General features: G+C 69.3%; 31 protein-coding genes. 18 read left to right on the forward strand and 13 right to left on the reverse strand.

The annotated features are described in order from the left end of the window. From AB1634_04975 to AB1634_04990, 4 genes are all read left to right on the forward strand, one after another. The coding region (locus AB1634_04975) for an anthranilate phosphoribosyltransferase (protein MEW6218874.1) at window positions 1-204 on the forward strand (204 nt) is incomplete at its 5' end. Between the two features lie 2 nt (window positions 205-206). Beyond that, complete coding sequence (gene trpC / locus AB1634_04980; GenBank protein MEW6218875.1) at window positions 207-980, forward strand: indole-3-glycerol phosphate synthase TrpC; 774 nt, start codon at window positions 207-209, stop codon at window positions 978-980. A 5-nt stretch (window positions 981-985) separates the two neighbouring features. After that, complete coding sequence (locus AB1634_04985) at window positions 986-1,630, forward strand: phosphoribosylanthranilate isomerase (protein ID MEW6218876.1); 645 nt, start codon at window positions 986-988, stop codon at window positions 1,628-1,630. Between the two features lie 10 nt (window positions 1,631-1,640). After that, complete coding sequence (locus tag AB1634_04990) at window positions 1,641-3,464, forward strand: ATP-binding cassette domain-containing protein (protein ID MEW6218877.1); 1,824 nt, start codon at window positions 1,641-1,643, stop codon at window positions 3,462-3,464. Window positions 3,465-3,482: 18 nt separating this feature from the next. On the opposite strand, the gene AB1634_04995 is transcribed toward AB1634_04990, so the two are convergent. Continuing rightward, entirely contained in the window at window positions 3,483-6,716 is a 3,234-nt protein-coding gene (locus tag AB1634_04995; GenBank protein ID MEW6218878.1) for a response regulator, read from the reverse strand. Between the two features lie 343 nt (window positions 6,717-7,059). Between AB1634_04995 and kdpA the strand changes: the two genes are divergently transcribed. The 6 genes from kdpA to AB1634_05025 all read left to right on the forward strand — a co-directional run bounded on the left by kdpA (window position 7,060) and on the right by AB1634_05025 (window position 16,569). Further along, entirely contained in the window at window positions 7,060-8,811 is a 1,752-nt protein-coding gene (kdpA, locus tag AB1634_05000; GenBank protein MEW6218879.1) for a potassium-transporting ATPase subunit KdpA, read from the forward strand. A gap of 156 nt (window positions 8,812-8,967) precedes the next feature. After that, complete coding sequence (kdpB, locus tag AB1634_05005) at window positions 8,968-11,037, forward strand: potassium-transporting ATPase subunit KdpB (GenBank protein ID MEW6218880.1); 2,070 nt, start codon at window positions 8,968-8,970, stop codon at window positions 11,035-11,037. 42 nt (window positions 11,038-11,079) lie between these two features. Continuing rightward, window positions 11,080-11,646 carry a potassium-transporting ATPase subunit KdpC gene (gene kdpC, locus AB1634_05010; GenBank protein MEW6218881.1) on the forward strand — a complete coding sequence of 189 codons (567 nt, stop codon included), beginning with the start codon at window positions 11,080-11,082 and terminating at the stop codon, window positions 11,644-11,646. Further along, a complete protein-coding gene (locus AB1634_05015) occupies window positions 11,643-14,336 on the forward strand; it encodes a sensor histidine kinase KdpD (GenBank protein MEW6218882.1) in 2,694 nt (897 codons plus the stop codon). The genes kdpC and AB1634_05015 overlap by 4 nt, the downstream gene beginning before the upstream one ends. Continuing rightward, complete coding sequence (locus tag AB1634_05020) at window positions 14,333-15,037, forward strand: response regulator (protein ID MEW6218883.1); 705 nt, start codon at window positions 14,333-14,335, stop codon at window positions 15,035-15,037. Before AB1634_05015 ends, AB1634_05020 begins: the two co-directional genes overlap by 4 nt. Before the next feature lie 134 nt (window positions 15,038-15,171). After that, the gene (locus AB1634_05025) at window positions 15,172-16,569 is read left to right on the forward strand and encodes a hypothetical protein (protein ID MEW6218884.1); all 1,398 of its coding nucleotides are present in this window, start codon (window positions 15,172-15,174) and stop codon (window positions 16,567-16,569) included. Window positions 16,570-16,685: 116 nt separating this feature from the next. Here the strand turns inward: AB1634_05025 and moaA are convergent, their stop codons facing one another. The 8 genes from moaA to AB1634_05065 all read right to left on the reverse strand — a co-directional run bounded on the left by moaA (window position 16,686) and on the right by AB1634_05065 (window position 28,052). Continuing rightward, window positions 16,686-17,660 (reverse strand): GTP 3',8-cyclase MoaA, encoded by a 975-nt coding sequence (moaA, locus tag AB1634_05030; protein MEW6218885.1) that lies wholly within the window; start codon window positions 17,658-17,660, stop codon window positions 16,686-16,688. Then, window positions 17,651-19,069: a formate dehydrogenase accessory sulfurtransferase FdhD gene (gene fdhD / locus AB1634_05035; GenBank protein ID MEW6218886.1), complete on the reverse strand. Its 1,419-nt coding sequence runs from the start codon at window positions 19,067-19,069 to the stop codon at window positions 17,651-17,653. The genes moaA and fdhD overlap by 10 nt, the downstream gene beginning before the upstream one ends. Before the next feature lie 119 nt (window positions 19,070-19,188). Continuing rightward, window positions 19,189-22,080, reverse strand: a complete 2,892-nt coding sequence (locus tag AB1634_05040) for a PAS domain S-box protein (protein MEW6218887.1) — start codon at window positions 22,078-22,080, stop codon at window positions 19,189-19,191. A 255-nt stretch (window positions 22,081-22,335) separates the two neighbouring features. Next, window positions 22,336-23,499 carry a tetratricopeptide repeat protein gene (locus AB1634_05045; protein MEW6218888.1) on the reverse strand — a complete coding sequence of 388 codons (1,164 nt, stop codon included), beginning with the start codon at window positions 23,497-23,499 and terminating at the stop codon, window positions 22,336-22,338. Continuing rightward, window positions 23,496-24,839 carry an ATP-binding protein gene (locus tag AB1634_05050; GenBank protein ID MEW6218889.1) on the reverse strand — a complete coding sequence of 448 codons (1,344 nt, stop codon included), beginning with the start codon at window positions 24,837-24,839 and terminating at the stop codon, window positions 23,496-23,498. The genes AB1634_05045 and AB1634_05050 overlap by 4 nt, the downstream gene beginning before the upstream one ends. Before the next feature lie 257 nt (window positions 24,840-25,096). Continuing rightward, a complete protein-coding gene (locus tag AB1634_05055) occupies window positions 25,097-25,330 on the reverse strand; it encodes a hypothetical protein (GenBank protein ID MEW6218890.1) in 234 nt (77 codons plus the stop codon). Continuing rightward, a complete protein-coding gene (locus AB1634_05060; GenBank protein ID MEW6218891.1) occupies window positions 25,258-27,177 on the reverse strand; it encodes a CHAT domain-containing protein in 1,920 nt (639 codons plus the stop codon). Before AB1634_05060 ends, AB1634_05055 begins: the two co-directional genes overlap by 73 nt. A gap of 74 nt (window positions 27,178-27,251) precedes the next feature. Continuing rightward, complete coding sequence (locus AB1634_05065; GenBank protein ID MEW6218892.1) at window positions 27,252-28,052, reverse strand: hypothetical protein; 801 nt, start codon at window positions 28,050-28,052, stop codon at window positions 27,252-27,254. A gap of 393 nt (window positions 28,053-28,445) precedes the next feature. Here AB1634_05065 and AB1634_05070 point away from each other — a divergent pair, with 393 nt between their 5' ends. The 3 genes from AB1634_05070 (at window position 28,446) to AB1634_05080 (ending at window position 30,277) form a co-directional block, all read left to right on the forward strand. Continuing rightward, entirely contained in the window at window positions 28,446-28,721 is a 276-nt protein-coding gene (locus AB1634_05070; GenBank protein ID MEW6218893.1) for a hypothetical protein, read from the forward strand. Next, entirely contained in the window at window positions 28,685-28,948 is a 264-nt protein-coding gene (locus AB1634_05075; protein MEW6218894.1) for a hypothetical protein, read from the forward strand. Before AB1634_05070 ends, AB1634_05075 begins: the two co-directional genes overlap by 37 nt. 489 nt (window positions 28,949-29,437) lie before the next feature. Further along, window positions 29,438-30,277, forward strand: coding sequence for a hypothetical protein (locus AB1634_05080; protein MEW6218895.1), 840 nt, complete (start codon window positions 29,438-29,440; stop codon window positions 30,275-30,277). 29 nt (window positions 30,278-30,306) lie between these two features. Here AB1634_05080 and AB1634_05085 read toward each other — a convergent pair whose 3' ends face one another. Continuing rightward, window positions 30,307-31,464, reverse strand: a complete 1,158-nt coding sequence (locus AB1634_05085; protein MEW6218896.1) for an ATP-binding protein — start codon at window positions 31,462-31,464, stop codon at window positions 30,307-30,309. A 144-nt stretch (window positions 31,465-31,608) separates the two neighbouring features. On the opposite strand from AB1634_05085, the gene pyk reads away from it, so the two are divergent. From pyk to AB1634_05110, 5 genes are all read left to right on the forward strand, one after another. Then, the gene (gene pyk, locus AB1634_05090; protein ID MEW6218897.1) at window positions 31,609-33,042 is read left to right on the forward strand and encodes a pyruvate kinase; all 1,434 of its coding nucleotides are present in this window, start codon (window positions 31,609-31,611) and stop codon (window positions 33,040-33,042) included. Window position 33,043: 1 nt separating this feature from the next. Next, entirely contained in the window at window positions 33,044-34,261 is a 1,218-nt protein-coding gene (locus tag AB1634_05095; protein MEW6218898.1) for an MFS transporter, read from the forward strand. A gap of 103 nt (window positions 34,262-34,364) precedes the next feature. Further along, on the forward strand, window positions 34,365-35,588 hold the full coding sequence (locus AB1634_05100) for an ATP-binding protein (GenBank protein MEW6218899.1): 1,224 nt from the start codon (window positions 34,365-34,367) through the stop codon (window positions 35,586-35,588). Window positions 35,589-35,619: 31 nt separating this feature from the next. Further along, a complete protein-coding gene (locus tag AB1634_05105) occupies window positions 35,620-37,947 on the forward strand; it encodes a PAS domain-containing protein (GenBank protein ID MEW6218900.1) in 2,328 nt (775 codons plus the stop codon). Continuing rightward, the gene (locus AB1634_05110; protein ID MEW6218901.1) at window positions 37,944-38,612 is read left to right on the forward strand and encodes a response regulator; all 669 of its coding nucleotides are present in this window, start codon (window positions 37,944-37,946) and stop codon (window positions 38,610-38,612) included. The genes AB1634_05105 and AB1634_05110 overlap by 4 nt, the downstream gene beginning before the upstream one ends. Window positions 38,613-38,802: 190 nt before the next feature. Here the strand turns inward: AB1634_05110 and AB1634_05115 are convergent, their stop codons facing one another. The 3 genes from AB1634_05115 to AB1634_05125 form a co-directional block, all read right to left on the reverse strand. Next, window positions 38,803-38,961, reverse strand: coding sequence for a VPLPA-CTERM sorting domain-containing protein (locus tag AB1634_05115; GenBank protein MEW6218902.1), 159 nt, complete (start codon window positions 38,959-38,961; stop codon window positions 38,803-38,805). 1,012 nt (window positions 38,962-39,973) lie between these two features. Further along, a complete protein-coding gene (locus tag AB1634_05120) occupies window positions 39,974-40,948 on the reverse strand; it encodes a hypothetical protein (protein MEW6218903.1) in 975 nt (324 codons plus the stop codon). 242 nt (window positions 40,949-41,190) lie between these two features. Further along, window positions 41,191-42,144 (reverse strand): RNA-directed DNA polymerase (locus AB1634_05125; protein MEW6218904.1); only part of this gene is annotated, 954 nt, incomplete at its 5' end.

The raw sequence follows: 42,144 nt of genomic DNA on the forward strand, positions 1-42,144 counted from the left end.
GAGGCGGCGGTCATCCTCAAGGCGGCCCTGGGCGGCCAGCCTGGTCCCCGGGCGGACATGGCCGTGCTCAACGCCGGCGCCGCCTTTCTGGCGGCCGGCCGGGCCGCCTCCCTGGCCGACGGCGTGGCCCTGGCCCGGAAGACCATCGCCTCCGGCGCCGCCCTGGCCAAGCTGGAGGACCTGGTGGCCTTCGGCCGGGGCTGAGCATGGCGACCATTCTCGATCGCATCGTCGCCACCAAAAAAGAAGAGGTGGCCCGCCTGCGGCGGCAGGGGGTGCGGCCGCCCGCCGAGCCTGTGGCGCCGCCCCGGGGCTTTGTCCGGGCCCTGACCGAGGGCTCGGACCTGGCCATCATCGGCGAGATCAAGCGGGCTTCACCGTCCAAGGGCCTCATCAGCTCCGACTTCGAGCCGGTGGCCATTGCCAGGGCCTACCTGGACGGCGGGGCCCGGGCGATCAGCGTCCTGACCGATGCCGACTATTTCCAGGGCGACCTGGCCTTCATCCCCCAGGTGCGGGGGGAGGTGCCGCTGCCGGTGCTGCGCAAGGATTTCATCATCCACGAGCTGCAGATCACCGAGGCCCGGGCCCATGGGGCGGACGCGGTGCTGCTCATTGCCGCCATCCTCGATGACGCTGCGCTCAGGGACCTCCTGGCCGTGGCCGAGGCCTGCGGTCTCGATGTCCTTCTCGAGGTCCACGACGAGTGGGAGCTGGAGCGGGCCATGGTGGCCGGCGCTCGCCTTCTGGGCATCAACAACCGCAACCTCAAGGACTTCACCGTGGACCTGGCCACCAGCCTGCGGCTGAAAAGGCTCTTGCCCGAGGCGATCCCGGTGGTGAGCGAGTCCGGGATCCGCAGCCGGGACGACCTCCGGCGCCTGGCCGATGCCGGCATCCGCGCCGCCCTCATCGGCGAGACCCTGATGCGGGCGGCGGACCGGGCCCAGGCCCTGCGGTCGCTCCTGGGCGCTGTCTAGAGCCCATGGCTGCCGAGGTACGCACCCGGATCAAGGTCTGCGGCATCACCCGTGCGGCCGACGCCCATTTCCTGGCTGCCGCTGGCGTCGATGCCCTGGGCTTCATCTTCGCCGCCAAGAGCCCCCGGCGGGTGAGCCCGGAGCAGGCCCGGGACATCATCCGGGGGCTGCCGCCCTTCGTGGCCCCGGTGGGGGTGTTCGTGGATGCCACCGCCGCCGAGGTGGCCCAGATCGCTGCCTTCTGCCGCCTGGCCGCGGTGCAGCTGCACGGCAGCGAGCCGCCGGAGCTGTGCCGGGCGCTTGCCCGGCCGGTGGTGAAGGCGATCCGGGTCGGCCCCCACACCCGGCGCCAGGATCTGGTGCCCTACCTGGGCGCCGTGGCAGGCCTCCTGTTCGACACCTACCAGCCTGGCCAGGCCGGTGGCACCGGCTTGGCCTTCGATTGGAGCCGGCTCGCCGACCTCGCCCCGCCCCTGCCCTGGATCCTGGCCGGTGGGCTTGCCCCCGCCAACGTTGGCCCGGCGGTGGCCCGCCTCCATCCGTACGGGGTGGATCTCAACTCCGGGGTCGAGCAGGCCCCGGGGATCAAGGATCCCGCCCTGGCCCTGGCCGCCCTGGCCGCCATCCGGCAGGCCGACCTCGCCCGCTGAGGGCCCCTCGATGGCCCTGGTCGTCCTGCAAGACGTCTTTGTCAGCTACACCTCCCATCCCTTGCTGGAGCGGGTCTGCCTGCAGATCGAGGCCGGAGAGCGGATCTGCCTGGTGGGCCGCAACGGGGCCGGCAAATCGACCCTCCTTTCCATCCTCACCGGCCAGCTGGCGCCGGACCAGGGCCAGATCTTCCGGCAGCCCGGCCTGCGGGTCGCCTACCTGCCCCAGAAGGTCCCCGCCGGGCTGACCGGCAGCGTGCGGCAGGTGGTGGCCGGCGGGCTGGCACCGGCCGCCGGGGGGCCTGATCCGGCTTGCGCTCGCGACTGGCGGCACGAGCAGCCGGTGGCGGCCATCCTCTCCCGCATGGCGCTCCCGGCCGAGGCATCCTTCGGCGAGCTTTCCGGTGGCCTCAAGCGGCGGGTCCTGCTGGCCCGGGCCCTGGTGGGCGACCCGGACCTGGTGCTCCTGGACGAGCCCACCAACCATCTGGACCTGAGCGCCATCACCTGGCTCGAAGAGCATCTCCTGGCCGGCCGGGCCACCGTGGTCTTCGTCACCCACGACCGCCAGCTCCTGCGCCGGTTGGCCACCCGCATCCTTGATCTGGAGCACGGTGCCCTCACCAGCTGGCCCGGCGACTACGCCGTCTACCTGCGGCGCAAGGAGGAGGCCCTGGCCGCCGCCTGCGGCCAGGACGCCAGATTCGACAAGAAGCTTGCCCAGGAGGAGGCCTGGATCCGCCAGGGGGTCAAGGCGCGGCGCACCCGCAACGAGGGCCGGGTGCGGGCCCTTTTGGCCATGCGCCGGGAGCGGGCCAACCGCCGCCAGGAGCTGGGCCAGGTGCGCATGGCGATCACCAGCGCCGTTCTGTCCGGCCGGCTGGTGGCGGTGCTGGAGGACGTCTCCTTCAGCTACGGCGACCGGCCGGTCATTGCCCATCTCACCACCACCGTGCTGCGGGGCGACCGCATCGGCATCATCGGCCCCAATGGCGCCGGCAAGACCACCCTGTTGCGCCTCCTCCTGGGAGAGCTGGCCCCGACCAGCGGCCACCTCCGCCTGGGCACCAACCTTGAGCCCCTCTTTTTCGATCAGGAGCGGGCCCAGCTGGACGACGAGGCCAGCGTCATCGCCAACCTCACCGAGGGCGGCGATTCCGTGGAGATCAGCGGCGTACGCCGCCACGCCATCGGCTACCTGCAGGACTTCCTCTTCCCGCCGGCCCGAGTCCGCCAGCCGGTGCGGATCCTGTCGGGCGGCGAGCGCAACCGCCTGCTCCTGGCCAAGCTCTTTGCCCGGCCGGCCAACGTCCTGGTGCTCGATGAGCCCACCAACGATCTCGATGTGGAGACCCTGGAGCTGTTGGAGGAGCTGCTCCAGGAGTATCCGGGCACCGTGCTGGTGGTCAGCCACGACCGGGCCTTCCTGGACAACGTGGTCACCAGCACCCTGGTCTTCGAGGGGAAGGGGCAGGTGGTGGAGTATGCCGGCGGCTACTCGGACTGGCAGAACCTGCGCCCCGCCGCCGCGCCGGTGCGGCCGTCCGCCAAGCCGTCCCGCCAGGAGCGGCCCCGGCCGGTGACGGCCGGCCGGCGCAAGCTCTCGTTCCGGGAGGAACAGGAGCTTACCGGGCTACCGGCCGCCATCGAGGCCCTGGAAGCGGAACAGAGCGCGCTGGCAGCTGCAATGGCCGATCCCGGCTTCTTTCAGGGCAACGGCTCCCGGGTGAGTGCCGCCGCCGCCCGCCTGGCGGCGCTGGAGGACGAGATCGGCCGGGCCTACCAGCGCTGGCAGGAGCTGGAAGCGCTCCGGGAGCAGGCCTTGGAGCGGTAGCGGGCGGGGTCGGGGTCTCTAGACAACCTGGTCCGGGGGGGGCGGACACTGGGGGCCCAGAACCTCCCCGATCCGGCGGCTGGAGGCGGCCAGGGAGACCCGGAGCTCTTCGACCAGGGCGGACAGGGTGTCGCGGTCGGCCTTTTCGGCCGCCTCTTCCAGTTGGCCGGCCACCGTGGCCACGGCCTCGGCCCCGATGTAGGCAGCCGCCCCTTTGAGGCCGTGGGCCTCCCGGCCGATCCCTTCCCGGTTGCCCTGGCCCAAGTCGGCCTGCAAGCGGGCCACTGTTTCTTGCCCGCTCGTCAGGTATGCCTCGCAGAGGGCCTTCGTCTTGTCCTTGCCCAAGAGGGCCAACAGGCTGACCAGCCGCTCCCGGTCCAGGCCGCCCGCGCCCCCGGGGTGGGGCGGCTCGTCCCAGGCGGGCAGGCAGGCGGCGACCGGGTCCAGCAGCCGGCCGTGGAGGGAGGCGAAGAGCTCGTGCAGCCGCTGGATTTGCAGGGGCTTGGCCAGGGCGCCCTCCATGCCGGCGTCCAGGCAGGCCTGGATCTCCGCTGGGCCGGCGTTGGCGGTCAGGGCGATGATGGGCAGAAAGGCATCCTGGTCGCGGATGATCCGGGTCGCCTCCAGACCGTCCATCTCCGGCATGCGGACATCCATCAGCACCAGGTCGTAATCGCCGTTTGCCACCGCAGCCACCGCCTCCCGGCCGTTGGCCACCGCCACCACATCGTGGCCGAGCCGGCGCACCATCTCGCAGGCCACCATGCGGCTGACCTCGTGGTCATCGGCCACCAGAACCCGGAAACGCCGGCCCTGGACGGCTGGCGCCGCCGGGCCGGACGGACCGGCGGCGGCGGTCGCCTCGGCCGAGCGCACCAGGCCCAGGCTGACGGCCATGCCCCGGAACAGGCTCTTGTGGAGCACCGGCTTGGTGAGGATGGTCTCCCCCGCGAGGTCCGGATAGATGCTGAGCAGCTCGGCCACCGCCACCGGGGAAAGAAGGAGGGCGGGCAGGCGGCGGAGGTTGGGGTGGCCCCGCACCTCCCGCAGCAGAGCCGGTCCAGGCACATCGGCCATCAGAACGTCGGCGAGCAGGAGATCGTAGGGCCGGCCGCTGGCCGCCGCCTCGGTCAAGGCCGCCATGGCCTCGCCGACCGCCGCCGCCGGCCGCACCGTCATGCCCCAGCCGGCCAGCACCTGCTCCAGGATCTCCCGGCTCATCGGATGGCCGGCCGCCACCAGGATCCGGCGGCCCTGGAGGAGGATGGCGGGGACCTCCCGATCCGCCGTCTGCTCGCCGGCCACGGTGCCCAAGGGGATCGCGAACCAGAAGGTGCTGCCCCGCCCCGGGGCGCTGGCAAGACCGATCTCGCCCCCCATGGCCTCCACCAGGCCCTTGCAGATGGCGAGGCCCAGCCCGGTGCCGCCGGTGCGGCGCGCCGGCGAGGCGTCCACCTGGTGGAAGCGCTGGAAGAGCCGGGACTGGGCCTCCGGCGGGATGCCGACCCCGGTATCGTGGATCGCAAAGCGGATGCGCTCCTCGCCGCCAGCGCTCCCCTGGCCATCCACCCGGATCCACACCCCGCCTTGTTCCGTGAACCGGATGGCATTGGCCACCAGGTTCATGAGGATCTGCCGGAGGCGCCCGGGATCGCCCACAAAGCTGCGCTGGCAGTCCGGGGAGACCAGGTACAGCAGCTCGAGACCGCCGCTGGCGGCCCGGGGGCCCAGGACCATGACCACCCCTTCCACCAGGTCCAGGAGGCGGAACTCCTCCCGGGCCAGCTCAATCCGGGCCGCCTCCAGCTTCGAGTAGTCCAGAATATCGTTGATGATGGTGAGCAGGGCCTCCCCCGACCGGCGGATGGTCTCGGCCAGGTGGCGCTGATCCGGATCCAGCCGGGAATCGAGAAGGAGATCCGTCAGCCCAATGACCCCGTTCATGGGGGTGCGGATCTCGTGGCTCATGGTGGCCAGGAACTCGGACTTGGCCTGGGCGGCCGCCTCGGCGATATCCTTGGCCGCCAGGCTTTCCCGCACCCCGGCCTCGCGCATCAGGAGCGCGCTGCGGAAGGCCTCCACCCCCTCGCCCAGCCGGACCATCTCCCGGGCATCCCCCAGGGGGGGCAGCCGGGTTTCCAGGTCGCCGTCCTTGAAGGACTGGAGGGCACGGATGATGCCCTCGACGGGTCGCACCAGCCGGGTCAAGACATAGACCATGGTGAAGACGATGACCCCTGCGGCCGCAAGGGTCCCGCCCCAGGACAGGGCCAGGACCGCGGTGGCCTGCCGCCGTAGGCTGGCGATGCGGGCCCGGAGCAGCCGGGCCAGACCGGTATCCAGCTCGGCGATCGCCGCCAGCACCCGCTCCTGCTGCAGGACAAAATCCCGCTCCTCCACCCCGTGCTCCCGGGCGGGCGGCGCCGCCAGAATGGTCTCCAGGATGGGGAGCACCTCGTAGATCACGGTGCCCACCACCCGATCCAGGGATGCCTGCAGCTGACTGCTGCCGACGTCCGGTCCCATGCGCCGCATCCCCGCAAGCAGAACCCGGATCTCGGCCATGGCCTGGAGCAGGCGCACCGATTCCGGCCCGGGCCGGCCCCGGCCGAGCCGGGCGCCGATGTGGGCGTTGCTGGTGGCGGTGAGGATCGCCCGCTCCAGATTGACGGCATCGAGCTGCAGCTGGCGCAGCTGGACGATCCGGGACTCGCCGATGAAGCCCTTGGGGGCATCCAGGTAGACCAGGTCGACCAGAAGGATGTGGAGGGTCTCCACCAGCCGGCCAGCCCGGCCCACCCAGCTCCAGACCTGCTCGTGATCCGCCGGCGCCCCCCCCTCCATGCCCAACAGGGCGAAGATCCCCTGGCGGGCATCCAGAAGCTCCGCCACCTCCCGCCGCAGATGGTCCAGCTCCGGCCGCTCCTGGGCCTGCCAGTCGATGGCCAAGGCGGCCACCAGGTGCTCTCTGGCCAGCTCGGCATTCTGCCGCAGGAACTGCTCGTCCATGGGGGAGGGCAGGCTGCCGCTGCCCAGGATCACGGTAAGCCGGGCCAGGAAGAAGTTGAGGCCCTCGAAGCCCCTGAGGAGCTGGGCAAAGGCGGTGTTGCCCTTTTGCAGCTGGCTGACGGTGCGGTAGGTGCCGGTCGCCTCCCAGATGAGGTGTGCCGAAAAAGCGGCCAGGATCCCGCCCAGAACGACCAGACAGGAGACGAGGACCCAGCGGACAGACAGGCGGCTTGCGAGGGACACCGGAAAGAATCCTTGCTTCCGAGGCAGGTCATGAGACCCCGGCGGATTGGCCAGGGGAAGGCAGACCGATAGACCGACTCACCACCATACGCCACCAGCCCAAAAACCGTCAAGATCGACCCCGGCCAGGCCCCGGAGCGGCATGAGCCGGCGCTCGGCTTCAGCCGCCGGCCATCCCCGGATCGCTCTTCTTGATCCCTTCTTGATGTCCGCCCCCCTCTTCTTGACGCCGTCTTGATGCCCAGGCCGGTATGATGGCCACATTTCCCGTGGACAGGCGAAAGCCGGCCGTGCTGGACTACAAGAGGTCAGGACAGCGCTTCACAACGAGGAGGAAAGCATCATGGATGGGTATGCCTGGCTGCAGACCGGGCTGTTCTTTGCGGTGCTGCTGGCGCTGGTGAAGCCCCTGGGCGGGTTCATGGCCAGGGTCTACCAGGGGGAGCGCACCTGGCTGTCCCCGGCCCTTGCCCCCGTCGAGAGCCTCATCTACCGGATCTCCGGGGTGGCGCCGGAGGAGGAGATGGACTGGAAGCGGTATGCCCGGGCCATGCTGCTGTCGAACCTGCTGCTCTTTGCCGGCCTTTTGGCGCTCCTTCTTCTCCAGCATCGGCTGCCGGGAAACCCCCAGGGACGGCCGGGCTTCTCCTGGCCACTGGCGCTTTGCACCGCGGTGAGCTTCACGACCAACACCAACTGGCAGGCCTACAGCGGCGAGGCGGCAAGCTACCTGACCCAGATGCTGGGGCTCACCGTCCACAACTTCCTCTCCGCCGCCACCGGCATGGCCGTGGCCGTGGCCCTCATCCGCGGCGTTGTTCGGCGCCAGACCGCCACGGTTGGCAACTTCTGGGTGGACCTTGTCCGCGGCACCCTCTACATCCTGTTGCCCCTCGCCTTCCTGGCCGCCATCGTCCTGGTCTCCCAGGGCGTGATTCAAAGCTTCCGCCCCTACCGTCCGGTGCCGCTCCTGGAGCCGACCCGCTCTGAGCAACCGCGACCGGACGCGGCCGGCAGCCCGGTGACCGGAACCGTCGCAGTGCCGGGGGTGCTGCTGCCCATGGGGCCGGTGGCCTCCCAGGAAGCGATCAAGGAGCTGGGCACCAATGGCGGCGGCTTCTTCAACGCCAATTCCGCCCACCCCTTCGAGAACCCGACCCCGCTGTCCAACCTCCTGGAGATCCTGCTCATCCTCCTCATCCCCAGCAGCCTCACCTGCACCTTCGGGGTCCTGGTCGGCAACCCCCGGCAGGGCTGGGCGCTCCTGGCAGTCATGCTCCTGGTGCTGGTGGCCTCGTTCGCTCTGCTGCAGGGGCTGGAAGCGGCCGGCAATCCGCAGCTGGCCCAGCTGGGGGTGGCGGGCGGCAATCTCGAGGGCAAGGAGGCCCGCTTCGGGCTGGCGGCCAGCTCCCTTTTCACGGTGTCGACCACAGGCACCTCCTGCGGCGCCGTGAGCACCATGCATGACTCCCTGACCCCGCTGGCCGGGATGATCCCGTTGGGCCTCATCCTCCTGGGCGAGATCATCTTCGGCGGCGTGGGCTCGGGCCTCTACACCATGCTGGCCTTCGCGGTCATCGCCGTCTTTGTCTCCGGCCTCATGATCGGCCGCACGCCGGAGTATCTGGGCAAGAAGATCGAGGTGCGGGAGATGTGGATGGCGATCCTGGCCATCCTCACGGCAGGGGTCCTGGTTCTGATCGGCTCCGGCGTCGCCATGCTCACCCCGGCAGCGACGGCCGCCATGGCCAACCCCGGCGCCCATGGCCTCACCGAGGTGCTCTACGCCTTTGCCTCCATGGCCAACAACAACGGCTCCGCCTTCGCCGGCCTCAACGCTGCCACCGATTTCTATACCCTGCTGGGCGCCTTGGTCATGCTCCTGGGCCGCTACGTGCCCGCGGTGGCCGTGCTGTGCCTGGCCGGCGGCCTGGCCGAAAAGAGATACGTGCCGCCCAGCATCGGCACCCTGCCCACGGATCGGGCGCCCTTTGCCCTGTGGCTTCTGCTCGTCATCCTCATCGTCGGCGCCCTGACCTTCTTCCCGGCCCTGGCCCTGGGACCGGTGGCCGAGCACCTGCGTCTGATCGGCTAGATCCGGGCCGAGGAGCGCGACGCTCCCCCTGGCTCCCACAGCTCCCACAGCTCCCATGGCTCCCATGATTCCCATAATTCCCATAAGCAGCCTCGCTCTCATGGGAGTTATGGGAATCATGGGAATGATGGGATCAAAAAACCTTGGAGAAGCCCTATGAGCAAGCACCCTCCGCAGCCGATCTCCCTGTTCAGCGCCCAGATCCTGCGGCCGGCGCTGGTGGAGGCGTTCCGGAAGCTCGACCCGCGCACCCTGTGGAAGAGTCCGGTGATGCTCTCGGTGGAGGTCGCAAGCTGCATCACCCTCATCACCTTCGTGCTGTCCCTCCTGGACCGGGTGGCCGAGCCGGCCTGGTTCACCGGCCTGGTGGCGCTCTGGCTCTGGATGACCGTGCTCTTCGCCACCTTTGCCGAGGCCCTGGCCGAGGGCCGCGGCAAGGCGCGGGCTGCCTCGCTCCGCAAGACCCGCACCGAGGTCATGGCCAAGCGCCTTGCCCAGCCGTCCTTCGACGCCGCAGTCACCCAGGTGCCGGCCCACCGGCTGCGGGTGGATGACTGCATCCTGGTGGAGCCCGGAGAGCTGATCGCCGGCGACGGCGAGGTGGTGGCCGGCGCGGCGCTGGTGAACGAGGCGGCGGTGACCGGCGAGTCGGCGCCGGTGGTGCGCGAGTCGGGCGGCGACCGCAGCGCGGTCACCGGCGGCACCAAGGTCATGGCCAACGCCATCATCGTGCGCATCACCGCCAACCCTGGCGAGACCTTCCTCGACCGGATGATCTCCCTCATCGAGGGTGCCAAACGGCGCAAGACCCCCAACGAGGTGGCGCTGGAGGTGCTGCTCATCGCCCTCACCGTGGTCTTCCTCCTGGTCTGCGCCAACCTGAGCCCCCTGGCCATCTCCAGCGTCCGGGCAGCCGGCCAGGGGACGCCGGTCTCCTTGACCATGCTCGTGGCCCTGTTCGTCTGCCTGGCGCCCACCACCATCGCGGCCCTTCTGCCGGCCATCGGCATCGCCGGCATGGACCGGCTCTTCCAGAAGAACGTCATCGCCCTCTCCGGCCGGGCCATCGAGGCCGCCGGCGACGTCAATGTGCTGCTGCTCGACAAGACCGGCACCATCACCCACGGCAACCGGGAAGCGGTGGCCTTCATCCCGGTGGGGGGACATGGGGAGCGGCAAGTGGCCGAGGCGGCCCTCCTGGCCTCCATGACCGACGAGACCCCGGAGGGACGGAGCATCGTCAAGCTCGCCACCCAGAAGTACGGGATCAAGCCGGCGCCCCTGCCGCCGGACGCCCGGTCCGTCCCGTTTGCCGCCGAGACCCGGCTGTCCGGCATCGATGCCGGGGGCAAGCGGTTCCGCAAGGGGGCGGCGGAATCGGTGGTGGCCTTTGCCAGGCAGGCAGGAGGACGCGCCGTCGTGGCCGGGCTGACGGACGCGGTGGACGCCATCGCCCGGGCCGGCGCCACCCCGCTCGCGGTCTGCTGCGACCAGGAGATCCTGGGCGTCATCAACCTCAAGGACATCATCAAGAGCGGGATCCAGGAGCGGTTCCAGCAGCTCCGGAGCATGGGGATCAGAACCGTGATGATCACCGGCGACAATCCCCTGACCGCCGCGGCCATCGCCGCCGAGGCCCAGGTGGACGACTTCCTCGCCCAGGCCCGGCCCGAAGACAAGCTCAAGCTCATCCGGGAGAATCAGGAGGCCGGGCTCATGGTGGCCATGACCGGCGACGGCACCAACGACGCCCCGGCCCTGGCCCAGGCGGACGTGGCGGTGGCCATGAGCACCGGCACCCAGCCGGCCCGGGAGGCCGCGAACATCATCGACCTGGACTCGAATCCCACCAAGCTCCTGGACATCGTCGAGGTGGGCAAGCAGATCCTCATGACCCGGGGCAATCTCACCACCTTCAGCATCGCCAACGACATCGCCAAGTACTTCGCGATCGTCCCGGCCGCCCTGGTCTCCATCTATCCGGAGCTGGGGGCGCTCAATGTCATGGGGCTGGCCAGCCCGGAGAGCGCCATCCTCTCCGCCGTCATCTTCAACGCCATCGTCATCCCGCTCCTGGTGCCGCTGGCCCTCAAGGGCACGAAACTCCGGCCCCTGCCGGCGGAAAGGCTGCTCATCCACAACCTCGTGGTCTTCGGCCTGGGCGGCATCGTCGCCCCGTTCATCGGCATCAAGGCCATCGACCTTCTGGTGGGGCTGTTCGTCTGAAGCATTTTTGTGGATCGCCCTTTGCGGCAAGGAGAAGGCCTCATGCAAGACCTCAAGCCAGCCATCCTGCTTGTGCTTGTCCTGACCGTTCTGTGCGGCGGCATCTACCCGGCCCTGGTCACCGGCGCGGCCCAGGCCCTCTTTCCGGAGCAGGCAGCGGGCAGCCTGATCCGGGACCAGCGCGGCCAGGTCGTGGGCTCCCGCCTCATCGGCCAGCCCTTTGCCGATCCGCGCCACTTCTGGCCCCGGCCCTCGGCCACCGCACCCTTCCCGTACAACCCGGAGGCCTCGGCCGGCTCCAACCTGGGCCCCAACAACCCGGCCTACCTCCGGCTGGTGGCGGCGCGGGTGGAGGCCCTGCGGCAGGCAGGCGTCACCGGGGCCATCCCGGCCGATCTCGTCCAGGCCTCGGCCAGCGGCCTCGACCCGCACCTGTCGGTGGCGGCGGCCCTGGCCCAGGTGCCCCGGGTGGCCAAGGCCCGGGGCCTGAGCGAAGACGCCGTCCGGCAGCTGGTGACCGCCCACACCATCGACCGCCAATGGGGCTTTCTCGGCGAGCCCCGGGTGACGGTGCTCCTCTTGAACCTGGCCCTGGACGGCCGCCAATGAACGACCACGACGACGAGCACCGGCCATCGCCGGAGGCCCTGCTCAAGCTGGCCCAGGCCGAAGAGGCCGAGACCGGCCAGGGGAGGCTCAAGATCTTCCTGGGCTATGCGGCCGGGGTGGGCAAGACCTATGCGATGCTGGCGGTGGCCCGGCAGCGCAAGAGTGAGGGCCGGGACGTGGTGGCCGCCTATGTCGAATCCCATGGCCGGCCGGAGACCGACGCCCTCTTGGCCGGCCTGGAGGTCCTGCCCAAGGCGCAGGTGAGCTACCAGGGGGTCCTGCTGCCGGAGCTGGATCTCGACGCCACCCTGGCCCGCCGGCCCCAGATCGCCCTGGTGGACGAGCTGGCCCACTCCAACGCCCCCGGCTGCCGGCACGAGAAGCGCTGGCAGGACATCGAAGAGCTGCTCCATGCCGGGATCGATGTCTACACCACGGTCAACATCCAGCACTTCGAGAGCCTCAATGACCTCGTGGCCCAGGTCACGGGGGTCACGGTCCGGGAGACGGTGCCGGACAGCATCCTCGACCGGGCGGTGGAGATCAGGCTGGTGGATATCTCCCCGGACGAGCTGTTGGACCGCCTCCGGGAGGGCAAGGTCTATGTGCCGGCCCAGGCCGCCCAGGCCATGGAGAAGTTCTTCCAGCCCGGCAACCTCATGGCGCTGCGGGAGCTGTCCTTGCGCCGCGCCGCCGCCCGGGTGGACGGCCAGATGCGGGCCTACCTGGAAACCCGTGCCATCGCCGGTCCCTGGCCCACGGCCGAGCGCCTGCTGGTCTGCATCAGCGGCAGCCCCTTTTCCGAGCGGCTGATGCGCATCACCCGGCGCCTGGCCGACGAGATGAAGGCCTCGTGGCATGCGGTCTACATCGAGACCCCGGACGGCGGCCGCCAGGCCCGGGAGAACCGGGAGCGCATCTGGCGGGACATGCGGCTGGCGGAGAGCATGGGCGCCCAGGTGGCGACCCTCACCGCCACCTCGGTGCCCGAGGCGGTGGTGGAGTATGCCGAGCGGCACAACGTCACCAAGATCGTGGTCGGCAAACCGGCCAAGGCCCGCTGGCGGGAGCTCCTGCGGCCGCCCATCGTCGATCAGATCATCCGCCGGAGCGGCAGCATCGATGTCTACGTGGTGAGCATCAGCGCCACGGAAAGGACGCGGGCCCTGGCCGCCGGACGCCTGCGCCGCCCCTTTCCCTGGCCGCGCTCCCTGGCAGCCCTGGCCCTGGTGGCCGGGGCCACGCTCTTTGCCTGGCTGGCTCAGTCCGTGGTCACGCCGGTCAACCTGGTCATGGTCTATCTTTTGGCCGTGGTCCTGGCCGCGGTCCGGCTGGGCCGGCGGCCAGCCGCCCTCACCGCCTTCGCCAGTGTCCTGGCCTTCGATCTCTTCTTCGTGCCCCCCCGTTTCGCCCTGACCGTGGCGGACAAGGAATACTTCCTCACCTTTGCCGGCCTTCTCACCGTCGGTCTCGTCATCAGCTCCCTGGTCGCCCAGAGCCGGGAGCGCGCCGAATCCCTGCGCGCCCGCGAGGTGCAGACCGCCAGCCTCTACTACCTCTCCCGGGACCTGGCCGTGGCCGCCGACACGGTGGCCATCCTCAAGGCAGTGGTGCAGCACATCAAGGAGAGCGCCGGTGCCGAGCTGGTGATCTTTCTGGCGGAAGGCGAGCGCCTGGAGGTGATGGCCGTGGACGGGGCGGTCAAGCTGTCCGCCAAAGAGCAGGCGGTAGCGGACTGGGCCTTCCGGAACCGCCAGCCGGCGGGCCAGGGCACCGGCACCCTGGGCTCGGCGGATTTCTTGTATCTGCCGCTCCAGACTGCGGCCAGCACCCTGGGCGTTCTGGGCATCCGCTTTGCCGACGCGGCGGCTTTCAGCTCCCAGCAGCACCGGCTGCTCCTGGACGCCTTCGCCGGCCAGACGGCCATGGCCCTGGAGCGGGTTCGCTTCTCCCGGGACGCCGAGCAGGCCCAGATCCTGCAAGCCCGGGAGAACCTGGAGCGGGCGCTTCTGAACTCCATCTCCCATGATCTCCGGACGCCCCTGGCCACCATCACCGGCATCCTGGGCAGCCTGCACAGCGAGCGGGCCAGGCTGACCGAGCGGCAGCAGGGCGAGCTGATCGCCACCGCCAGCGACGAGGCGGAGCGCCTGAACCGCTTTGTCGGCAACCTCTTGGATATGACCCGGCTGGAGGCCGGGGCCCTCAAGGTGAAAGAGGAGCCCGCCGACGTGCAGGACCTTGTCGGCTGCGCCCTGGCGGCTGTGGATCAGCGGCTGGGCGACCGGAAGGTCGAGGTGGGCCTGCCGCCGGATCTGCCGCTGGTGCCCATGGACATGGGGCTCATGACCCAGGTGCTGGTGAATCTCCTGGAGAACAGCGTCAAATATGCCCCGCCGGACAGCGCCATCGAGATCACCGCCCGGGCCGACGAGGCCGGCTTGCGCCTGGAGCTGGCCGACCGGGGTCCTGGGGTGCCCGAGTACGACCTCAAGCGGATCTTCGACAAGTTCTACCGGATTCCGGTGCCCGAAGGCGCCGGCGGCACCGGCCTGGGGCTGTCCATCTGCAAGGGCGTGGTGGAGGCCCACGGCGGCAGGATCCGGGCCGAAAACCGGGCCGGTGGCGGCCTGCGGGTGATCATCCGGCTGCCCCTCTGGACTAAGGACGGCGAGGCAGAAAAGGCATGAGCGCAACCAGTGCCGCCAGCCCGCCCCGCATCCTGGTGGTGGACGACGACCGGGCCATCCAGCGCTTCCTCCAGACGGTGCTGGCCACGAGCGGCTTTGTCGTGCAGGTGGCGGAGAACGGCCACTTGGCGCTGTCGGCGGCCGCGGCCCTGCGACCGGCCTGCATCCTCCTCGACCTGGGGCTGCCGGACATGGACGGGGTGGAGGTGATCCGGCGGCTGCGGGAGTGGTCGCGGTCGCCGATCATCGTGCTCTCGGTGCGGGAGCGGGAGGACGACAAGGTGGGGGCCCTGGACGCCGGTGCCGACGACTACCTCACCAAGCCCTTCGGCATCGGCGAGCTCTTGGCGCGGATCCGGGTGGTCCTGCGCCGGGCCGTGCAGCAGGCGCCGGCCCCGGTCTTCCGGCTGGGGCAGCTCACCGTCGATCTCGCCCGCCGCCGGGTGCTCGTCCACGGCGAGGCGGTGTCCCTCACCCCCACGGAGTACGAGCTGATGCGGCTCTTCGTCACCCATGCCGGCAAGGTCCTGACCCACCGGCAGCTGCTGAAGGCCATCTGGGGGGCCTCCCACCTGGAGCAGCCCCACGTGCTGCGGGTGAACGTCAGCAACCTCCGCCGCAAGATCGAGGCCGACCCCTCCCGGCCCCGCCTCCTCCTCACCGAGCCCGGGGTGGGCTACCGGCTGCGGGCCGAGGAGTGACCCTGCCCTGTCTTGTCCTCGTCCCGCCGCCTGTGCGATCATGGAAGGTGGCGGTGCCGCACCGGCGGCGCCGGGTCCGGTGGTCTCCGTGCGTCTTCGTGCACGGCCTTTCAGGGTCCCGGGAGGACTTTCGCATGGACGAGCTTGGCAAGCGACAGACGGTGACAATCGGCTTGGGTCTGCTGGTGCTGGGTGCGGTGGCGCCAGCCGGCGCCCTCGCAGCAGACGCGGTGTGCAAGCCCCAGCACTGGATCTGCGCGGTCTCGGGCCCCAGCGGCAGCACGGTGGAGTGCCCCCTCAACGTGGTGGCGGCCGAGGAGGCCGCGCCCCGGGCCGCTGGCCTTGAGCAGGTCCTCAAATGGGACCCTGGCAAGGCCACCCTGGCGGGGTTTACCGAGGAGTACTGTTACGAGGGCAGCTGCTACGACATTCCAGTGCCCGACTGCTCGGGCTCCAGCCCCGACTGCACCTGGCAGCCGCTTCTCTACGCCGGTCACACCATTGCCACCGCCCCCATGAATCTGGCCAACTGGAACGGGGCCGGCGGCATGATCCTCTTCAACATGGGCAACCCGGCCACCCCCCTCACCGATGCCTGGCTGGACGGCTCGGGCGCCGTGCAGGGCGACCATCCGGCCTATCTCACCGCCCGCTTCACCCTGGGCACCGACATCCCGGCGCAGGCCCCCATGCATGTCTGGCTGTCGGACCTGACCGTGGACAACAACGCCAATCCGGTGGCCTTCCAGGTGCGGGACCTGCCCGGCGGCCGCGGGGTGGTGACCATGGCAGGGCCGAGCGCGCCGGCTCCCGATCTCTTCCTCGCCCCGGCGGCCACCACGCTCCCCTTCCCGGATACCTTCACCGAGGGGGCCTCGCCGCCGGTGATCATCACCCTGGCCAACACCGGTGATGCCGACCTGGTGGTGGCGCCCTTCGAGGTGGCCGGCGACTGGCAGCAGTTCACGGTGGACGTCGAGGCGGGGAACAGCCCGTGCGGCAGCCGGAATCCGACCCTGGCGCCCTGCGAGGTCTGCACCTTCGGGGTGGCCTTCGCCCCCGGCCAGGCGGGTGAGGCCAACATGACCCTCACCATCCCCTCCAACGACCCCGACCAGCCGGCCCCGGTCCTGTCCTTCACCGGCAACGGCATCGGTATCCCGCGGCCGGACGTCAAGGCCAATGGCGAGGACACCTACATCGTCGTCGACAAGACCCAGACCGTGACTGTCACCGTGGAGCTCACCTCCTGGGGCAACACCCTGCCCGCCGACTGGTGGATGATCCTGGGCTCCCGCTCCTTCACCGCCTCTTGTGACCTTGCCGGCGAAGCGCCGGCCTGGCAGCTCGGTGTCGCCCCCGCCTTGCAGGGGCCGATCGCCGATCTGGCGCCGCTGGAGATCTTCAAGGGCCGGCTGCGGCCCGGCATCTACGCCTTCCAGTTCGGGGTGGACCTCGACATGAACGGCCTCCCCGGCCCGCCTCTGTTCGGGGATGTGGTCTACGTGGTGGTGACCAAGCAGCCCCTGTAGTGCCAGCCCCCACCCTCCGGGGCTGCCCGCCGGCTCGGCAGGGGCAGCCCCGGGGGGCGGCCCCTTGCGGTGCCGTCCGATCCGCCATCCCACACGAAACCGCCTGCCGGGGCAGATCAGCCGCCGATGGCCTGCATGGATGCGGCGATGCGGCCGGAGTCCTCGGCCAGGGGCGGGCGGCGGTCGGGCTTGGCCAGGACGATCCCGCGAATCGCCTCGGCCAACTCCGCCTCCTGGCCGGGACCCAGGAAGGGCGCGAGATCGAAGGTCTGGTTGGCAAAAAGGCAGCCCCGGGCACGGCCGGCGGCGTCCACCCGGATGCGGTTGCAGGTCTCGCAGAAGCCGCAGCTCATGGCGGTGATGAGGCCCAAAGCGCCCCTGGCCCCCGGGATCCGGAAGGGCCGCGCCGGACCGGAGAGATCGCTGGCCTCCTCGGCCAGCACCGGGAAGCGCTGCCGGAGCCGGGCCAGGATCTCAGCGCCCGGCACCACCAGCCGCTCCCAGTCCCGGCAGCCGGCCACCGGCATCAGCTCGATGAAGCGGACGATGAGCGGCCGCTCGATGGTGAGCGCCGCCAGGTCCGCCACCTCCTCTTCGTTCACGCCCCGCATCACCACGGTGTTGAGCTTCACCGAGGCAAAGCCGGCGGCCTCGGCGGCAGCGACACCGGCCAGGACCCGTTCCAGTTCGCCACCGCCGGTGAGGGTGCGGAAGGTTGCCGGGTCCAGGCTGTCCAGGCTGATGTTGAGGCGCTGCACCCCGGCCTGCCGCAGATCCCGGGCAAAGTCGGCCAACAGGGTGCCGTTGGTGGTCAGCACCAGGGCATCGAGGCCCGGAATGGCCGCCACCTTGGCCAGAAACGGCAGGATGCCCGGCCGCAGGAGCGGCTCGCCGCCGGTGATGCGCACCTTCTGGAACCCCAGGCCCACCGCAGTGCGCACCAGCCGCAAGCCCGCCGCAAGATCCAGCAGCGGCCCCGGCACCCTGGCCCGGCGCTCCGGCCGGCAATAGCGGCATGCCAGGTTGCAGCGGTCGGTCACCGACAGCCGCAGGTAGTTGATCCGCCGGCCATGGCGGTCGGTCAGGGACATGGGAGGTCGTCCGCCAAGGCGCCAGGGTCTGCCCCGGGCAGGGCCAGGTAGTCTGCCGGGGTGTTCAGGTTGCGGAAGGAAGCGAAGCCCGGATCCAGGCGGGCCACCTCCTGCCGGGGCATGACCGCCACCGTCACCCGGGGGAAGAAGGACTGCACCCGGCGCTCGCCTCCGGCCAGAGCAGCGGCGATGGCCGGCAGTGCCCGCCGGCTGTAGACGGCGTGGAGGGGCTCCAGGCCCTCCGTGCCCTCGGGGACCACCACTGCCGCCTCCTGGCTCCAGGCGCACAGTGCCCGGATGAGGGCTGGGTTCAGGGCCGGCATGTCGCAGGCGGCCACGAAGATCCGCTCAGTGGGGCTGGCAGCCAGCGCCGCCTGGATCCCGGCCAGGGCGCCCAGGCCGGGCCGGAAGTCGCCGGCCAACGGGCAGCCCAGGAAGGCGAAGCGCTCCGGGGTGTTGGTGACCAGCACCAGGTGCCGGAAGATGCCGGCCAGGGTCCGGTGGACTTGTGCCACCAGCGGCTCGCCGGCCAGGGGCAGGAAGGCCTTGTCCCGGCCCATGCGGCGGGAGGCGCCGCCGGCGAGGATGACGCCGGTGACCTCGTCCAGCAAGGCGGGGGCCGGCGCCGCCAGGAGCCGCTCGGCATGGCTGTAGACGGTGAAGCGCCGGCCCCGAAGATAGCCAATGAGGGTGATGCCCAGGCGCCGGGCCGCAGCCACCGCCAGGTCGGTGGGCGAGGTGCGGGAGGCCAGGCAGGAGATGCCCAGGGTATAGGCCTTGGCCAGCATCTCCGAGGAGACCCGGCCGGAGGCCACCAGGGTGGCGCCGGCAAGATCCTCCCCGGCCAGGAGGGCGGCGCCGGCCAGGCGGTCCAGGGTGTTGTGGCGGCCGATATCCTCGGCCCAGAGCAGGAGCCGGTCGCCCCGGCCCACCCCGGCGGAGTGGATGCCGCCGTGGGCCCGGTAGCCCTCGGCGTGCCGGCCCAGCGCGGCCATGAGGGCAAAAAGGTCCGCCGGCCGCACCGGCCCGCCGGCCACCGGCACCGCCTCGCCTTCCACCCCGGGCAGGTGAAAGACCAGGCCGCTGCCGCAGCCCGAGGTGAGGACCGGGGAAAGGCCCTCCGGCACCGGCCGCGTCAGGATGATATCGGCGAGGCCAAAGGCCTGGCAGATCTCAAGCTGCCGGATCTCGGCCCGCTCCCGCACCAGGCCCTGGGTGCGCAGAAAGCCCACCACCAGGGCCTCCGGATCGTGGGGCGAGGCCACCAGGGTCGCCAGCTCCTGGCCGTTGACCCGCAAGGTGAGAGGGAATTCCCGCACCGGCTGGTGGTCGTCCGGCACGAGCCTGCCGTCCTGCCACAGCAGCACCGCCCCTTCCTCTTCCTGCCGCCCTGCCCGGTCTGCCGCCATCGCCTTGGCTCTCCCTGGCTCCCGGCCGCGCAGCCCGGCCGGAGCCCGTGCCTGGACATCATACGGCATTCCACGACCAGAGACGACAAGAAGGGGCCAGGGGGGATAAGGCGGCCCGGTCAGCCCAGAACCTCCTGGATCTTGGCCCCGAGATCCTCCATGGAGAACGGCTTCGGCAAAAAGCAGATGCCCTCGTCCAGGACGCCCTGCTGGGCGATGACGTTGGCCGTGTAGCCGGACATGAAGAGCGACTTGAGGCCCGGACAAAGGGCCTGCAGCCGAACCGCCAGCTCGCGGCCGTTCATCTCCGGCATGACCACGTCGGCCAGGAGGAGCCGGATGGCCCCGACCTCTTCCTCGGCCAGACGGATGGCCTCGCCCGGGGTGGCTGCCGCCAGCACCCGGTAGCCCAAGAGGGTGAGCATCCGCCGGACCATGTCCAGGAGGATCGGCTCGTCCTCCACCACCAGGATGGTCTCGGAGCCGCGTGCCTGCTGCCGGTCCGGCCGGACCGCGGCGGGCCGGCTCGGCCCCTCGTCATGGCACGGCAGGAAGATGCGAAAGGTGGTCCCCTGCAGCGGCGCGCTGGACACCGTGATGAAGCCACGGTTCTGCTGGACGATGCCGTAGACCGTGGCCAGCCCCAGACCGGTGCCCTTGCCGACGTCCTTGGTCGTGAAGAACGGCTCGAAGATCTGGGCCACGGTACCCTTGTCCATGCCGCAGCCGTCGTCGCTCACCGCCAGGAGCACATAGGGGCCGGGCGAGCACCCGGCATGCTCGGCGCAGTCGGCTTCGTCGCAGACGAGCGTATCGGTCTCGATGAAGATCCGGCCGCCATCGGTGATGGCATCCCGGGCATTGACGCACAGGTTGGCCAGGATCTGATCGAGCTGGGAGGGATCCATCTTCACCGGCGGCAGGCCCGCCCTGGGCCGCCAGACGAGCTCAATGTCCTCGCCGATCAGCCGCCGGAGCATGGTGAGCATGCGCGCCACCGCCTCATTGAGGCAGAGCACCCGGGGGACGATGGTCTGGCGCCGGGCAAAGGCCAGGAGCTGGCGGGTGATGTCGGCGGAGCGCCGGGCCGCTGCCAGAGCGTGGGTCAGATGGTCGTGGAGCGGGCTGCCCGGCGGCAGGTCGGCCAGGGCCATCTCGGTGGAGCCGATGATCACGGACAGCATATTGTTGTAGTCGTGGGCCACCCCACCGGCCAGCCGCCCCACCGACTCCAGCTTCTGGGCCTGCACCAGCTGCTCCTGCAGCCGGAGCCGCTCCGCTTCCGCCTCCTTCCGGGCACTGATGTCCTCCACCACAGCCAGGGAATACGCGGGCTCGCCAGAGGCCTGCCGGACCAGGGAGAGGGTCAGGTTGACCCAGATGAGCGTGCCGTCCCGGCGCCGGAAACGCCGCTCCTGGTGCGGTCCGACGGGCTCGCCTGCCCCCGGCCCCGGGGCTGTCGTCTGGCCTGCCGCCGGATCGTCGTCAGGGAGCAGGTCCTGGAGGGTCAGCCGCTGCAGATCCTCTTTGCCATAGCCGACAATGTCGCAGAGCTTGCCGTTCACCCGCAGCCAGCGGCCATCCGGTGCCAGGTGCCCCATGCCCACCGCGGCCTGCTCGAAAAAGGCCCGGAACCGCTCCTCGCTCTCCTGCACCTCCTGCAGGAACAGGACGCTGGACAGGCCATCGGCGAGCCGCCGGCCGATCTCCTGGAAGAGACGCTGCTCCTCGGCGGTCCACAGCCGGGGGTGGGAGCACTGGTGCAGGCCGAAGATCCAGGGCCGCCCCAACTTGGGATAGATGGCCGCGTACATCTGGGCCTGCACCCCGAACTGGCTGGCGCTCTCCCGGGACACCGGCCGGTCGGTGCCGTTGGTATTGAGGATCGGCACCGGCGAGGCCAGGGCCTGCCGCATCTCCGCCGCCTGTCCCGGGCCGATGGGCACCTCCAGATTGAGGATCTCGGCGCCGGGATACTCCGGCCGGCAGACCTCCACCGGTACCCGGAAGGATGGCGCCTCCGGGTCGCACGGGTAGAGCAGCCAGGCCCGGTCGCTGGCAAAGATCTCAAACACCGCCCGGATGACGCTCCACAGCATCGCCTCGACATTCGTCTCCCGGCGGATCGCCTGGTCAATCCGCTCCAGGCTTTCGAGAAAACGGATGTGGGCCTGCCGCTCCTCCTCGGCCTGCACCTCGTCGCTGATGTCGCGGTTGCTGGCGCGCAGGCCCAGAAGGGTCCCGTCCGCCCGCCGGATCTGCTGGCAGACATGGCCGATCCAGCGCAGCTCCCCGTCCCGGCGCCGGATGCGGAAGCGCAGCTCGTGCCGGCCCGGGCCATCGTGCTCCCGGACCCGGGCCTGATGGTCCGCCAAGAGCGGCCGGTCCTCGGGCACCACCATGGTGGCCAGCAGGTCCGGGGAGGCTGCCAGCTCTTCCGGATGATAGCCGGTGATCCGGTGACAGGACGGCGACATGTAGAGAACGGCGCCATCCGGGGCCAGCCAGTATTCCCAGGCAAAGGTGAAGTCCGCCACGGTCCGGTAGCGCTCTTCACTCTCCTGCAAGGCCAGCCGGCTCTGCCGCGCCGCGGTCTGGTCCCGGAAGACCAGCACCACACCGCCCACCCGGCCCTCCAGGTCCCGGATCGGGGCGCCGCTGTCGGCAATGGGCCGCTGGCTGCCGTCCCGGGCCACCAGCAGGGTATGGTTGGCCAGGTTCTTCACCTGTCCGTGCTGCAGCACCTCGGCCACCGGCGGCTCCACCGCGGCGCCAGTGGTCTCGTGCACGAGCTGCAGGATCTCCTTAACCGGCCGGCCCAGGGCGTCGGCCTCCGGCCAGCCGGTCAGCTCGCTGGCCACCGGGTTCATGCCGGTGATCCGGCCCAAAGCATCCGTGGCGATGACTCCATCGCCGATGCTGTAGAGCGTCGCCCGCAGCTCTTCCATGGTCTGCCGGGCATCCCGCCCGGCTGCGGCCGGCTGTCGTGTGTCCGTTCCCTCCAAGGCCATCCCCTATCCCCCCAGCACCACGCCTGCCCGGTGCACAAGCCCCTTGTATCCTGGCGTCCCGGCGCCGCCGGCAACCCGCGGCCATCCCGCGGCCGGCAGCAGCCACACCATCTTGAAGGTATACCACAGCGGCCATGGCTGTCGTCAAGACACCGGGCTGGCCTGAGCGGAGGAGGGGGCAGCGAAACGACGGCAGGGGGAGGGAAACGGGGGCCAGCCTGGCGGCCGAACCGCCCGGGGCGGGGGCGGCCGCGGTCAGGCCTTGCTGATGGCCTCCTGGAGCTGGCGCACGTGGGCAAGCCTGGCAGTGTTGCCGAGCTTGGCGAAGGCGGCCGCCGCCTGGTGGAGAACCGCCAGGGCTTCGTCGAGCTGACCGCGGGCCTGGAGGATGTCGGCGATTTTGCCCTGGGTTATGGCCATAGATCGCACGTCTCCCAGACGCTCATAGACGGGCAGCTCTTCTTCCGTACGGATGCGAAGGGCTTCATCGAGCTGGCCGCGAACCTCAAGAATGTCGGCGAGTTGACCTTGCGTGAATGCCCTTCCTCGCACATCGCCAAGGGCATCAAATACCCCGTCAGCAGTCTGGAGTTCGGCAAGCGCCTTCTCCGGCTCCCCACGTTGCCAGTGGATGCGAGCCATCTTGCTGTGAACCCGGGCTGCACCTCGGCGATCATCGAGTCGCTCACAAGCCGCCTGCGCTTGCTCAAAGGCTGTCTGCGCCTCCTTCCACTCCCCGAGCTGTTCAGCGAGGTCGCCGGTCTCGTCCCAGAGAGCTGCGCGATCCCGGTCACTGAGCTGGCCGTCGTGGCTGGCCAGAAACGCCCGCAGCTCGGAAAGTCGCGCCTGTCGCTGCTCCCGGTCGGCGACAACCAGATCCAGGCGTTGGGGCATGGCCAGCGGCGTCACCGGCATCTGCACCTTGAAGTCCAGCACGCCGGCCCGCCATTCCCAGGCATCCGGGGCGTGGCGGGCAAAATCCCGGATCTGGTGCTCCAGCAGCCACAGGACCAGGGGCCGCTGGCAGAGGCTGGCGAGGAAGTCCCGGTGGCGGTTGAAGCCCTGGATACGCTCCAAGCCCTGGGGCCGGCGCTCATCGTGGGCCAGCCACTGGTCCAGGCCGACGAGGTGCAGGGGCGAGGTCTCCTCGCCGTGGTGCTGGAGCCAGCCCTCCAGCCCGGTGAGATTGGTCAGGGTGTTGGCGTCGAGCACCACGGCGGTGCCGCTCGACGGCTGGGCAGGGGAAAGGCTGGCGATAAGGTTGTCCCGGTAGGCGGGCCGGTTGTAGGCGGCAAAGATGAGGGCGAAGCGGCCAGCCGATCCTTCCAGGAGCCGTTTCAGGCGGATGAGGTCGCCGGCATGTCCCGGCTCCGGCGACCAGGCGGGCGCCGCGCCGACGGCCTTGTCCGGCGCGTTCACGGCGTGCCGCTGCCCTGGGCGTGCAGGTAGGCGGGCAGGGTGCGGACCAGGGGATGGGAGCGCCACCAGAAGCTGTTGTACTCCAGCAAGGCGCCGTAGTAGAGCAGCGCCCCCACCCGCTCCCGCTCCTGCGCCGACAGGCGGGAGGGATCATCGAGGCTGTCGACGCGTTGCAGGAGGGCAAAATCCTCGGCCGCCAGCTGGTAGCGGTAGTCGGTGGCATAACGCTGCACCGCCTTCTCGGCGGCCCGCCGGTCAAACCGCTCGCCCTCTGCCTCGGTGTACGAGTAGCTCAGAAGGCGCAGCAGGTGGCGGGGGTTGCCGCCAGAGTAGCGGATCAGGTAGTCGAGGGTGGCGTCGTCGTCGAAGAGCGCCCGCTCCACCCGGGCCAGGATCAGCCGGCGCATGGCCTCGTAGCCCGCCGGGCTCGGCTGGGCGTCGGCAAGATCCGTCTTCTCGCTCAGCTTGATCATGGGCAGGTGGAAGAGGTCGGTATAGATGTTGGGCAGAAAAGAGCGCTGGTCGAACACCAGCGAGATGGGCGCGCAGTACACAAAGACGGAATCGATCAACTGCAGCTGGTGGATATCCTCGATGAAGAAGGCCTTGCCATCCTCCCGGGAGAGACGGTCGGTGCCGTCGACGATGAAGAGCACCCGGCGGCCGGAATCGATCTGGCCGATGGCGCTGTCCGCGGCCACGATCAGCTGGTTGAAGGCCCGGGCGAAGTCGGCGAAGCTGTTCTTCACCACGGTGCGCAGCTCCTGCTTGTACGTGGAATTGACCTTGAAAGAGGTGGTGAGCCGGGCGAAAACGTGACCCAGAAACGGGATGCCGGTGCGGCCCTCGGCTCCGGTCCGGATCTCCGCCGCCAGTTCCCGGGTCTGGTCGTGCTTCTCCACCCGCTCAGCGAACCAGGTCTCCAGGTTGTGGAGGAAGATGGGATCCACCTGCCAGCCGTCCCGCTCCAGGACCGCCAGAAGCTCGGCGGCCAGGGCGAAGAGGACGTCGGGGTAGGACAGGTTGTGGGGGTCCAGCCGCTGCAGGGTGTCCAGCATGATGACCGAAAAGCCATCCGGCCGGTGCAGCTCCCTGGCCAGCCGCCGCAGCTCTGTGCTCTTGCCGCAGCCGACGTGGCCGGTGTAGAGAAAGTAGCTTCCCCCCTGCCCTGCCCCCTCCCCTCGCCACGCCATGAGGGCGCGGATCATCTTCTGCCGGTTGAAGTCGCCGCGAGCGGCGCTGGTATCCACGAAGCGCGGGTCGTCGCTGGCCAGGGCCTGGTCGAAGCGGAGCTGCTGGTAGGCGGCGGTGAGGGTGCGGGCTGGTGTGGGCGATGGCATCGGAGGCAAGAATTCCGGGTGGGGGTTGGGAGGAACGGAGGACGCGGGGACGGCAAGAGTCTGGATCGGCCGGATCCGTCTTGTCCCTTCGTATACCTTTCGGGAGAGTAGGCGTCAAGCTTGGGCCGGAGGGATCAGAAGTGGCACCCCTTCCGGCCAACGGCGCCTGCAGGCGACAGTCGAAAGAAACGACAGCAGGGGGAGGGAAACGGGGGCCAGTCTGGCGGCCGAACCGCTCTGGGCAGGGGCGGCAGCGGTCAGGCCTTGCTGATGGCCTCCTGGAGCTGGCGCACGTTGGCAAGCCCGCCGGCATTGCCAATCTTGGCATAAGCCAACCCTGCCTTCCGCAGAACCGCCAAGGCCTCGTCCTTGTGGCCGGCCGCGGCAAAGACCTCGGCCAGGAGTTGACCGATGGCGCCTATGTAGTCAGGCCGGCCGAGCTTTTGGCTGATCGCGAAGGCCTGGAAGAGATCCTCACAGATCTGCTGCATGCCACCGGCCTCGTGGTCCCCCCGCTGCAGGCGCAGCAGGGCTGTGGCGTACTTGATATGGGCGATTTGGTCGATGTCGCCCAGTTGTTCCGCCACCGGCAAACGCGCCGCGTGCAAGGCCAGGGCTTCATCGAGCTGGTCGCGGGCGTGGAGGATGTCGGCCTCTCTCCCCCGGGCGATGGCCGCGTCCCTCTCGGCGCCCGCAGCCTGGAACAGGGCGGCGGCGGGGTGACGAGCACGGCCTGCAGGCCGGGGTTGCCCTCGGCCGCGGCCAGGGCCCGGCGGATGAGGTCCTCCGCCGGTTTGACAATCTCCTTTTTCTTCTTCTCGGCTTCCTTCTTCTCAGCCCGCACGGCGGCCCGGAGCTGCTTCTCCCGTTCGCCCTCGGGCATGGGCTGCAAGGGGATGGGCACCAGGCCCGCAGCCAAGTCGTTCCCCCGGCCGTCAGTCAGGGTGAAGCGGTAGCGGCTGGTGACCAGGAGGTGAGAGCGGCTCCGGGATCTGGTCTTGGCAAAGGCCCGGAGCACGGCGGCGAGAGTGGGCCGGAATCGCGCCCGCACCAGGCTCGGCTGGTCGGACTGCCGGGGCGTCTCCAGGATCTGCTCCAGGTCGTCGATGATGAGGAGCACCGGGTGCTCCTGCAAGGGGCCGGTGAGAAGATCCTCCAGGGCGTCAGCCAGGACCGCGGCATCGTCCACCAGCGCCTGGCGCCAGGTCTTCCGGATCCCGGCCCGCTCCCGGGCCGGCACGGCCTCCAGCAGCCGGTCGAAGATGGTGAGGCCATCGTAGGCCCGGAACACCACCACGGGGGCATGGCTGGTGAGCCGGCTGGGGATGCGGGCCGCCAGGCTCGATTTGCCCAGATTGCCCATGCCATGGATGAGGGCGCCGGCAGCACCGTCCCGGAAGGCCCGGAGAATGTCCTGGGCCTGGCGCCGGCGGCCGACGAACTCCCAGCGCTTGGCCACCGGCACCTCGTGGCGCATGCTGTCCAGGAACTGCTCCTCATGGCCGGCCGACGGCGGAGTACGGCCGGGCAAGCCCTGGCCGGCCAGGGCGCCGCCCCCTTGGGGACCGAGATAGAGCCGGGCCAGATGCCAGTGCTGGCCCTGGCGGGGATCCTGCTGCCGGGCCTGGCGCAAAGCCAGCCGGGCCTGGGCCGCAGCCCGGGGCACCGGGGCGTAGGCAGCCAGCTCGTGGTAGAAATGCTCGGCAAAGGCGGTGGCATCGCTGCCGTAGACCGAGCCATCCCAGCCCAGCACATTGGCGGCACCGGCCCGCACCATCTCCCGGACCAGGGGCTCGGCGCGGCGCCTGCCGTCGCCAGCGGCCTGCGCCTCCTCGGCGGTGCGGCAGGCGGAGAGGAACACCAGGGGCGTCCTCTTCAGATCGCCCAGGAGATCCACCACCTCGGCGGCAGTGGCCGGCGCCAGGTCGCCGGCCTCATCCTCCAGGGCCAGCACATGGCCGAGCCGGGGATGGACATCCCCGTGACAGGACAGGTGCAAGGCCTCGAAGGGGCCGTCCTGGGCCAGGCGCTCCTTCAGAAGCCTGGCCATCCCGCTCTCCTCCACCGCCAGGTGCAGGGGCAGGCGCTCGGTGGCGGCCAGGATCGCCGCCTCCTCGGCCTCGAAATCAAGGGCACTGGCGCCCCGGGGCGCTGCGGCCATGAACAGGAGCTGCAGATCCCGGTGGCGGGGGGCGATGGCCTCCCGGGGCCGGTCGATCCGGCGGGCCACCTCGAAGATCTGCACGGCGTCGTCGGCCAGAAAGCCGTCCCTGTTGGCAAGAAGCTCCCAGGGCGCATCGAGCATGGCGTGGGCCAGGGGCTCGGCCGGGTCATCCACCTGGATGGCCAGCTGCCGGGGAGCAGACGCCCCAATGGGCGGCGATCGGCGCCCTTCTCTCTGGCAGGCGGCGCTCAGGCCAGGGTCAGGCCGCCGATGTAGTCGGCCACGCCGGCGCCCAGGGCCTTGATCACCAAGTGCCGGTGCTGGGCATAGAAGGTGGTGTTCAGGGTCATCTTCTGAGCCGCGGTCCAGAACTGGATCTTCTGGGCGCCCCAGGAGAAGAACAGAAAGCGGCGCCGGGTATCGAGTCCCTGGACATGGAAGGCGCCCATGGCCATCCCCAGGGCGCCGTTGTCCGCCTTCTGCACGGCGCCGATCTGGAAATTGGCGCTGGCGCTGGCCGCGGTTTGGAAATCGAAGAGCCGGATGGTGCTGTCCTCCTCGGCCAGCTCCTCCAGGGCCTTCACCGCGGCGTTCAGCACCGCCAGCTGGTTCTGGGTGGCAATGGCGGTGATGACCGCCAGGGCTGCCTGGTCCATGCGGATCTCGCCCTGGCTCTGGTCGTGCCGGACAAAGGCCAGCTGCTCGGCTGCCCAGCCCAGCCGGTTGAGGATATCCATATACTTGTTGTACCAGGCCTCGGTGTTGGTGAAGCGGTTGAAGGCGCCACTGGCGCCCCGGTGGGCGAGCTGTACCGAGAAGAGGACATCGTCCCGCTCCTGGGGAGAAAGGCCGTCCACAAAGGAGAGGAGGGTGCCGGCATCCACCGCTGCCTGGAGGTCTTCTGGCAGGGCCGCGGCTGGAAGCGGCGGCGGTGGCGGCCCTGGCTCGCCCCGGGTGACGGCACGGAAGGTCAGGGGCCGTTCTGCCAGGCGACCGGGCAGGGCTTCGCAGGCGATGGTCAGGGATTCGATGTAGCGGGCAACAGACATGACGGGACCTCCTGATCCTGATGGCAGGTGACCGGAGAAGAAGCGGCCTCGCCACGGCGGTAATCCCGCTGAGCTGCCGGCCGTCTTTGCGGCTTATCCCATACTATGCTGGCGAGGAGTCCGTCAAGACCAGCGTCTGGCAGTCGGAACAACAGCTATTGCCCGGTCATCAAGGGGAGAGGTGCGAGGAGGGATGACCGACGAAACCGTGGCCGGACGGAGACAGGGCGGGCATGGTGGCTGGAATGACCTCCGGTGCGCCGGCCCCCCTTCCCGTGCAGCACCACTCCTCGACACCAGCCCGCCATTTTGGTACGGTGAGGCACCGTGGCAGCCCCTCAACACGCCGCCAAGGCCAGTTGCACTTCCTCCCCACGGAGACCGACCCCATTCATGGCGGGCCAAGACGACTTCGACACCCCCTGGAAGGAGATCCTGACCCGGTACTTCCCGGAATTCATGGCCTTCTTCTTCCCCGAGGCCGCGGCCAATATCGACTGGTCCCGCCGCCATGTCTTCCTGGACAAGGAGCTGCGGCAGGTGACCCGAGACGCGCAGCAAGGCCTGCGGCTGGCGGACAAGCTGGCCAAGGTCTGGCGCCAGGACGGCGAGGAGACCTGGAGGAGACGACCATGCCCTATGTCAGCAGTGTCGAACGGATCGGGATGAAGCGTGGTCTTGAACAGGGCCTGGCCAAAGGTCTTGAGCAGGGCCTCGAACGAGGCCTGGAGCGGGGCCGCCAGGAAGGCCGCCGGGAGGCGCTGTTGGCGGTGGCGTCCAATCTTCTGGATCTTCTCGACGACACGGCCATCTCGGCCCGCACCGGCCTCCCCGTCGAGGAGGTGCGGCGGCGGCGCGACGTCGGATCACGTCCTGGGGGGGGCGCGAGCTCGTGATGTGCGGCATCGGAGAAGATCGATGCCGTGGGCACCGGCCAGGTGCCGGTGCCCTGCCGCCTCAACAACCTCACCCGACGCCGCAAGGAGATCTCCCTCGGTCTCACCATCGACGAGAGCACCCCGGCCGAGGCCCACAAGGTCGTCGGCGGGTATGTGGCCACCATCGAGGGGTACCGGGACGGAGCCAGGCCCAGGCCAGCCCAGCCGCGGACAGCGGCTGAGGCGAAAACAGCGGGAGGCATGAGACGGTTGCGCCACCGCGACTGCCCCCCTCCTGCGCCCGTTGGCCAGTGCCGCCGCACACCGGACAGGATCGCCGGCCCCCTCCACTCAGAGCTTCCCGGAAGCGCCCCCCCTTGAAGAGATCCCTGGCCACCGTCTGGGCCGCTTTCACCTTGATGAGGTCGGATCTCCTGGTCATGATCCAGGACCAGATCCGATACCGACCCCGATGACCGGGGGGAGCGGAGGGATGCGGGGAATGCCATGCTGCGGGAATGGCTGCTGAGCCTTCTCACCCCGTGTCCCCGCCACCTGCGGGCCATGGGGTTTGTGGGCGAGCAGATCGCCATCGACAGCCGGCTGGATCGCAACCGGGCGGCCTGGCAGTCGCACCTGGCGGCCAGCCGGGCGGCTGTTCTGGAGGCGGCGGCCCTGTGCCCCGGGTCCGGGACGGCGTTTCTCCTGGGCGCCGGTGGCGGGCACGATCTGCCGGTGGCCGAGCTGGCCGGCCGCTGCCGGCAGCTGGTGCTGGTGGATCTGGTGATCCAGCCGTGGCACCGCCGCCGGCTGCGTCGCCTGGCGCCCAACCTCGCCTGGCTGGCCCTGGACCTCTCCGGGGCCCTCGCCGATCTGTGGCAGGCGGGGCCAACGATCCCGGACCAGACAGCCATCGACCTTTTTGCGGCCGCCCAGCCGCCCGCCCTTCCCGGTCTGGGGGACGAGGATCTGGTGGTCTCGGTGAGCCTGGCCTCCCAGCTGGGGAGTGTGCCGTCCACCTGGCTGGCCCGGGGCGGACGGCGGGGGCCGGGCTTCTCCCTGGCCTTGCGCCGGGCGGCGGCCAGGCGCCATGTCCGCTGGCTGCAAGGCCTGCCCGGTACCCGCTGCCTCATTGCCGACCAGGCGCACCTTGTTCTGGACCACCAGGGCCGGGAGATCTCCCGGGAAACCGTGCTGGACGGCGACCTGGCGGGGCCGGCCCTGCGGACCTGGCGCTGGGACCTGGCGCCGATCCCGGAGTGGGAGGCGGACCGGGCCCTGGCCAACCAGGTGGGGGTCTGGATCTGGCCGGCGGGGGTGGTCGTTCCTGGCCGGTCCGGGGCCTGATGGCACAACCGTGGCGCGGTCGCCCGGCCTCAGGCTTCGAAATCGGCCAAGGCCTGCCAGCCGACGACCTCTACCCCTTCCTGCACCCGATGGCCACTGCCGCCGTATACCAGACAGGACCGCCTGGCCCGACCACTCAGGCCTTCCAGAAAGCGAAGCCCCTTGAAGAGGTCGCTGGCCACGGTCTGAGCACCCTTGACCTCGATGAGATCGATCTCCTGGCCGTGGTCCAGGACCAGATCGACCTCGTTGCCCTTGCTGTCCCGGAAGAAGTAGAGGTTGTCGGGCTGGCCGGCGTTGAACCGCTTCTTGAGCATCTCCGCGACCACCAGGGACTCGAAGAGCAAGCCACGCAAGGGGTGGCTGCCGAGCTGCCGGGTATCCTGAATGCCCAGGAGAAAGGCGGCAAGTCCGGTATCCAGGAAATACAGCTTCGGCGCCTTGATGAGCCGCTTGTTGAAGTTCCGGTAATAGGGAGGCACCAGCTTGACCAGGTAGCTCGCCTCCAGGATGGAGAGCCAATTTTTGATCGTGTTGTGGTTGACGCCGCAATCGTTGCCCAGGGAGGATAGATTCACCACCTGGCCGGTCCGGCCGGCCGCCAGCTTGAGGAAGGCCTCGAAACGGGACAGCTCCTTGATATTGACCAGCATTCTGAGATCCCGCTCCACATAGGTGGCGACGTAGAAGGCCATGGCCTCGCCGGGCGGCAGCTCCTGATCATAGATGCGGGGAAAGCCACCGGTAAGAAGGACGTCGTCCAGGAGGGACAGCCCCCGGACCTTCCGGATCTCCGCCAGGGAGAAGGGCAGCAGGGTGGCCAGCGCGGTGCGGCCGGCCAGGGACTGACTGACCGAGGCCAGGAGGGCGAAGTTGTGGCTGCCGGTGACCACGAACATGCCGGGCGTTTGGCGCTCGTCGACGATGCCCTGGATGAACGACAACAGGTCCGGTGCCCGCTGGATCTCATCGAGGACCGCTCCGGCGGGGAAGCGAGCGAGGAAGCCGTTGGGATCCGTCTCGGCAAACCGCCTCTCCTCGATGTTCTCCAGGGAGACGTAGGCCTTGTCGGGGAAGAGCATTCTGCACAGCGTGGTCTTTCCCGACTGGCGGGGGCCGGTGATGGTGACCACCGGGTACTGGCGGCTGTACTGGAGAACCTTGGGAGCGATATCGCGCGGGATCATGGCGCCATGCTACCCGGCGAGAACAGATTGTCAATCCCAATAACAAAACATACCAGTCCATGGTTGGACTGACGTTGTCCGACGCGGCGGCATGTCGCCGGCAGTGGTAGGATCGGGCCAGGAACGTCAGAAAGGGGAAGAAGCATGCTCAGCCGCACCAAGATCGTCGCCACCCTGGGGCCGGCCACCGACAGCCCGGCCATGCTGGACAAGATCATCGAGGCCGGGGTGGATGTGGTCCGTCTGAACTTCTCCCACGAGGCCGCAGAGCAGCAGCGGCAGCGGGTGGACCTGCTCCGGGAGCGGGCCGAGGCGGCGGGCCGCAGCGTCGGCGTGCTGGGGGATCTGCAAGGGCCCAAGATCCGCATCGGCGGCTTTGCCGCCGGCCGGGTGCAGCTGGCGGACGGGGCGGCCTTTGTCATCGACACCGGGCTCGATCCCGAGGCGGGCACCGGGGAGCGGGTGGGCACCACCTATCCGGCCCTGGCCAACGATGTGGGGCCCGGGGATACCCTGCTCCTGGATGACGGCCTTATCAGCCTGCGGGTGGAGAAGGTGGCGGGCAGCGCCATCCATTGCCGGGTGCTGTCCGGCGGCGAGCTGGGCAGCCGCAAGGGGCTGAACCGGCTGGGCGGGGGCCTGGCTGCGGCAGGCCTTACGGACAAGGACCGGGCCGATATCCGGCTGGCCGCCGAGATCGGCGTCGATTATCTCGCGGTGTCCTTTGTCCGGGAGGCGGCGGACGTGGTGGCGGCCCGTCACCACTTCGTGGCCGCCGGCGGCTTCGGGGGCCTGGTCGCCAAGATCGAGCGGGCCGAGGCCTTGCGGGGGGTGGAGGCGATCATCGACGCCAGCGACGCCATCATGATCGCCCGCGGGGATCTGGGGGTGGAGATCGGCGACGCCGCCCTGCCGCCGGTGCAAAAGCGGCTCATCCGCCTGGCCCGGGAACGGAACCGGGTGGTGATCACCGCCACCCAGATGATGCACTCCATGATGGACAGCCCCATCCCCACCCGGGCCGAGGTGTTCGACGTCGCCAACGCGGTCCTGGAGGGCACCGACGCGGTGATGCTCTCTGCCGAGACCGCCACCGGCCGCTTCCCGGACCGGGCGGTGGCGGCCATGAACCGGATCTGCCACCAGACCGAGCGCCAGGCCGACCGCCTCGCCTGCCCGGAGCCTCAGGATCAGACCTTCAGCCGCATCGACGAGGCCATCGCCAAGGCGGCGATGTTCGCCGCCAACCACCTGCCGGTCAAGGCCATCCTCGCCCTCACCGAGAGCGGCTCCACAGCCTTGTGGATGTCCCGGGTCAATGCCTCGATCCCCATCTACGCCCTCACGCCCCATCCCCAGACCCAGCGCCGGGTCACCCTCTACCGGGGGGTGGAGTCGGTGCCCTTTGTCTCCGATACCACCGACCAGACCGAGCTCAACCGCCAGGCGGTGACGGCCCTGGAGGTCCGGGGGCTCATCGAGCCCGGGGACCTGGTGGCCATCACCAAGGGGGATCTCATCGGCGTCCGGGGCAGCACCAATGCCTTGAAGATCGTGCGGGTGGGGGAGCTGGTCTGAGATGCGGCAGGACCGGGACGTCATCCTTCTCTTCGCCACCCGCATCCTGCGCCTCTTCGCCTACGGCTTCCTGTCCGTGGTGCTGGCCCTGTATCTGGCGGCGATCGGCTTGGCCGAGGCCGGGATCGGCCTGCTCTTCTCCCTGACCCTGGCCGGCGATGCCGTGATCTCGCTTCTCATCACCACCCGGGCCGACCGCTTCGGCCGGCGGCGGATGCTCCTTTTCGGCGCCGCCCTGATGGCCTTGGCGGGTGCGGCCTTTCTGGCCACCACCAGCCCCATCCTCCTGGGTCTGGCCGCCATCATTGGCGTCATCAGCCCCACCGGCTACGAGATCGGCCCCTTCCTGTCCCTGGAGCAAGCGGCGCTCTCCGGGCTGGTGCCGGATCGCCGGCGCACCGGCGTTTTTGCCTGGTACAACCTGGCCGGCTCCCTGGCCACCGCCGCCGGGGCCCTGGCTGGCGGCTGGCTGGCCCAGGCCCTCCAGGCGGGTGGCCTGCCGGAGGTGGCCTCCTTCCGGGTGGTCCTGGCCGGCTATTGCCTGGCCGGCCTGGGCCTGTTCATCCTCTTCACCCGCCTGTCGCCGGCGGTGGAGGTGGCACCAGCCGCGACCGCGGGCCGCCGCACCCTGGGCCTGCACCGCTCCCGGGGCACGGTGCTGCGCCTGTCCGCCCTGTTTGCCCTGGACGCCTTTGCCGGCGGCTTCATCGTCCAGAGCATGCTGGCCTACTGGCTGCACCTGCGCTTCGGTGTCGCCGCCGGCCCCCTGGGCAGCATCCTCTTCGGCGCCAACCTGCTGGCCGCCGCGTCGGCCCTGCTGGCGGCAGGCCTGGCCAGGCGCTTCGGACTCCTCAACACCATGGTCTTCACCCACCTGCCCTCCAACGTCATGCTCCTCGCCGTGCCGCTCATGCCCAGCCTGGAGCTGACGGTGGCCCTGCTCCTGGCCCGCTTTGCCATCTGCCAGATGGATGTCCCCACCCGCCAGTCCTACACCATGGCGGTGGTGGAGCCGGACGAGCGGGCTGCCGCCTCGGGGGTGACCACCATCGCCCGCTCGGTGGGCGCCGCCGCGTCGCCGCTGCTGGCCGGTCTCCTGCTGGCGCAGCCGGCCCTTGTGGGCGTGCCGTTCTTTCTGGCCGGCGGCTTGAAGATCGTCTACGACCTCGCCCTCTTCCGGGCATGCCGGGCCCTGCGGCCCCCGGAGGAGCGGCCATGACCGCTGCCGTGGAGCGCCGCTTGGCGATGGGGAAAAATTTTGCCCTCATCCGTCTGTTTTCGTTTATAGTTGGAATGAATTCCCAAATAAACGAGGAGCCCCGATGATCGAGCGTACCCTCGGCAAAACCATCCGGCACGTATCGAAGAGTTTCCCGGTCCTGCTTCTGACCGGCCCCCGCCAAGTCGGCAAAACCACCCTGCTTGCCGCCTGCGCTGAGCAGGAGAGAGGTTATGTCACCCTCGACGATCTGGAGCAAAGGGAACTGGCCCGCAACGACCCTGCTCTTTTCTTGCAGGCCCACCCACCGCCACTGATCATTGATGAGATTCAGTACGCCCCCCAGCTGTTCGGCGGCATCAAAATGGCGGTAGACAGGGGCGGGCAGACCGGCATGTTCTGGTTGACCGGCTCGCAGAAGTTTCATCTGATGAAGGGGATCAGCGAAAGCTTGGCCGGTCGGGTCGCGATCATTGATCTGCTCGGATTTTCGCAAGCTGAGAGAGAGGGGCGAGCCGAGGAGCAGGAGCCTTTCCGACCCACTGCCGAGTGGTTGCAGCGGGCCCGGGCCCGGGCCGGTAGCTCCAAAAACGTTCTGGCGGTGTACCAGGATATCTGGCTTGGCTCCTATCCCAGGATGGTCCTTGACCGCGATATGTCCAGGGATCTCTTTTACAACTCTTACGTGCAAACCTATATCCAGCGCGATGTCCGCGAAGCCATCAATCTTGGCGACAGCACGGCTTTCGCTCGTTTTCTGCGGGCCGTGGCCGCAAGAACCGGGCAATTGCTCAACTATTCCGATCTCGCCCGCGATGTGGACATTGATCACAAAACAGCAAAATCATGGCTTGCGGCCCTCGAGACCTCCGGGCTCGTGTATCTGTTGCCGCCCTACCACAGCAATCTGACGAAACGGCTGGTCAAGACCCCGAAGCTCTACTTCCTGGACACCGGCCTTTGCAGCTACCTCACCCGCTGGCCGTCGCCGGAGGCCCTGGAAGCCGGGGCGATGTCCGGGGCGATTTTTGAAACCTATCTGCTGGCGGAAATCCTGAAAAGCTATTGGCACAACGGCAAGTCGGCCTACTTGTACTACTATCGGGATCTCGACCAGAAGGAAGTTGATCTGCTGCTGGAGGAGGGCGATACCCTCTATCCGGTGGAGCTCAAGAAAAGCGCCAGCCCGGCTGCGAGCGCCTCCAGGCATTTTTCGGTGCTGGCCCGACTGAAAAGGGAGATCGGCCACGGCGCTGTGATCTGCCTGCGGGAAACCGATGTGCCGCTTTCCCGTGAAGTCGATGCCGTCCCGGTCGGCTACCTGTAACGAGAACGGCCGGACCCGGCCCGGAGGCACGATGCGGATCCGTCACAAGATCCTCCTGGGGGTGCTCCTGAGCGCCCTCATCCCCTTGACCGCCGGCGGCGTCTACTATGCCATCCATCTGCGGCTGAGCGCCGCTACCGCCAGCCTGCACGCCATCGATCAGGTCTTCCGGGCGGTGCTCGATCTCGCCATCCTCAGCAACAGCCTGGGACACGGCGACGAGGCGCAGACCCTCCGCCAGTGGCAGGAGCAGCATGCCGCCATGGCCTGCCTCATTCTGGCGATCGACCGGGACGAGCCGGAGATTGCCGCCTTGGCCGGCCAGCTCAGCCACAAGCATCTGGCCCTGGGCGGGCTCTTCGACTCCCTGGCCGGCAGTCAGGCCGCGGGGCCGGCGGAGGACGCCGCCACCCGGGAAAGGCGGGCTCGACGGGCCGAACAGCTCACCGGCCAGCTCCAATCCATGCTTGCCGACGCCCAGGACCTCAAGGACAGAAGCCACCTGCGGTTCATGACGGTGCAGGAAGCGCTGAGCCGCCAGGGGCTCCTGACCCTGACCGTCATGGCGCTAGGCCTCATGGTGGTACTGGGCGTTCTGTACCGCGGCATGACCCGGCCGCTTGCCGAGCTGCACCGGGGGGCGGTCCGGTTGGGGCAGGGCGAGCTTGCCTACCGGGTGCCGCTGGCCGCCGCGGACGAATTCGGGGAGATGGCTGGGGCCTTCAACCACATGGCGGCCCAGCTGGAGGCGGCCCGGGCGGTGCTGGACGAGGAAGCCGCAGCGCGCCGCCAGACCGAAGAAGAGCTGCGCCAGGCCAAGGATGAGCTGGAGCGGTATTTTGCCGTCATCCCGGACCTGTTGTGCGTCGCCGCCCCGGACGGCTCGTTCCAGAAGCTCAACCCGGCCTGGACCACCACCCTGGGCTATCCCCTGGAAGAGCTTCTGGCCACGCCGCTTGCGGCCCGCATCCACCCGGACGACCTGGCCGAGATGGAGCGGCATCTGGCCGGCGAGCCTACCCGGGCCTTCACCAACCGCTACCGCCACCGGGATGGCTCGTGGCGCTGGCTGGAGTGGAACGCCACGCCGGCGGCCGGCGGCCGACTCTATGCCGCGGCCCGAGACATCACCGCTCGCCGGGCGGCCGAGGAGGCGCTCCGGGAAAGCCAGCAGATGTTTGCCCTCTTCATGCGCCACACACCGGTATACACCTTCATCAAGCGCCTGGAGAACGGCGTCAGTCGCTCCCTGGCGGTGAGCGACAACTACCGGGACATGCTGGGCGTGTCCGCGCGGGAAATGATCGGCAAGACCATGGAAGAGCTCTTCCCCCTGGACTTTGCCCGGAAGATCACGGCGGATGACTTCGCGGTGGTGGCCAGCGGCCAGGTGCTGGAGCTGGACGAAGACTTCGGCGGCCGGCATTACACCACCATCAAGTTCCCCATTGTCCGGCCGGACGGCTCGACCCTGCTGGCCGGCTTCACCATCGACATCACCCGCCGCCGCCGGGCCGAAGAACAGTTGCGGGAGCTGAACCGCACCCTGGAGGCCCGGGTGGAGGAGGAGACCCGGGCCCGTCTCGACAAGGAGCGGCTCCTGGTCCAGCAGTCCAAGCTGGCGGCCATGGGCGAGATGCTGGGCGCCATCGCCCACCAGTGGCGCCAGCCCCTGAACGCGGTGGCGGTGATCGTCCAGGACGTGCAAGACGCCTTTTCGGCCGGCTTGCTGGACGGGGCCTATCTCCGGCGGGCCACCACCCAGGCCATGGCCCAGATCTGCTTCATGTCCCGGACCATCGACGACTTCCGCAACTTCTTCCAGCCGGACAAGGCCAGGACCCTCTTCGACGCCAAGAAGGCGGTCGTGCGGGTGCTGGAGCTGCTCTCCCCGCAGCTGGCCAGCCACGATATCCTGTGGTCGCTCACCTGTCTCGTGCACCAGACAAGCTTCGGCCCCGGGGAGGAGGTGGAGGAGTGCCCGGCCATGCACCTGTACGGCTTCGAGAACGAGCTCAAGCAGGTATTCTTAAGCCTGCTGGGCAACGCCCAGGATGCCATTCTTGCCCGCCGCGCCGCCTGCGGCCAGCCGGAGCACGGCCGGGTGCAGGTGAGCTTCGCCCGGGAGGACAGCCGGGTTGTCATCCGGGTGGCCGACAACGGCGGTGGCATCCCGGACCTTCTCCTGGACCGGGTCTTCGAGCCCTATTTCTCCACCAAGGAGCCGGGCCAGGGCACCGGCATCGGCCTCTACATGGCCAAGATGATCATCGAAAAGAACATGGGCGGCAGTCTGTCGGTTCGGAACACCGGGGATGGGGCGGAGCTGCAAGTGGCGCTTGGGGGGCCGCAGTCATGAATGACAAGACCGCTGTGGATCGGACAGACCATGGACTGGCGGACGTCTCGGTGCTCTATGTGGAGGACGAGGCCATTACCCGGGAACGGCTCGCTGCCCTCCTGCGGCGCCGGGTCCGGGAGGTCCACCTGGCGGCCGACGGCAGGGAGGGTCTGGAGGCCTTCCAGGAAATGCGGCCGGACATTGTCGTCTCCGACATCCGCATGCCCCGAATGGATGGCCTGGCGATGATCGCCCAGATGAAGCGCCTGGAGCCCACCATGCGGGCCATCGTCACCTCGGCGTTCAGTGAGGTCGATCTCCTGTTGACCGCCATCGAGCTGGGAGTCGACGGCTATATCCCGAAGCCGGTGGACTCGAAGCGGCTCCTTTCCCTCATCATGCGCTGCTCGGAGACCATCCGCCTCCGCCGCGCGATCGAGGAGCGGGACCGGGCGCAGCAGCACCTCATCACCGAGCTGCGGCAAGCCCTGGCCGAGATCAAGACCCTGCAGGGCATCCTGCCCATCTGCTGCTCCTGCAAGAAGATTCGGGACGATCAGGGCTACTGGACCCAGGTGGAGGCCTACCTGAGCCAGCACTCCGGCCTGCTCTTCTCCCACGGCATCTGTCCGGACTGCGCCGCCAAGCTCTACCCGGAGGTCTTCAACAGCTCCGCCAGGTAGCCCCGACCAGGGACCGCTTGGGCAAAGCGCCGAGGAAGGAGTTGCCATGTGCCGGGCACACCCAACTGGGTGAAACGCCGGGAGTCCGCTCTGGTGGCCGTTGTTTCTTGAGGGAGTACGCGCGGGGGGTACGGCGGGGCGACCGCTTGCCTGCTCTCCGGCCGCCCGCCAAGGTCTGGGGACCGCCGCCTCAGGAGCGGCGGCGATGGCGGAGGCCCGCCAGCCCCAGGAGGCCGGAGCCTACGAGCAGCAGGGAGGCCGGCACTGGCACCGGCTGGGCCTCGATGGCCAGATCGATCCCCACGAAATGGGGGGGTGCCGTTGCCCCAGGTGGTAAAGGCGATGACATCCCCGGCCTGCACCGCCTGAGTGAGGGTGCCCCAGTCAAACGGGTTGTCCCGGCTCCAGGGATCGCCGTCCCAGACGTCGCCGCTGGCCAGGACTGCGCCGTTCAGGGAGACCTGCCAGTGGTTGCTCCGGCCCAGGCCGCCCGCCATCCACACCTGACCGGAAATGGCCGCTGTGCCGGTGAGGGGGCTGGTCCAGGTGATGTTGGCCGCGCCGTTCCCCAGGGTGTTGTGCGGGTCGGTGCCGTGCACCGTCACGTCCCCGGCCAGCACGTCCAGCCCAGCGGCGTGATCGCCGGCCGCCTGCATCAGGATCGGCGTGTGGCCGAACCCCGGCCACTGCACCCAGGTCCAGGCAGGCTGGCCCGGCAGGAAATCCGGGATGTTGGGCAAGAGGGTATCCCCCTGGCGGTAAGCCCAGGGACCGTTGGGGTTGGCAGCGTCGCTCCAGTCGGCACCGAGATCGAAGGTCGCGGCGCCGGCGGCCAGAGGAGCACTCAGCATGGCCAGCACCGCCGTAGCGGCCAAGCAGATCGTCGTCTTCTTCATGGGCTGGACCTCCTTTCTTCCGGGAAAGTGTTGATTCACGCCAGCAGTCATGACGAGGCGAATGCACAAATCAAGCCACGGCCAGACCCAGGCCATGATCACCCGGAAAAGCGTGCAATATCCACGAGAAGCGAAGAGGCGACGGCCGCAGCCTGCAGCCGTTTGTGGTTCTTTCCAGACGAACCGTCCGGAAATCCGAAGGACTTTCCGCCCTGCCGGACGCATCCCCCGGGCCAGCGGGGCTGCCGCTGCCGGAGTCCGGCGCTGGGGGCAGCCCCTCTCGGTCCCACGCCGCTGCCGAGCATCCTGCGACGAATCACTGCCCCCGCAGCCGGCAGGCCGCTCACCCGCTGCTGCCGGACCTCTTTCGTTGGCAGGCCGAGGCGGCGGACGATACGGCCGTCCTGCTCATGCCCCTGGGCCAACCCCTTCTGCAGGCCGATCCGCCACGCCGGCCCCTTCTTGTTATGATCCGCCTCCCCCCGACTCCGACAAGCCTTCAGCGCGCAGCTTCCGCACCTCCTCCACCGACAACCCGGTGCTGGTGGCAATCGCCTCGTCGTCCAATATCCCCAGCAGCCTGGACGCCACCGCCAGCTGGGTCTCACGACGACCCTGGGAAAGACCTTGGGAAAGACCTTGGGAAAGACCCTGCTCAAGACCCTGGGCCAACCCCTGCTCAAGACCCTTCTTCCTTCCGATCCGCTCCACACTGGATACATACGGCATGGTCGTTTCCTCCTCGAACGCCACCAGCTGCTGAAAAAATCCCTGCTCCAGCTCCTCCGGCAGTTGCATCAGCCAGTCGATGAAACGAAAAAGATCGATCACCTGCTGCCGAGCATACCCCCGGTCGTAGAGCCGACGCACCAGATCGAACTTCCACCGCGCCCGTTCGATCGCTGCATCCCGCGTCTCCCGGGCCTTCAGATGCGCCATCACCACCACCGCGAAAGGATTGCGGTCCTGCTCCAGGGCCTCCCAGCGGTCCGCGTAGTCCAACACCTTCGCCACCGGGAAGCGGAAGCCCAGCTCGCAGCCCCACAGCTCGTATCCGTACCGGTCCGGGCGCCAGTCGGCCCGGTCATCCGTCAACACCGCGCAGCTCATCACCCGGCGATCATAACGGTCGAAGATCCGGTAGTTGTACACATACATCCGCTTGGCAAAGACCTCCTGGGGCTGGCCCTGGATCTCCGGATGCACCAGCACCCAGGCCTCGCCGCCGTCTCGGCGCCACACCTGGGCCAGCTTGTCCGCCAGCCGCCGGCCAAGCTTGGCGTCCCGGGTCACCTGCCGCAGCTCCTTGTCCAGGAAGACATGGCCCCGGGACCAGTCGATGCCGCCATGGGCCACGGGGAAGAAGAAGGCCATGAATTCCGGAAAGTATCGGGTCAGGATCTCCTTCCACGGCGTATCGTAATCAGCGGATGAAGGCATGGGCTCCTCGCACACGAAGGAAGGAATGGCGGTCGCCGCTCGGCCGGCGGATGGGCAGTTGGATTGCCACCGCTGGCGGCTGCTGCCCCCCTCCCGGCCTCCCCCCGCTGGGGCCCCCCGGCGGGGGAGGGCTGGTGTGGGGGCATGGTCGCCTCCGGTTCTCGGTACCCCTGTAGCCGATGGTTACCTACCCTACCAAAACACCGGGCGGGTGTCGAGCCGCTGGGCCAGCGGGCCAGGCGTCAGGCGGCCAGCCGGGGCTCGTCCAGCCAGAGCGGCAGGCGGGGCTTGATGGCGGGATGCGCTACCGCCACCGGCGGGGCGATGCCGGACTGGAGGGCGTTGGCGGGGGCGGTGCCCACCCCGCGCTCCGGTCCGGCGTGCCAGGGGACGGCCTCGGCCACGAAGAGGACGGGGCGGCCGAAGGCCAGCACCGCAGCCCGACGGCGGGGAAACTGGGCGAGGGGGAAGCCGTAGCGGGCGCCCCGGCGGTTGGCGGCCAGGGGGGACAGGCCCAGGCAGGACGAAAGCGCCTCGTCCCGGGCCGAATAGAACTCGACAAAGGCGCCGACCTGGAGGAAAACCACCGTCTCCGGGAACCGCCAGCGAAAGAAGCGGTACTGGCTGGCCACGCGCCCCAGGCCGGCCGGTGGCCGGAAACGGGGGACGAGGCGATAAAGATCGGGGGTCAGCAGAAAAAAGCGGCCAAGAAAGGCGTGGCGCTCCCAGAGGGCGGCCACCAGGCGACGGCTGTTGGCATGGCGGGCATGGCCCAGGAAGGAGGCGATGGTCGCGGCCAGGCGGTCGAGGGCGGGCAGGTCGAAGGAGAAGCGGGTGGCGTCGGGGAGGATGCGGACCAGGTGCTGCTCGGCGGCGCGCAGCCGCGCGGTCAGGTTACCCACCACCCGGCGCCGGACGAGAGAGTAGTCGGCCCGGACGATGTAGCCCACGAAGTCGATGCCGCCATGGGCCGGTGCCAGCCGCTGGCGGGGGTTCAGGTTCAGGGCCAGGGCGGAGGCGAGGAACAAGGCGATGGCCGCCCGCCAGGCCAGAAGCTGGTCGCGGCTGGCGGCCAGAAGGACGAAGTCGTCGCAGTAGCGCAGGTAGAAGCGGCAGCGCAAGGAGTGCTTCACGAACTGGTCGAGAAGGTTCAGGTAGACGTTGGCGAAGAACTGGCTGGTCAGGTTGCCGATGGG

The organism is Thermodesulfobacteriota bacterium (genome assembly GCA_040755095.1).
Lineage (GTDB): Bacteria > Desulfobacterota > Desulfobulbia > Desulfobulbales > JBFMBH01 > JBFMBH01.

Excerpts from the sequence above, each read along its gene's own strand:
- trpC (MEW6218875.1), top strand. The coding sequence starts at position 207 with ATGGCGACCATTCTCGATCGCATCGTCGCCACCAAAAAAGAAGAGGTG.
- AB1634_04985 (MEW6218876.1), top strand. The coding sequence starts at position 986 with ATGGCTGCCGAGGTACGCACCCGGATCAAGGTCTGCGGCATCACCCGT.
- AB1634_04990 (MEW6218877.1), top strand. The coding sequence starts at position 1,641 with ATGGCCCTGGTCGTCCTGCAAGACGTCTTTGTCAGCTACACCTCCCAT.
- kdpA (MEW6218879.1), top strand. The coding sequence starts at position 7,060 with ATGGATGGGTATGCCTGGCTGCAGACCGGGCTGTTCTTTGCGGTGCTG.
- kdpB (MEW6218880.1), top strand. The coding sequence starts at position 8,968 with ATGAGCAAGCACCCTCCGCAGCCGATCTCCCTGTTCAGCGCCCAGATC.
- kdpC (MEW6218881.1), top strand. The coding sequence starts at position 11,080 with ATGCAAGACCTCAAGCCAGCCATCCTGCTTGTGCTTGTCCTGACCGTT.
- AB1634_05015 (MEW6218882.1), top strand. The coding sequence starts at position 11,643 with ATGAACGACCACGACGACGAGCACCGGCCATCGCCGGAGGCCCTGCTC.
- AB1634_05020 (MEW6218883.1), top strand. The coding sequence starts at position 14,333 with ATGAGCGCAACCAGTGCCGCCAGCCCGCCCCGCATCCTGGTGGTGGAC.
- AB1634_05025 (MEW6218884.1), top strand. The coding sequence starts at position 15,172 with ATGGACGAGCTTGGCAAGCGACAGACGGTGACAATCGGCTTGGGTCTG.
- moaA (MEW6218885.1), bottom strand. The coding sequence starts at position 17,660 with ATGTCCCTGACCGACCGCCATGGCCGGCGGATCAACTACCTGCGGCTG.
- fdhD (MEW6218886.1), bottom strand. The coding sequence starts at position 19,069 with ATGGCGGCAGACCGGGCAGGGCGGCAGGAAGAGGAAGGGGCGGTGCTG.
- AB1634_05040 (MEW6218887.1), bottom strand. The coding sequence starts at position 22,080 with ATGGCCTTGGAGGGAACGGACACACGACAGCCGGCCGCAGCCGGGCGG.
- AB1634_05050 (MEW6218889.1), bottom strand. The coding sequence starts at position 24,839 with ATGCCATCGCCCACACCAGCCCGCACCCTCACCGCCGCCTACCAGCAG.
- AB1634_05055 (MEW6218890.1), bottom strand. The coding sequence starts at position 25,330 with ATGCAGCAGATCTGTGAGGATCTCTTCCAGGCCTTCGCGATCAGCCAA.
- AB1634_05065 (MEW6218892.1), bottom strand. The coding sequence starts at position 28,052 with ATGTCTGTTGCCCGCTACATCGAATCCCTGACCATCGCCTGCGAAGCC.
- AB1634_05070 (MEW6218893.1), top strand. The coding sequence starts at position 28,446 with ATGGCGGGCCAAGACGACTTCGACACCCCCTGGAAGGAGATCCTGACC.
- AB1634_05075 (MEW6218894.1), top strand. The coding sequence starts at position 28,685 with ATGCCCTATGTCAGCAGTGTCGAACGGATCGGGATGAAGCGTGGTCTT.
- AB1634_05080 (MEW6218895.1), top strand. The coding sequence starts at position 29,438 with ATGCTGCGGGAATGGCTGCTGAGCCTTCTCACCCCGTGTCCCCGCCAC.
- AB1634_05085 (MEW6218896.1), bottom strand. The coding sequence starts at position 31,464 with ATGATCCCGCGCGATATCGCTCCCAAGGTTCTCCAGTACAGCCGCCAG.
- pyk (MEW6218897.1), top strand. The coding sequence starts at position 31,609 with ATGCTCAGCCGCACCAAGATCGTCGCCACCCTGGGGCCGGCCACCGAC.
- AB1634_05095 (MEW6218898.1), top strand. The coding sequence starts at position 33,044 with ATGCGGCAGGACCGGGACGTCATCCTTCTCTTCGCCACCCGCATCCTG.
- AB1634_05100 (MEW6218899.1), top strand. The coding sequence starts at position 34,365 with ATGATCGAGCGTACCCTCGGCAAAACCATCCGGCACGTATCGAAGAGT.
- AB1634_05105 (MEW6218900.1), top strand. The coding sequence starts at position 35,620 with ATGCGGATCCGTCACAAGATCCTCCTGGGGGTGCTCCTGAGCGCCCTC.
- AB1634_05110 (MEW6218901.1), top strand. The coding sequence starts at position 37,944 with ATGAATGACAAGACCGCTGTGGATCGGACAGACCATGGACTGGCGGAC.
- AB1634_05115 (MEW6218902.1), bottom strand. The coding sequence starts at position 38,961 with ATGTCATCGCCTTTACCACCTGGGGCAACGGCACCCCCCCATTTCGTG.
- AB1634_05120 (MEW6218903.1), bottom strand. The coding sequence starts at position 40,948 with ATGCCTTCATCCGCTGATTACGATACGCCGTGGAAGGAGATCCTGACC.